The organism is Streptomyces sp. NPDC028991, assembly GCF_055564775.1.
The window spans coordinates 1-57,671 of sequence record NZ_JBVHVP010000019.1 but is presented as its reverse complement, the minus strand read 5'-3'; the positions used below and the strand labels follow the sequence as shown (position 1 = coordinate 57,671).

Here is a 57,671-nt window from a genome sequence, read left to right as displayed (position 1 = left end):
CCAGCCCCATGCAGGCCAAGGTCCACCAGCAGGAGGGCAAGGAGTACGACCCCGCGAAGTGGATCGACCCCGAGTCGGTCGCCACGACGATCCTGATGGCCCTGGACCTGCCGAGGGACGCCGAGGTCAACGACCTGACGGTGCGCCCGGGGCGGTGACGGCCCGCCGGGGCGCCGGCCGCGTCCTCCCGCATAGGCTGGCCCGGTGAGCGACAACAGCCAGACCAGCCCGCGCCTCGGCCCCGCCACCGGCATCGGCTCGATGCCCGGCCACGACGCCCGCGAGGCCGTCAAGACTGCCACCGGCACCTTCGAGGACTTCCCGTACCTCCCCGAACTGCCCGCCCGCGGCCCCGGCGCCGACATGATCGGCCGCACCGCCGGGATGCTCGTCGAGCTGTACGCACGCGTGGAGCCCAGCGGCTGGCGGCTCGGCGACCGGCCGGGCCGGGACACCAAACGGGCCCGCGCCTGGCTCGGGGAGGACCTCGACGCCCTGGAGGAGTTCACCCAGGGCCACGAGGGACCGCTGAAGGTCCAGGCCGTCGGCCCCTGGACGCTGGCCGCCGCCCTGGAACTGCGCAACGGAGAGGCGGTCCTCTCCGACCCCGGCGCCTCCCGGGACCTCGCCGCCTCGCTCGCGGAAGGGCTGCGCCTGCATCTGGCGGAGGTCCGGCGCCGCGTGCCCGGTGCCCGGATCGTGCTCCAGCTCGACGAACCGTCCCTCACCGCCGTCCTGCGCGGCCAGGTACGGAGCGCCAGCGGCTACCGCACCCACCGCGCCGTCGACCGCCAGGTCGTCGAGGGCGCCCTCCGCGACATCGCCGGGGCGCACGGCGACGGGCCCGTCGTGGTCCACTCCTGCGCACCGGACGTGCCGTTCGCCCTGCTGCGCAGGGCGGGCGTCGAGGGTGTCTCCTTCGACTTCTCGCTTCTCACCGAGCGTGACGACGACGCGATCGGCGAGGCGGTCGAGGGCGGCACCCGGCTGCTCGCCGGTGTCGTGCCCGGCACGGACGCCGCATTGTCAGACCCTGCCGGTAGCGTCATGGGTGTCAGGACGCTGTGGCGCAGGCTGGGGCTGCATCCGGGGCTTCTCGCGGAGGCGGTCGCCGTCACGCCGGTGTGCGGACTCGCGGGCGCGTCCCCCGAGTACGCCCGCCGGGCGCTCGCCCACTGCGCCCGGGCGGCGAGATCCCTCGCGGACAACCCAGAGTAACGGGAGGACAACACGGTGGCCGGCGACAAGCAGGCGGAGACGACGAGCGTGCCCGCCGAGGCGCGCGAGAAGCACGTGCAGCTCGCTGAGCAGATCGAGGAGCACCGCTTCCGGTACTACGTGAAGGACGCCCCCGTCGTCAGCGACGCGGACTTCGACCGGCTGCTGCGTTCCCTGGAGGAGCTCGAGGAGGAGTATCCGGAGCTGCGCACCCCGGACTCCCCGACCCAGAAGGTCGCCGGTTCCTACGAGACGGAGTTCACGGCCGTAGAGCACCGCTCCCGCATGCTCTCCCTCGACAACACCTTCAACGACGAAGAGCTGGCCGCCTGGACCGAGCGCATCGCCAGGGAGCTGGGCGAGCAGGAGTACCACTTCCTGTGCGAGCTGAAGGTCGACGGCCTCGCCGTCAACCTCACCTACGAGCGCGGCCGCCTCGTCCGCGCGGCCACCCGAGGCGACGGCCGCACCGGCGAGGACATCACGCCCAACGTCCGCACCATCGCCGACATCCCGGAGCGCCTCGCGGGGGACGAGGTCCCCGACCTCGTCGAGATCCGCGGCGAGGTCTACTTCCCGATGGACAAGTTCCAGGAGCTCAACGCCCGGTTGAACGCGGCCGGTGACAAGCCCTTCGCCAACCCGCGCAACGCGGCGGCGGGTTCGCTGCGCCAGAAGGACCCGCGCGTCACCGCCACCCGCCCGCTGCACATGGTCGTCCACGGCATCGGCGTCCTGGAGGGCTTCAAGGGCATGACCCGCCTCTCCCAGGCCTACGACCTGCTGAAGACCTGGGGCCTGCCCACCTCCCCGCACAACCGCGTGGTCGACGGCCTCGACGGCGTACGGGACTTCATCGCGTACTACGGCGAGAACCGGCACTCGGTGGCGCACGAGATCGACGGCGTCGTCGTCAAACTCGACGAGATCCGCCTCCAGGGCCGGCTCGGCTCCACGGCCCGCGCGCCCCGCTGGGCCATCGCGTACAAGTACGCGCCGGAGGAGGTCAACACCAAGCTCGTCGACATCAAGGTCGGCGTCGGCCGCACCGGCCGCGTCACGCCGTACGCGCAGGTCGAGCCGGTCACCGTGGCGGGCAGCGAGGTGGAGTTCGCCACGCTGCACAACCAGGAGGTCGTCAAGGCCAAGGGCGTGCTCATCGGCGACACCGTGGTGCTGCGCAAGGCCGGTGACGTCATCCCGGAGATCCTCGGACCGGTCGCCGACCTGCGGGACGGCAGCGAGCGGGAGTTCGTGATGCCGGCCGAGTGCCCCGAGTGCGGGACGCCGCTGAAGGCCATGAAGGAGGGCGACATCGACCTCCGGTGCCCCAACGCCCGCACCTGCCCCGCCCAGTTGCGCGAGCGCGTCTCCTACCTCGCCGGCCGGGAGTGCCTGGACATCGAGCACTTCGGGGGCGTCGTCGCGGCAGCGCTGACCGGGCCGCTGGAGCCGCCTCAGCCGCCGCTGGTGGACGAGGGTGACCTCTTCGACCTCACCGTCGAGAAGCTGCTGCCCATCAAGGCGTACGTCCTCGACCCGGACAGCGGGCTGCCCAAGCGCGACCCCAAGACCGGCGAGGAGAAGATCGTCACGGTCTTCGCCAACAAGGAGGGCGAGCCGAAGAAGAACACCCTGGCGCTGCTCAAGCACATCGAGGAGGCCAAGACCCGCCCGCTCGCCCGCTTCCTCAACGGGCTCTCCATCCGGTACGTGGGGCCCGTGGCCGCCCAGGCCCTCGCCCGGGAGTTCCGCTCCGTCGACCGCATCGAGCAGGCCACCGAGGAGGAGCTGGCGCTCGCGGACGGGGTGGGCGACACCATCGCCGCCGCGGTCAAGGAGTGGTTCGCCGAGGAGTGGCACCGCGAGATCGTCCGCAAGTGGAAGGCGGCCGGAGTTCCGCTGGAGGACCGGTCGACGGACGAGGACGAGGGGCCGCGCCCGCTCGAAGGACTCACCGTCGTCGTCACCGGCACCCTGGAGAACTTCACCCGGGACGGAGCCAAGGACGCCCTGCAGAGCAGGGGTGCGAAGGTGACCGGATCGGTGTCCAAGAAGACCTCGTTCGTCGTGGTCGGTGACAACCCCGGGTCGAAGTACGACAAGGCGATGCAACTTAAGGTGCCGGTTCTCGACGAGGACGGTTTCACCGTCCTGCTCGAACAAGGACCCGAAGCGGCGGCCGACGTCGCACTTTCGGCTGAGGAATAGCGGTTGAAGGCCACCCGATCGGCGCATACCAGATGCATACGGGTGGCCGGGTCGCATTCGGGCAACCGTCGACGACCGGTGCCCCTGGAAGCCTTCCGCGGCCTACTGTTGAGGTGTGCGCCTGCCGTGCCCCGCTGCGGTTGGGGCATCCCCCTGCCCCCGAGGGACAGGGGCAAGGGTTCTCCAACGCGGAGCCGTTGATGGATGTCGGGCGTCGGGCCGCGTGGCGTGGGCACCGCCGGCTGTGAGAGGGACGGGAATGGAACCGACCGAGAGCGCCGCCGCGGGCTCACGGCTGCGCCTGCGTCGCATGGTGGGCGCGTGGCACGTGAGCCGGTGGCTCGGGCAGCGCGGTGGTGGCGCACCGCACCCCGCGGCGAGCGCCCGCGGCTCGGCGCCGCCGGCCGCCCGTCGCCCCTCCGTCCTGTCCGACACCGACGCTGAACGGCACCTGGCCTGGCCCGCGTTGCCCTCGGCCGTCGTCGCGGCCGCCGCCTTCGTGCTGGGCGGCGGCTTCTACCGGGCGTTCACCGGCGGCCACGCCCTCTTCCCGGCCGGCACCACCGGCTGGTCCCTGGCCGTGCTGACCGGCATCGTCGTGGGCCACCTGGTCATGCTCGGCCGCTCCCGCTGGTGGGGCGGCACCGGATCCGGCGCCGCCCTCACCCTCGCCGTCCTGCTGCTGTACGGCTGGGTTCCGGCCGGCATGGTCAGCCTCACCGTCGTCGTCCTGGTCGGCATAGCCCGCCGGGGCCGCTGGCGGCAGGGCGTCCTGCACGGCGCGGTGGACATCCTCGGGATCGCCGCGGGTGCCCTGGTGCTGGGCGTCTGCGGCTCCGTACCCTCCGTCGAGGCCCCCTGGGACCCCAACACCTGGGGTGTGTACGCGGCGCCCAAGGTGGTACTCGTCGCGGTCGCCTACCTCGCCGTGACCCGCGCCCTGTTGTGGTATCTGCAGACACCGCGCGTCGGCCTGCCCACCGTCGCCCGCACCGCCCTGGTCAGACAGGGCCTGGTCGCCGTGGCGCTGCTCGGCATCGCCCCGCTGGTCTGTGTGGTCGCGGTCGCCAAGCCGCTGCTGCTGCCGCTGTTCTCCATCCCGCTGATCGCCCTCGACTCCACCCTGTGGATCGCCCGCGCCCGGGCCGAGGAGCAGTTGCGCGACCCGCTCACCGGACTGCCCAACCGGCAGTGGCTCCTCGAGCGCACCTGGAGCGCGCTGGACGACGCCGAGCGCATCGGTGCCCGCGCCGCCCTGATGCTGATCGACCTCGACCGTTTCCGGTCGGTCAACGACACGCTCGGACACCTCGCCGGCGACCGGCTGCTGCTGCAGACCGCCGACCGGCTGCGGCAGGCCCTGCCGCGCGGGGCGGAGGCCGCGCGGCTCGGCGGCGACGAGTTCGCCGTCTTACTGCCCGTCGCCGACTCCACCACGTCGGCGACCCGGATCGCCCGGGGCCTGGTGGGCGCGCTCAGCTCCCCGATGGACCTGGACGGGCTCACCCTCGTCCTGGAGGCCAGCGCCGGTGTCGCGGTCTTCCCCGACCACGCGCTGGACGCCGAGGGACTGCTGCGCCGCGCCGACGTGGCGATGTACCAGGCGAAGCGGGACCGCACCGGCGTGGAGGTCTACGAGTCCAAGCGAGACTCCAACACCCCGGACCGCCTCGGCCTGCTGGGCGACCTGCGCCGGGCGCTGGACGCCCACGAGGTCCAGCTGCACTACCAGCCCAAGGTCCGCTTCGACGGACAGGTCGCGGGCCTGGAGGCCCTGGTCCGCTGGGTGCACCCCGAGCGCGGCAAGGTGCCGCCGGACGAGTTCATAGCGATCGCGGAGTCGTCCGGGCTGATGCCCCACCTCACCGAGTACGTGCTGGAGACGGCGCTCGAGCAGGTCGCCCACTGGCGCTCCCAGGGGCTGTTCGTGCCGGTCGCGGTCAACGTCTCCCCGCGCGACGTGCACACCCCCGGCTTCGCGGGCTCGGTCGCCGCCAGGCTGGCCCGGCACGGCGTCCCCGCGGGAGCGCTCCAACTGGAGATCACGGAGCACGTCCTCCTGGAGGACCCGCAGCGCGCCGCCGACACCCTCAACGCGCTGACCGGTCACGGCGTGAAGATGTCCCTGGACGACTTCGGCACCGGCTACTCCTCACTCGTCCACCTGCGCAGGCTCCCGGTCAGCGAGCTCAAGATCGACCGCTCGTTCGTGGCCCGGCTGGCCGTCGACACCGAGGACGCCGAGATCGTGCGCTGCACCGTCGACCTCGCGCACTCCCTCGGCCTGCTCGTCGTCGCCGAGGGCGTGGAGGACGACGAGACCTGGGAGCGGCTGCGCGACCTCGGCTGCGACGCCGTACAGGGCTGGCTGGTCGCGGCCGCGATGCCGCCCGGGGAGACGACGGCATGGCTGCGCGCGCGGGGCTCACGGGGCTGGGTGCGGCCCGCCGCCGCACTGCCCGTGGCGGCGACCGACGAGTGACCTGACCACCCGCCGGGCGCGCCTTCCCGGTAGGACGGGCGCGCCCTCCTCGTAGCAGGCGTCCACCGGCCGGCGTCCGCACGTCGCGGTGGGGCGGGCCCCGGGCCCGTCCCGCTCGGTCCGCGGCCTCACCCGGGCCGTCGTGCTCAACCTGTTCTGCGTGTTCCTCGGCTACCGCTTCCTGTTCCGGCCCGCATCCGCCGCCACCGGCTACGGCGTCCCGGCCGACCCCGGTGGCGATGCCGGCGCCCACCTGACGATCAAGGGACTCCGGGACGGAACCCTCGGCCTGGTGGGTCCGGCTCTGCCGGCCTTCGCGGGCGTCCGCGCCGAGACGTGGTTCATGCCGTGCGTGGCCCTCGTGCCGCCCGGCGACACGCTCATCGTGCTGCGCCACGGGGGCGCGAGGGCCGTGTCCTTCGGGATCCACCTCGCCACCGCGGTCGTCGTCCTCGTCAGTGCCGGTCTGCTCCTCGAGGTCTGAGCACGGCCCCGTCGTCCTCCCGGACGGCACCGGTTCGGGAAGACGAGCGCGGCGCCGTGCGGCGGCCCCGGGGGAAACCGTTTAACGGCCACGGCGCCGGGCCCCATAGGATTGGGTCCAAACCGACTTGCCCAAGCCGATTTGCCCAAACCACACACTCACCCCAGAGGAACGCTGCATGCCTGGCATCACGCGCGAGGAGGTCGCCCACCTCGCCCGGCTGGCGCGTCTGGAGCTGAAGCCCGAAGAGCTCGAGCACTTCGCGGGACAGCTGGACGACATCATCGGCGCGGTCGCCCGCGTCAGCGAGGTCGCCGACCAAGACGTACCGCCGACCTCGCACCCGCTCCCGCTGACGAACGTCATGCGGCCGGACGAGGTCCGTCCGTCGCTCACGCCCGAGCAGGCGCTCTCCGGCGCCCCGGCCCAGGAGCAGCAGCGTTTCAAGGTGCCGCAGATCCTGGGGGAGGAGTAATCGCCATGAGCGACATCATCAAGCTCACCGCGGCCGAGATCGCCGCGAAGATCGCCGCCGGCGAGCTGACCGCGGTCGAGGTCACCGAGGCCCACCTGGCCCGCATCGAGGCCGTCGACGAGAAGGTGCACGCCTTCCTGCACGTCGACCGCGAGGGCGCGCTCGCGCAGGCCCGCGCCGTGGACGAGAAGCGCGAGCGCGGCGAGAAGCTCGGCCCGCTGGCCGGCGTCCCCCTCGCGCTCAAGGACATCTTCACCACCGAGGGCATCCCCACCACCGTCGGCTCGAAGATCCTCGAGGGCTGGATCCCGCCGTACGACGCGACCGTCACCCGGCGCCTGAAGGCCGCCGACGTCGTCATCCTCGGCAAGACCAACATGGACGAGTTCGCCATGGGGTCCTCGACGGAGAACAGCGCCTACGGCCCGACCGGCAACCCCTGGGACCTCACCAGGATCCCCGGCGGCTCCGGCGGCGGCTCCTCCGCGGCGCTCGCCGCCTTCCAGGCCCCGCTCGCCATCGGCACCGACACCGGCGGCTCCATTCGCCAGCCCGCCGCCGTCACCGGCACCGTCGGCGTCAAGCCGACCTACGGCGGCGTCTCCCGCTACGGCATGGTGGCCTTCTCCTCCTCCCTGGACCAGGGCGGCCCCTGCGCCCGCACGGTCCTGGACGCGGCCCTGCTGCACGAGGTGATCGCCGGGCACGACCCGATGGACTCCACCTCCATCGACGCCCCGGTCCCCGCGGTCGTCGAGGCCGCCCGGGGCGGCTCGGTGTCGGGCATGCGCGTCGGCGTCGTCAAGCAGTTCCGCGGCGAGGGCTACCAGGCCGGCGTCATCCAGCGCTTCGACGAGTCCGTCGAGCTGCTGAAGTCGCTGGGCGCCGAGGTCGTCGAGCTGGACTGCCCGTCCTTCGACCTCGCGCTGTCGGCGTACTACCTGATCGCGCCCTCCGAGTGCTCCTCCAACCTCGCCCGCTTCGACGGCCTGCGCTACGGCGCGCGCGTCGGCGACGACGGCACGCACTCCGCCGAGGAGGTCACCTCCCTGACCCGCGAGGCCGGTTTCGGCCCCGAGGTCAAGCGCCGCATCATGCTCGGCACGTACGCCCTGAGCTCGGGTTACTACGACGCGTACTACGGCAGCGCCCAGAAGGTCCGCACCCTGATCAAGCAGGAGTTCGAGCAGGCCTTCGAGCAGGTCGACGTGATCGTCTCCCCGACGACCCCGACCACCGCCTTCCCGATCGGTGAGCGCGCCGACGACCCGATGGCGATGTACCTGGCCGACCTGTGCACCATCCCCACCAACCTGGCGGGCAACGCGGCCATGTCGCTGCCCTGCGGCCTCGCCCCCGAGGACAACCTGCCGGTGGGTCTGCAGATCATCGCCCCCGCCATGAAGGACGACCGGCTCTACAAGGTCGGCGCCGCCGTCGAGGCCGCCTTCGTGGAAAAGTGGGGCCACCCGCTGATCGAGGAGGCACCGTCGCTGTGAGCGCACTGACCAAGGCAAAGGGCTTCAAGAAGTCCCGGTCCGGCCTGTACGTCTCGATGGCCACGTCGGCGTTCGGCGCCGTCGGGGTCTACAAGCAGATCAAGAAGGCCCGCGGCGACAACGACACGCTGCGGCTGCTCGACGCCGTCGTGACCGGAGCAGCGGTCGTCACCAACCTCGCCATCCTCTACCGCGAGCTGAAGCGCCTGGGCGACGACGACGTCCTGCTGGGCTGAGAGGGAAGTTTCACCGTGACCACCACGACCGACCTGGTGTCGTACGAGGACGCGCTGACGTCCTACGACCCCGTCATGGGCCTCGAGGTCCATGTCGAACTCGGCACCCGGACCAAGATGTTCTGCGGCTGTTCGACCGCACTGGGCGCCGACCCCAACACCCAGACCTGTCCCGTCTGCCTCGGCATGCCCGGCGCGCTCCCGGTCGTCAACGCGACCGGCGTCGAGTCGGCGATCCGGATCGGTCTCGCGCTGAACTGCGAGATCGCCGAGTGGTGCCGCTTCGCCCGGAAGAACTACTTCTATCCGGACATGCCGAAGAACTTCCAGACCTCCCAGTACGACGAGCCGATCGCCTTCGACGGCTACCTCGACGTGCAGCTGGAGGACGGCGAGACCTTCCGCGTGGAGATCGAGCGCGCCCACATGGAGGAGGACACCGGCAAGTCGACGCACGTCGGCGGTGCGACGGGCCGTATCCACGGCGCCTCGCACTCCCTGCTCGACTACAACCGGGCCGGCATCCCGCTCATCGAGATCGTCACCAAGCCGATCGAGGGAGCGGGCGAGCGGGCCCCCGAGGTCGCCCGGGCCTACGTCCGTGAGCTGCGCGAACTCATCCGTGCCCTCGGTGTGTCCGAGGCCCGCATGGAGATGGGCCAGATGCGCTGCGACGTGAACCTGTCGCTGCGTCCGCACGGCCGGGAGAAGTTCGGCACCCGCAGCGAGACCAAGAACGTCAACTCGCTGCGTTCCGTGGAGCGCGCGGCCCGCTTCGAGATCCAGCGGCACGCGGCCGTGCTGGACGGCGGCGGCACGATCATCCAGGAGACCCGCCACTTCCACGAGGACACGGGCTCCACGACCTCGGGCCGGGTGAAGGAGGAGGCCGAGGACTACCGGTACTTCCCGGAGCCCGACCTGGTGCCGGTGGCCCCCTCGCGCGAGTGGGTCGAGGAGATCCGCTCCGCCCTGCCCGAGCTGCCGCTGGTGCGCCGCAACCGGCTCCGCGAGGAGTGGGGCATCTCCGGCAACGACATGCAGTCGATCCTGAACGCCGGTGCGCTGGACCCGATCGTCGCCACGATCGACGCCGGTGCCGACGCGGCGTCCGCCCGCAAGTGGTGGATGGGCGAGCTGGCCCGCAGCGCCAACGAGTCGGGCAAGGCGCTCGACGAGCTGGCGATCACGCCGGAGCAGGTCGCCCGGGTCGCCGAGCTGGTCACCAAGGGCGACCTGAACGACAAGCTGGCCCGCCAGGTCATCCTGGGCGTCCTCGCCGGTGAGGGCACGCCGGACGAGGTCGTCGACAAGCGCGGCCTGAAGGTCGTCTCCGACGAGGGTGCGCTCACCGCCGCCGTCGACGAGGCCATCGCCGGCAACCAGGGTGTCGTGGACAAGATCCGCGGCGGCAAGGTGGCCGCGGTCGGCGCCCTGGTCGGCGCGGTCATGAAGGCGACCCGGGGCCAGGCGGACGCGGCCCGGGTCAAGGAGCTGATCCTGGAGAAGCTGGGCGTCGGCGAGGGCTGAGCCGGCCGGCATCGCTTGTGCTGAGGGGTCGCACCCGACCGGGTGCGACCCCTCAGGCGTTCGGTCGCGGATCACCCAGAAGGGTCGCGGATCACCCGGAAGGAATGACACTTTCATCCGATCGTCCGGCGCATCGGCGTCACTTCTGTGAATAAGCCCACGAATTCCGCAAATGATCACTTCTGGCTGAAAGAGTGGCTTCGCATTGCTCATGCGTTCTTTGCGGGCCGTTCACTCCCTGAACGACTGTTCCCGGTCAAAGATCCACAATCAGACACCCTGGGAGCACGTTCGTGGCAGCCCTTGCACGCTGGTGTGTCCAACGCCGCCTCGTCGCCGTACTGCTCTGGCTCCTCGCCTTCGGCGGGGTCGCCACGGCCGCCGCGGTCACCGGCTCCGCGTACTCCAACGACTACGGAGGCCCCGGCACCGACTCCGATCGTGCCTCCCAGCTGCTCGCCTCAGGGTTCCCCGGCCTCGGCGGCGAGGGTGACACGATCGTCTGGCACACGACGACCGACACCGTCCGCGCCACCGACGTCGAACAGGCCATGACCCGCACCCTGGACCGCGTCGCGGACCTGCCGGGTGTGGCCTCGGTGACCAACCCGTACGACGACCCAGACTCGTCCCTGATCAGCGAAGACGCCCACACCGCGTACGCCTCGGTCACCTTCGGGAACGCCTCCGGGGACATCGGCGCGGCCGAGGCGCGGGCCGTGGTCGACACCGCCAAGGCGGCCGAGACCGACGGGCTCCGGGTCGAACTGGGCGGCGGCGCCGTAGCGCTCACCGAGGCGCCGGGCGGCCACCTCGCCGAGGTCCTCGGGGTGGCCGTGGCCGCGGTCGTGCTCTTCCTCGCCTTCGGCTCCCTCGCCGCCGCCGTGCTGCCCATCGCCACCGCACTGGTCTCCGTCGGCACCGCCTACGCCGGTATCACCCTGCTCGGCCACGCCATGACCGTCGCCGACTTCGCGCCCATGCTGGGCACCCTCATCGGACTCGGCGTCGGCATCGACTACGCGCTGTTCATCGTCACCAGACACCGGCGCGGACTGAAGCGGGGACTCACCGTCGCGCAGGCCGCGGAGAAGGCCGTCGCCACCACGGGACGCGCGGTCGTCTTCGCGGGTGCCACCGTTTGCATCGCCCTCCTGGGCATGCTGATCCTCCGGCTCAGCTTCCTCAACGGCGTGGCCATCGCCGCCTCGCTGACCGTCGTCCTCACCGTCGCGGCCTCCGTGACCCTGCTGCCGGCGCTGCTGTCGTACATCGGCCCGCGCGCCCTGAGCCGGCGCGAGCGGCGCAGGCTCGCGGAACACGGGCCCGAACCCGAGCTGCCCACCGGGTTCGCCGCCCGCTGGTCCGCGTTCGTGGAGCGCCGCCCCAAGCTGCTCGGCGCCATCGCCCTCGTCGTCATCACGGTCCTCGCGCTGCCCACCCTCGGACTGCGCCTGGGCACCTCCGACCAGGGCAACGACCCCAAGGGCACCACCACCCGCCAGGCCTACGACCTCCTCGCCGAGGGCTTCGGCCCCGGAGTGAACGGCCCCCTCACCCTCGTCACCGAGGTCGGCGGGGCCGAGGACCGGCTCGCCCTGGACAACCTCGACGCCTCACTGCGCACCACCGAGGGCGTCTCCTCGGTGACACCGGTGACGTACGACGCCGGCGGTGACACCGCGTACCTCGTCGTCGTACCCGAGTCGTCCCCGCAGTCCGGGGCCACCAGCGACCTCGTCGAGCGGCTGCGCTCCGAGGTGCTGCCGCGCGCCGAGGCGGGCACCGCCCTCGACGTGCACGTCGGCGGCGTGACGGCCGGCTACGACGACTTCGCCGACGTCATCGTCGGCAAGCTGCCGCTCTTCGTCGGCGTCGTCGTCGGCCTGGGCTGCCTGCTGCTCCTGCTCGCCTTCCGCTCCGTCGGCATTCCGGTCAAGGCCGCCGCGATGAACGTCGCCGCCGTGGCCGCCTCCTTCGGCATCGTCGTGGCGATCTTCCAGTGGGGGTGGGGGAGCGAACTGCTCGGCCTCGGCAGCGCCGGCCCGATCGAACCCTTCCTGCCCGTGATCATGGTGTCGGTGCTCTTCGGGCTCTCCATGGACTACCAGGTCTTCCTGGTCAGCCGGATGTACGAGGAGTGGCTGGAAACCGGCGACAACCGCCGTGCCGTCCGGGTCGGGCTCGCCGAGACCAGCCGAGTGATCAACTCCGCCGCGGTCATCATGATCTCGGTCTTCCTCGCCTTCGTCCTCAGCGGCGACCGCGTGATCGCCATGTTCGGCATCGCGCTCGCCGCGGCCGTCGCCCTGGACGCCTTCGTCCTGCGCACCCTCCTGGTGCCCGCCCTGATGCACCTGCTCGGCAGCGCCAACTGGTGGCTGCCGCGCCGGCTGGACAAGCTCCTGCCGCGTATCAGCATCGAGCCGCCCGAGTGCCGCGCCGCCCATGAGAGGCTGGCCGCGGCGACGGACGCCGAGGTGGCGGACGTCCTTGCGGAGGAGGAACGGCAGCGGGATGTACGCGATACCACTGGGTGACGACGGAGCCGAACTGCGCCCCCTGGAGACCTGGCACGCCGAGGAGTTCCTCGCCCACCTGAACCGGGGCAGGGAGTTCATCACACAGCACATTCCCTTCGGAACGAAGGTCACCGACGTCGACTCCGCCCGGGAACTGCTCCGGTCCTACGCCGACCGGCACGCCGCCGACAGCGGCTTCCTGCACGGGCTGTGGCTGGACGGCAAGCTCGTCGGCGGCCTGCTCTTCCGGGTCTTCGACGCGGCCACCGGGATGTGTGAGATCGGTTGCTGGCTGGAGCCGGCCGGAACGGGCCGCGGCCTGGTCACACGCGGTGCCCGGGTCCTGATCGACTGGGCCTTCGACGAGCGCGGCATGCACCGCGTGGAGTGGCACGCGTCGTCCGCCAACACCCCGAGTGTCAACGCCGCCCGGCGACTCGGCATGATGCGTGAGGGCGTGCTGCGCGAGAGCTCCCTCCACCGGGGCGCCCGTCAGGACATCGAGGTGTGGGCGGTGCTCGCGCCCGAGTGGCGTGCGGCACGCGAGGCACGCGCGCGTGCCGCTCACAAGGATCGTTAAGGGACCTCTCAGACAGCGTCCGTACGGTGCGAGACATGGGAACGAAGACAGTGGACGAGACCGGCGTGAAGACCGACGAGGACAAGACGGACAAGGCGACCGCGGCCCCTGAGAAGGCAGGGACCGAGACCGCCGACGCCGAGACCCCGGCCGGCGACGACGCCGGGACGGACCACGTCTCGGCCGAGGACGACGCCACGGCCGAGGACGACGCCGCCGAGGACGCCGCGGCCGAGGACGCCGCGACCGGTGCCGCCGGGGACGAGGGCCCCACCGGCGTCGGCCAGGGCGCGGGCGCGGTCGTCTCCGCGGGGCTCGGCGTCGTCTCGCTGACCGGCGGCTGGGTCGGCAGCGTGGCCTCCGCCCGCGAGTCGCTGCTCGGCCAGCTGGAGACGTCCTCGTCCTCGGACGTCGGCATGCTGATCGAGAAGGGCTACGGCAACGCCTGGCAGGCCACCGCGCTGTGGGGCGGAGTGTTCGCGCTCGTCGCCCTGGTCGTCGGCGTCGTGGTGCTGGCCCGCCCCGCGTTCGGCGCGCCCGGCCGGCCGCAGGCCCCGTGGATCAAGTCGGTCGCCTGGGCGGGCGTCGCCCTCGGTGTCATCGGCCTGCTGCTCGCCGTCCTGAAGTACACGAACATCCTGCTGGACCTGCCGTCCACCGGCTGACGAAGTTCCTCTGAGGGGTCTTAGGGCATCAGCGCGCCCCCGGCGCACGCCCTAAGACCCCTCACGCACGTCTAAGGCCCCCACCGGTGCCGAAGATGCGGAACTTACCCGATGTGGCGCACCCCCCTGGGAGACGAAGGTTGAGGCATCGCAAGCGAGCAGCGAGCGAAGCCGAAACCGAGCCGGAACCGACACCGGCTCTCACCGAGGGACACGAGGGACACACCATGTTCGAGTACGAGGCACAGCAGGCCCGCGCCACCGAACTGATCCGCCGCGCCGACGAGGAGCGGCTGGCCCGCGAGGCCGTCCGCGCCCGTCGCGCCGCCCGCCGGGACGCGGCCAAGGGCACCGCCGAGGCCGAGAGCCATAGCTTCCGATTCCGGCGGCACCGGTTCAGCCGGGCCGCGTGAGCGGGGGACTCGGGGAGGACGGCCGCACGGCCGTCCTCCCCGAAACCGTTGTCGCGCTGTCGGACCCGCGTGCGATGCTCGGGTCCGTGGAGACCAGGTCCGTCAGTCCCGTGTTCGTCGGCCGCGCCGGCGAACTGGGCACGTTGCGGGACGCGCTCGTGCGCGCCGACACCGCCGAGCCGCAGGCCCTGCTGCTCGGCGGCGAGGCAGGGGTCGGCAAGACCCGCCTCGTCGAGGAGTTCGCCACCGCCGCACGCCGGCAGGACGCCGTCGTCGCGCTGGGCGGCTGCGTCGAGATCGGCGCCGACGGACTGCCCTTCGCCCCCTTCTCCACCGCGCTGCGCGCGCTGCGCCGCCAACTGCCCGGGGAACTGGCCGCCGCTGCCGCCGGTCAGGAGGAGGAACTGGCCCGGCTGCTGCCCGAACTGGGCGAGAGCACCCCGGGCTCGGGCGGCGGCCGGCACGACGAGGAGAGCATGGCCCGCCTCTTCGAACTCACCGCCCGCCTGCTGGAACGCGTCGCCGCGCGGCACACCGTCGTCCTCGTCCTGGAGGACCTGCACTGGGCCGACGCGTCCACCCGCCACCTGATCGCCTACCTCGTCCGCACCCTGCGCACCGGCCGCCTCGTCGTCCTGGCCACCTACCGCTCCGACGACATCCACCGCCGCCACCCGCTGCGCCCCCTGCTCGCCGAACTCGACCGGCTGCGCACCGTCCGCCGCCTCGAACTCGGCCGCTTCACCCGGGAGGAGGTGGGCCGCCAGATCGCCGGCATCCTCGCCTGCGAACCCGACCCGCTCCAGGTCGACGAGATCTTCGAACGCTCCGACGGCAACGCCTTCTTCGTCGAGGAACTCGCCGTCGCCGCCCACGAGGGCTGCTGCGCCGGACTCACCGACTCCCTGCGCGACCTGCTCCTGGTCCGCGTCGAAGCCCTGTCCGAGAGCACCCAGCGAGTCGCCCGGATCGTCGCCGAAGGCGGCTCCACCGTCGAGTACCGGCTGCTCGCCGCCGTCGCCCGGCTCGCCGAGGACGACCTCATCGAGGCGCTGCGGGCCGCCGTGAACGCCAACATCCTGCTCCCCGCCCCCGACGGCGACGGCTACCGCTTCCGCCACTCCCTGGTCCGCGAGGCCGTCGGCGACGACCTGCTCCCCGGCGAGCGCTCCCGCCTCAACCGACGCTTCGCCGAAGCCCTGGAGGCCGACCCGACGCTGGTGCCCGCCGCCGAGCGCGTGATGCGCCTGGCCAGTTACTGGTACCACGCCCACGACCCCGCCAAGGCCCTGCCCGCCGTACTGGACGCCTCCGTCGAGGCGCGCCGCCGCCACGCCTACTCCGAGCAACTCGGCCTGCTGGAGCGCGCGATGGAGCTGTGGGACTCCGCCCCCGACGACGTACGCGCCACCCTGCGCCCCGTCGACCACACCGAGGTCTACCCTCCCTGCGGCTGGGACCCCGCCACCAAGCCCCTGCGCTACCTGGACCTGATGGCCGAGGCCGCCGTCGCCGGACGGCTGTGCGGGGAACGCGAGCGCGCCATGAAGATCACCAAGCGGGCGCTGCGCCTGCTGGAGGACGAGCAGGAAGCCGGCACCGGGGCGAACCCGGGCGGCCGGGACCCGCAGCGCGCCGCCTGGTTCTGGACGCAGCGCTCGATCCTGGTCCAGGCACAGGGCCGCGGCGACGGCTGGCGGGAGCTCGGCATCGCCCAGGAACTGGTCCGCGGCCTGCCGCCCTCCGAGGTGCACGCCGAGGTACTGGCCATGGCCGCCAACTGGTCGATGCTCCACAACCCCGGCCCCGGCGCCGTGACCGCGGCCGAGCGGGCCGTCGAATACGCGCGGATGGTGGGCGCCGACGACATCGAGCTCAACGCCCGGCTCACCCTGGGCGGCCTGATGGTCGACGCGGGGCACATCGACGCGGGCCTCGCGGAGATGTACCAGGTGCGGGACCTGGTGGTGGCGCAGGGGCGGGCCGCCGTGGTGGCCCGCAGCCACATCAACCTGCCCTCCGTCCTGGAGGGCATCGGCCGCTCCGAGGAGGCGCTCGGCATCCTGCGCGAGGGCGTCGACCTCACCCGGCGGATGGGCCTGCTGGAGTCCGAGGCCTATGTGTGGGGCAATCTCTCCGAGTCGCTCATCTCCCTGGGGCGCTGGGAGGAGGCGCTCGAGGCCGCGGAGCCGGCCGGGGCCCCGGGCCGCAGCGCCGGGCCACGCGCCGGCGCGGCCCTCAAGCGGGCCACCGTCGCGCTGGCCCGCGGCGAGACGGCCGAGGCCGCCCGGCAGCTCGCCGCCGCCCGCGCCGCCTACGGCACGCACGACTCGATGCCCCAGTACCGACTGCCGCTGGCCGCCCTCAGCGTCGGCCTCGCCGCCGCCGAGGGCCGCCTCCTCGACGCCCGCGCCGAACTCGGCCGCGCCCTGGACTCCGGCTTCCCGCCCGGCACCCAGCGCTTCGGCTGGCCCCTGTTGCTGCTCGCCGCCGAGGCCGAGGCCGACGCCCGCGGTCTGCCGGTCGCCGGGGACGGCCGCGCCGAGGCCCTCGAAGGACTCGCCAGGGCCGCCAAGTCCCTCACCACGGGCGCCCCGGTCTGGCTCGCCCACGAGAAGTGGGTCCGCGCCGAACTCCACCGCGCGGAGGGCCGAGACACCCCGGGCACCTGGTCGGCCGCGGTCACCGCCTTCGAGTGCCTGGAGCGGCCCTACGAACTCGCCCGCGTCCGGCACCGGCTGGCCGGCGCCCTCCTGGAGACCGGCGGTGAGGACGAGCGTGCCCGCGCCACGGAACTGCTCCGCCTGGCCCGCACCGTCGCCGACCACCTCGGCGCCCGCCCGCTGGCCGACGCGGTCGCCCTGCTCGCCCAGCGCGCCCGTCTCACGCTCGGCCGGGCCGCCGAGCCCGCGGCCCCCGCCGACCCGGCCGAGTCCCTGGGCCTCACCAGCCGGGAACGCGACGTCCTGCGCCTGGTCTCCGAGGGCCGTAGCAACCGCCAGATAGCGGAGGAACTCTTCATCTCCCCGAAGACGGCCAGCGTCCACGTCTCCAACATCCTCGCCAAGCTCGGAGTCTCCGGCCGCGGCGAGGCGGCGGCGGTGGCCCACCGGCTGGCGCTGTTCCCGGCCGGGCGGCTCACGTCCCGTACCGTGAAGTGACGCTTACGCTGTGAGTGACGCCGACGGACGGAGGCTCCGTGTTCAACGCGCTCGATGAACTGTTCTCCCCCGGCCGCAAGCACACCCGCGACGAGCAGAACCGTCTGGAACTGACCCGTGAGGACGTCGGCGACGGCGACCCCGGCCACGGCCCGATAGACCTCACCTCGGGCAAGGTGGTCGTCCACCTGCCGCCTCCCGCGCGGTCGGCGGAGGAGTGACGGACCCGGTCGCGCCACCTGCGCCCCTGCGCCGCACTAGGTCACCTTGAGCTCCAGGATCCGGTCGTCGCCCTCCTTCGCGTCGCCCCGGCCGTCCGTGTTGCTGGTCATGAGCCACAGCCTGTCGCCGCCCGCCGGGACGACCGTGCGCAGCCGGCCGTACTCACCCGCCAGGAACGCCTGGGGGTCGGCGGCGGTCTCCGTGCCCTTCAGCGGGACGCGCCACAGCCGCTCGCCGCGCAGGCTTGCCATCCACACGGAGCCCTCGGCGTGGGCGATGCCGCTGGGGGAGGCCTCGTCGGTACTCCACTGGGCGAGCGGGTCGTGGAACCGCGAGCCGCCGGACTCGCCCTCCGCCTCCGGCCAGCCGTAGTTGTCGCCCGGCTTGATCGCGTTCAGCTCGTCCCAGGTGTTCTGCCCGAACTCCGAGGCGAACAGCCGCTGCCTGTCGTCCCAGGCCAGCCCCTGCACGTTCCGGTGGCCGTACGAGTACACCGCGGAGTCGGGGAAGGGGTTGCCGGGCGCCGGGTCGCCCTCCGGCGTCATCCGCAGGATCTTCCCGCCGAAGGACTCCTTGTCCTGGGACAGGCCCGTGTCACCGCTCTCGCCCGTGCCCGCGTAGAGCATCCCGTCGGGGCCGAAGGCGATCCGTCCGCCGTTGTGGACGACGCCCTTGGGAATGCCCCGGAAGACCGTGTCCGGCGCGCCCAGCTGTTCACCGGACGGCTTCTTCTCGTCGTACAGCATGCGCACGACGCGGTTGTCCGAGGCCGAGGTGAAGTACGCGTAGATCATGTGGTCCGAGGCGTAGTCCGGGGAGAGCGCGATGCCGAGGAGGCCGCCCTCGCCGGCCGGCGACACCCCGGGCACCTCGCCCAGCTCCGTCTTCTCGCCCGTCTTCTCGTCGACCCGGGTGACCGTGGCCTCGTCACGGGAGGAGACCAGCAGGTCACCGCCCGGCAGCGGCGCCAGACCCCAGGGGCTCCGCAACCCCGTGGTGACCGTGCGGACCACCTCCACGGAGCCCTTGGCGGGCGGCGTCCGCTCGGCGGCCGAGCCCGGGGGCGAGGACTGCGCCGCCGTACGGCTCGGCGAGGTGTTCCCGTCCGCGCCCGACGGTTCTCCGCCGCCGGAGGAGCAGCCTGCCGTCAGCAGCAGGGCGGCGGTGGCCAACACGGCCGACACGGCTCGTCGTTGCACGATCATGGTCCCTTCGACGCGGCGGGTTCTCCTTGTCATACACCGCACGCGCCCTCCAAGTTCCCGATCGCCGGATTCCGAACCCGGCCATCGCGGGAGTCACTCCCACGAGCCCTGCGCCGCGGGCAGCCCCCGCACCTCCGCCAGATCCCGCTCGGTCAGCCGCAGCTCCACCGCCCCCGCGTTCTGCGCCACCCAGCGCTCCCGCTTGGTGCCCGGCACCGGCACCACGTGCCGGCCCTGCGCCAGTACCCAGGCCAGCGCCACCTGCGCCGGTGTGACCGAGTCGCCGTGCCGGGCCGCGATCCGGCGCAGGCCGGCCACGATCGGCTGGTTGGCCGCCATCATCTCGGCGGTGAACCGGGGGTGCCGGGCGCGCAGGTCCTCCGGCTCGAAGCCCTGCCCCGGCGTCAGCGTGCCGGTCAGGAAGCCGTTGCCGAGCGGCATCGCGGCGAGGAAACCGACCCCGCGCGAGACGCACCACGGCAGCAGCGTCCGCAGCGCCTCAGGCGACCAGACCGACAGTTCCGCCTCGACCGCGCTCACCGGGAAGACCTGCTGCACCCGCTCCAGTTGCCGGATCGTCGCGTCGTGCAGCCGGGACCCCGGCCGGCGGGCCGACCGCGCGCCGACCGCGCAGAGCCCGAGGGCCCGTACCTTCCCGGCCCGGACCAGCTCCGCCATCGCGCCCCACGTCTCCTCGACGGGTATCTCGGGGTCGGCGCGGTGCAGCTGGTAGAGGTCGATGACGTCGGTCTGCAGCCGGCGCAGCGAGGCGTCGCACGCACGCCGCACGTAGCCGGGACGGCCGTTGGCCACGATGTGCTGATCGCCCACCAGGAGACCGACCTTGGTCGACACGAAGGCGTCGGACCGCCGCTCCTTCAACACCCGTCCCAGCAGCAGCTCGTTGGTGAACGGGCCGTACATGTCCGCCGTGTCCAGCAGGGAGACACCCAGGTCGAGGGCGCGGTGCACCGCCCTGACCGACTCCTCGCCGCGCTGCCGCGACGCGCTGTACGCCCAGTTCATCGGCATGCACCCCAGTCCGACGGCCCCCACCGAGAGTGCCGTCGCGCCGATCGTCCTGCGCTCCACCTGGTCGTGACCCTCCCTCGTCAGGCCACCCAACCTAACCTCTGCCGTTTCGCGCCCCTGACATAGCCTCCTGACCATGACTCCTGACGTGTGGCTGCCCATCCCGCCGGACGAGATCGAGGGCCTCCCCGAAGGTCCCGCCTACCGCTTCTGGAACGGTGAAGAGGAGTTCCCCGCCGACCCGGCCGACTGCGCGTTCTACGTCGTCCCCTACATGAAGCCCAGCGGCGTCGGCGTACGCCCGCTGCCCCGGATGCGCTCCGTGCAGGTCGTCCAGACCCTTTCCGCCGGTATCGACCACGTGGAGCCCGGGCTCGGGCACCTGGCCGCGGGCGTACGGCTGTGCAACGCCCGCGGCGTCCACGAGGCCAGCACCGCGGAGCTCACCCTGACCCTGATCCTGGCGTCGCTGCGCGGCATTCCCGACTTCGTCCGCGCGCAGGACCGGGGTGAGTGGCTCGGCGGGTTCCGGCCCGCGCTCGCCGACCGCAAGGTGCTGATCGTCGGGTACGGCTCGATCGGCGCCGCGATCGAGGACCGGCTCGTGCCGTTCGAGGTCGCGCCGGTAGTGCGCGTCGCGCGCTCCGCCCGCACCACGGCGCGCGGCCCGGTGCATCCGCTCACCGAACTGCCCGCGCTGCTCCCGCGGGCGGATGTCGTCATCGTCTCCACGCCGCTCACCGAGGCCACCCGTGGCCTGGTCGACGCGGACTTCCTGGCCGGGATGAAGGACGGCGCGCTGCTCGTCAACGTCGCGCGCGGCCCCGTCGTCGACACGAAGGCGTTGCTCGCCGAACTGGAGAGCGGGCGTCTCACCGCCGCCCTCGACGTGACCGACCCGGAACCGCTGCCGCCGGGCCACCCCCTGTGGCAGGCTCCGGGCGTGCTCGTCAGCCCCCACGCGGGTGGGCCGACCTCCGCCTTCCTGCCGCGCGCCAAGCGGCTGCTGGTGGACCAGTTGAGCCGGTTCGTGAACCGGGAGCCGTTGCGCAACGTGATCCTGACGACGGGCGCGTAATCCGTTTCAGGTACCCTCCGCAACTCCCCGGATGCGGTGGGTACGCGCATATCCGCTGGTCGTCACGGAGCGTAGAGAACCTATGTCCCTGAGTGACGAGACTGGTGTATCGTCCGACAGGGGATGCGCCGCGCACCGTTCGGCGCCGGGGACGAACATCTCAGACTGTGAGGGGGGCGACGGGCGATGCACGGCCTATGGACGAACGACCCGACGCGGCGGAGCCGCCGCCGGCGACCCTGGCGCACGACCACGACCACGCGCAGACGGGACCGGCACGGTCGCGGTCAGTGCGGTCCTCAACAGCGTCGGCACAGCGGCCGCAGGAGGCAGGCGCAGCCGGCGCACCGGGGCCCGCGGGACACGGGAGCGGCCCGGACCGGGAGGCCCCGGTGAGTCCGCCGCCCCCCACGCCCGTCCTGGACGGAGCGCTGCGGACGCAGCCCTCGCCCGGACCGCTGCTGCCCCGGCCGTCGGCCGCCGCCGGCGGGCCGGCCCTCGTCCGCCAGCTCGCGCTGGCCCTGGCCTGCGCGGGATACGCCGTCGGTTCCGCGTTCGGCTGGGGCTCGGACTACGTCGCCAAGATCATGGGCGACTTCGGGCTGAGCGCCGCCGCGGCGGCCGCCGCGGTCTCCTGCTTCGTCTACGCCCGCGGGCGCCGGGTCCGCTTTCGACCGGCCTGGCTGCTGTTCGCCCTCTCCTCGGCCATGGCGGCCCTGGGCAATCTGGTCTGGGGGTGGTACGAGGTCGTCCTGCGCCAGCCCGTGCCCAGTCCCAGCTACGCGGACCTGTTCTTCCTGTGCTTCGCGCCGCCCGCCATCGTGGGGCTGCTGGTGCTGGCCAAGCGTCCGGTGACGAAGGCCGGCTGGATCTGCCTGGGCCTGGACGCCTGGTTGATCGGCGGTTCGCTGGTGACTCTGGCGTGGAGCCTGGCGCTCGCCCAGGCGGCCAAGGCCGAGGGCGGTTCCAGCGTGGCGCACTCCGCGCTCTCGGTGGCCTACCCGCTGCTCGACATCGCCCTCGTCAGCATGGTGCTGGCCCTGCACTTCCGGCGGTCGCCCGTCTGCAGGTCGGCGGTCAACACCGCCATCGGGGCACTCGCCCTGACGGTGGTCTGCGACGCCCTGTTCACCTCGCCGCTGCTGCACCACAGCTACCGCTCGGGCCAGTTGCTCGACGCGGGCTGGTTCGCCGGCTCGCTGCTGCTCGCCTACGCGCCCTGGGCGGCGTCCCGGCGGGGTCGGCCGTCGGACGAGGAAGGGACCGGTGGGCACACGCGCGTGGTGCGCGAGCACGTGCCCGGACAGCGCGGCACCGGTCACCAGCCCGCGCCCGCACCGGTGCCCGGCCCGGGGGGCGAGCGCGGCCGCTATCCGGCCTCCCGGCCCATCGCGGGGTCACTGGCCGCGCTCACGCCCTACCTCGCCGCCGCGGTCTGCACCCTGGGCATCCTCTACAACGTCCTCAACGGCCGAAGCGTCGACCGCGTGGTACTGCTGACCGGCGGCACCGTGGTGCTCGCGCTCGTCGTGCGGCAGGGCATCATGCTGCTCGACAACATCACCCTCACCCAGGAACTGGCCCAGAAGGAGAACCACTTCCGCTCCCTGGTGCAGGGTTCCAGCGACGTCATCATGATCGCCGCGCCCAACGGCATCCTCCGCTACGTCTCCCCGGCCGCCGCCGGCGTCTACGGCAGCCCCGCCGAGGAACTCGTCGGCAGCGAACTGGCCGGTCTGATCCACCCGGAGGACCTCGGCTGCGTGGTGCACGAGGTGCGCCGGTTCCTCGCCGCGAGCCCGGTCGAGGAACCCACCACGCGCATCGAGTGCCGCTTCCGCTCCGGGGACGGCGGCTGGCTCAACGTCGAGTCCACCGTCAACCGTCACCATGGCGGTCTGATCTTCAACAGCCGGGACGTGACGGAAAGAGTGCGCCTCCAGGCGCAGCTCCAGCACAACGCCGAACACGACCCGCTGACCGACCTGCCCAACCGCGCCCTGTTCACCCGGCGCGTCCAGCAGGCCCTGTCCGGGCGCCGTGCCTCCGACCGCGGCGCCGCCCTGCGCGGTACGGCCGTGCTCTTCATCGACCTCGACGGCTTCAAGGCCGTCAACGACACCATCGGGCACCAGGCCGGCGACGAGCTGCTCGTGCAGGCCGCCCGCAGACTCCACGAGGCCGTCCGCAAGGGGGACACCGCCTCCCGGCTGGGCGGCGACGAGTTCGCGGCCCTGATCGTCGGGGACGGCGCCCGGGACCGGGCGGCCCGCGAGGGGCACATCCTGGAACTCGCCGACCGTCTCAGGCTGACGCTCTCGCAGCCCTACCTCATCGACGGCAACGATGTCCGGGTCAACGCCTCCATCGGGGTCGCCTTCGCCGAGCCCGGCCTCGGCGCGGGCGAGCTGCTGCGCAACGCCGACCTCGCGATGTACCGGGCCAAGGCGGGTGGCAAGGGACGCGTCGAGCTGTACCGGCCACAGATGCAGCAGGACGTCGTACGCAAGGCCGAGCTGGCCACGCGCCTGCGGGCCGCTCTGCACGACGGCGAGTTCGCGCTGCTGCACCAGCCGGTGGTCTCCCTGGCGGACGGCCGGATCGCGTCCGTCTGTGCCCAGCCGCGCTGGCGCTCCTCTCAGGGGGTGCTGTTCACCCCCGCCGAGTTCCTGCGCGTGACCGAGGACGGCGACAAGACCGCCGAACTGGACCGCTGGGTGCTCCAGGAGGCCGTCGAGCAGGCCGCCGAACGCACGGCGGCCGGGCTGCCGGTGGCCGTGGCCATACGCATCGGCGCCCGTCGGCTGCTGGACCGCTCCATGCCGCTCGGGTCGGTGGAGGCGCTGCTGACCCGGCACGGCCTGCCACCCGGCTCACTCGTGATCGAACTGTCGGACATCGATCCACGGGTCGGCCTGGACGAGCTGGACCGCCGGCTGAACGCCCTGCGACGGGTGGGCGTCCGCATCGCCCTCGACGGCTTCGGCAGCGGCTACGCGGCGATCACCGCGCTGCGGCGCCTCCCCGTGGACGTCCTCAAGCTCGACCGCGGCCTGATCGAGGGCGTCGTCGAGTCGGCGCGGCTGCACAAGATCACCAGCGGTCTGCTGCGCATCGCCACCGACCTCGGGCTGAAGTCCGTGGCCGACGGGGTGGACCTGCCCGAGCAGATCGTCGCCCTGCGCGCGATGGGCTGTACACACGGGCAGGGCATGGCCTTCTCCGGGCCGCTGGACGAGTACCGGCTGCGCCGGGCGCTCAAAACCGGCCACTACCCGGTGCCGCACGGACCGGCCGAACCGGCCTTCGCAGGCGGTGGCGCGGGGGTGTACGCCAAGGGCGTCGGCACGGGAGGCGGACCGGGGGTCGGTACCGGGGTCGGCAAGGGAGGCGGACCGGGGGTCGGCACGGGGGTCGGTGGCGGCGGCGCCGGTCAGGTCGCCGGTGGTGTCGGCTCCGCGCTGCCGGCCGTCATGGGTGGTGGCACGGCCCTCCGCTCACATGATGAGACTCCCGTCCCACCCACTTGACAGTGGGTGCGCGTCGGGGGGAGGGTCAGTGCCATGCGCACCCGAATTCTCGTACTTGGAAAGCGCGTCGGCTGAGCTGGTGATGTCCGGACCGACCCGGACTCCCGGCGACCCACACCCGACGCGCTCCCCTCGCTTGCCTTATGGCACGAGGGGTTTTTTGTTGCACCAGCGTCGCCGAGCAACAGTCACGCACCGCCCGAAACCTCGCAAAAACCCCAGCATCAAAACCCTCAGCATCGAGAAGAGAATGCCGATGACCGAGCAGGCCACCGGGGCCCATCACCCGCAGCCGCGGCCCCGATCCGGAGGACAGTCCGCCCCCGAGCACGTCACGGGTGCGCAGTCCCTCATCCGCTCTCTCGAGGAGGTCGGCGCCGACACGGTATTCGGCATTCCCGGCGGTGCGATCCTTCCGGCGTACGACCCGATGATGGACTCCACCAGGGTCCGCCACGTCCTGGTCCGCCACGAGCAGGGCGCCGGCCACGCGGCCACCGGCTACGCGCAGGCCACGGGCAAGGTGGGCGTGTGCATGGCGACCTCCGGCCCCGGCGCCACCAACCTGGTCACCCCGATCGCCGACGCGCACATGGACTCCGTGCCGCTGGTCGCGATCACCGGCCAGGTGGCGTCCTCCTCGATCGGCACGGACGCCTTCCAGGAGGCCGACATCGTCGGCATCAGCATGCCGATCACCAAGCACAACTTCCTCGTCACCAAGGCCGAGGACATCCCCCGGGTGATCGCGCAGGCGTTCCACATCGCCGCCACCGGCCGCCCGGGCCCGGTCCTGGTCGACATCGCGAAGGACGCCCTCCAGAAGAAGACCACCTTCTCCTGGCCGCCGGTCATGGACCTGCCCGGCTACCGCCCGGTCACCAAGCCGCACGCCAAGCAGATCCGCGAGGCCGCCAAGCTCATCACCACCGCCAAGCGCCCGGTGCTCTACGTCGGCGGCGGCGTGCTCAAGGCGCGGGCCACGGCCGAGCTGAAGGTCCTCGCCGAACTCACCGGAGCGCCCGTCACCACCACCCTGATGGCGCTCGGCGCGTTCCCCGACAGCCACCCGCTGCACGTGGGAATGCCGGGCATGCACGGTGCGGTCACCGCCGTCACCGCGCTGCAGAAGGCCGACCTGATCGTCGCCCTCGGAGCCCGCTTCGACGACCGAGTCACCGGCAAGCTGGACAGCTTCGCCCCGTACGCCAAGATCGTCCACGCCGACATCGACCCGGCCGAGATCGGCAAGAACCGCGCCGCCGACGTGCCGATCGTCGGCGACGCCCGGGAGGTCATCGCCGACCTCGTGCAGGCCGTCCAGAAGGAGCACAGCGAGGGCAACAGGGGTGACTACACCGCCTGGTGGAAGGACCTCAGCCGCTGGCGCGACACCTACCCCCTGGGCTACGACCAGCCCGAGGACGGATCGCTCTCCCCGCAGCAGGTCATCGAGCGCATCGGGCAGTTGGCGCCCGAGGGCACGATCTTCGCGGCCGGTGTCGGCCAGCACCAGATGTGGGCCGCGCACTTCGTCCAGTACGAGCGGCCCGCCACCTGGCTGAACTCCGGCGGCGCCGGAACCATGGGCTACGCCGTCCCGGCCGCCATGGGGGCCAAGGCCGGCGCGCCCGAACAGGCCGTCTGGGCGATCGACGGCGACGGCTGCTTCCAGATGACCAACCAGGAACTCACCACCTGCGCCCTGAACAACATCCCGATCAAGGTCGCCATCATCAACAACGGCGCCCTCGGGATGGTCCGCCAGTGGCAGACCCTGTTCTACAACCAGCGGTACTCCAACACCGTCCTGCACTCCGGTCCCGAGGACGTCAATCCGAACGCCCGCGGCACCCGCGTCCCCGACTTCGTGAAGCTGTCGGAGGCCATGGGCTGCTACGCCATCCGCTGCGAGGACCCCGCCGACCTCGACAAGGTCATCGAGGAGGCCAACTCCGTCAACGACCGTCCCGTCGTCGTCGACTTCATCGTCCACGAGGACGCGATGGTCTGGCCGATGGTCGCTGCCGGCACCTCCAACGACGAGATCATGGCCGCCCGGGACGTCCGCCCCGACTTCGGCGACAACGAAGACGACTGAGCGAGAGAGACCGAAGAGATCATGTCCAAGCACACGCTCTCCGTCCTGGTGGAGAACACCCCCGGCATCCTCGCCCGGATCGCCGCCCTGTTCTCCCGCCGCGGCTTCAACATCGACTCGCTCGCCGTCGGCGTCACCGAACACCCCGACATCTCCCGCATCACCATCGTGGTGAGCGTCGAGGAGTTCCCGCTCGAGCAGGTCACCAAGCAGCTCAACAAGCTGGTCAACGTGCTCAAGATCGTCGAGCTGGAGCCCACCCAGGCGGTCCAGCGCGAACTCGTCCTGGTGAAGGTGCGCGCCGACAACGAGACGCGCTCGCAGATCGTCGAGATCGTCCAGCTCTTCCGCGCCAAGACCGTCGACGTCTCCCCGGAGGCCGTCACCATCGAGGCCACCGGCAGCAGCGACAAGCTGTCCGCCATGCTCAAGATGCTGGAACCGTACGGCATCAAGGAACTCGTCCAGTCCGGCACGATCGCCATCGGCCGCGGCGCCCGTTCGATCACGGACCGCTCGCTGCGCGCACTCGACCGGTCCGCATAACGACGGAAACGGGCGGTCGGCGACAGTCCGGCCGCCCGCATTCCGAGACCCCGAGCCTTCCCTTCCCCTCACCGGCATACGGTGGGACGCAACACCTGCACACAAGGAGAGAACCCAGTGGCCGAGCTGTTCTACGACGCCGACGCCGACCTGTCCATCATCCAGGGCCGCAAGGTCGCGGTCATCGGTTACGGCAGCCAGGGCCACGCCCACGCCCTGTCGCTGCGCGACTCCGGCGTCGACGTGCGCGTCGGTCTGCACGAGGGCTCCAAGTCCAAGGCCAAGGCCGAGGAGCAGGGCCTGCGCGTGGTGAGCCCGTCCGAGGCCGCCGCCGAGGCCGACGTCATCATGATCCTCGTCCCGGACCCGATCCAGGCCCAGGTCTACGAGGAGCACATCAAGGACAACCTGAAGGACGGCGACGCGCTGTTCTTCGGCCACGGCCTGAACATCCGCTACGGCTTCATCAAGCCCCCGGCCGGCGTGGACGTCTGCATGGTCGCCCCCAAGGGCCCGGGCCACCTGGTGCGCCGTCAGTACGAGGAGGGCCGCGGCGTTCCCTGCATCGCGGCCGTCGAGCAGGACGCCACGGGCAACGGCTTCGCGCTGGCCCTGTCGTACGCGAAGGGCATCGGCGGCACCCGCGCCGGCGTCATCAAGACGACCTTCACCGAGGAGACCGAGACCGACCTGTTCGGCGAGCAGGCCGTCCTCTGCGGTGGCACGGCCGCGCTGGTCAAGGCGGGCTTCGAGACCCTGACCGAGGCCGGTTACCAGCCGGAGATCGCCTACTTCGAGTGCCTGCACGAGCTGAAGCTGATCGTGGACCTCATGTACGAGGGCGGCCTGGAGAAGATGCGCTGGTCGATCTCCGAGACCGCCGAGTGGGGCGACTACGTCACCGGTCCGCGGATCATCACCGACGCCACCAAGGCCGAGATGAAGAAGGTCCTCGCCGAGATCCAGGACGGCACGTTCGCCCAGCAGTGGATGGACGAGTACCACGGCGGTCTGAAGAAGTACAACGAGTACAAGCAGCAGGACTCCGAGCACCTGCTGGAGACCACCGGCAAGGAGCTGCGCAAGCTCATGAGCTGGGTCGACGAGGAGGCGTAAGCCTCACGCCCGAGGGGCCGGAGCGAAGCCGCTCCGGCCCCTTCGGCGAACCGCGGGTGACGTCGTACGCGCGGCGTTGTCCAACCCGTCCGGCCACGGACGGGTGATCCTTCCGCAGAGGCGCAGGACGCCCGCCGCCGCGCCACTAGACTGCTGCACAACATACGCGTCAGGCCCACAGCGTCGTGCGTCTTCCACGCGGCCACCAACCCTCCACCGCCTGCGGCCGTCGGGACGGCCGTCCGCATTGGACTTGTGAGGACTCACGTGAGCTCGAAACCCGTCGTACTCATCGCCGAAGAGCTGTCGCCCGCGACCGTGGACGCGCTCGGCCCCGACTTCGAGATCCGCCAGTGCAACGGCGCGGACCGGGCCGAACTGCTCCCCGCCATCGCCGAGGTGGACGCGATCCTGGTCCGCTCCGCGACCAAGGTCGACGCCGAGGCCATCGCCGCCGCGAAGAAGCTCAAGGTCGTCGCCCGCGCCGGAGTCGGCCTGGACAACGTGGACGTCTCCGCCGCCACCAAGGCCGGCGTCATGGTGGTCAACGCCCCGACCTCCAACATCGTGACCGCCGCCGAGCTGGCCTGCGGTCTGATCGTCGCCACCGCACGCAACATCCCGCAGGCCAACACCGCGCTCAAGAACGGCGAGTGGAAGCGCAGCAAGTACACCGGTGTCGAGCTCGCCGAGAAGACCCTCGGTGTCGTGGGCCTGGGCCGCATCGGCGCCCTCGTCGCGCAGCGCATGTCGGCCTTCGGCATGAAGGTCGTCGCCTACGACCCCTACGTGCAGCCCGCGCGGGCCGCGCAGATGGGCGTCAAGGTGCTGTCGCTGGACGAGCTGCTCGAGGTCTCCGACTTCATCACCGTCCACCTGCCGAAGACCCCCGAGACCCTCGGCCTGATCGGCGACGAGGCGCTGCGCAAGGTCAAGCCGAGCGTCCGCATCGTCAACGCCGCGCGCGGCGGCATCGTCGACGAGGAGGCGCTGTACTCGGCGCTCAAGGAGGGCCGCGTCGCCGGCGCCGGTCTCGACGTGTACGCCAAGGAGCCCTGCACCGACTCGCCGCTCTTCGAGTTCGACCAGGTGGTCGCCACCCCGCACCTCGGCGCCTCCACCGACGAGGCCCAGGAGAAGGCCGGCATCGCCGTCGCCAAGTCGGTCCGCCTCGCCCTCGCCGGCGAACTGGTCCCGGACGCGGTCAACGTCCAGGGCGGCGTCATCGCCGAGGACGTCAAGCCGGGCCTGCCGCTCGCCGAGCGCCTCGGCCGTATCTTCACCGCACTGGCCGGCGAGGTCGCCGTCCGCCTCGACGTCGAGGTCTACGGCGAGATCACCCAGCACGACGTGAAGGTGCTGGAGCTCTCCGCCCTCAAGGGCGTCTTCGAGGACGTCGTCGACGAGACCGTCTCCTACGTCAACGCCCCGCTGTTCGCCCAGGAGCGCGGCGTGGAGGTCCGGCTGACCACCAGCTCGGAGTCCCCGGAGCACCGCAACGTCGTCACCGTGCGCGGCACCCTCTCGGACGGCGAGGAGGTGTCGGTCTCCGGCACGCTGGCCGGCCCCAAGCACCTCCAGAAGATCGTCGCCGTCGGTGAGTACGACGTGGACCTCGCCCTCGCCGACCACATGGTCGTCCTGCGCTACGAGGACCGTCCCGGCGTCGTCGGCACCGTCGGCCGCGTCATCGGCGAGGCCGGCATCAACATCGCGGGCATGCAGGTGGCCCGCGCGACGGTCGGCGGCGAGGCGCTGGCCGTGCTGACGGTCGACGACACGGTGCCCTCCGGGGTGCTGGCGGAGGTCGCGGCGGAGATCGGCGCGACGTCGGCCCGGTCGGTGAACCTGGTCTGAGCGACCGGCTCCGGGGGCGCTGCCCCCGGGCCCCCGCCACGGCCCCGAACGGGCCTCGTCCTCAAACGCCGGACGGGCTGACCGAGTCAGCCCGTCCGGCGTTCTCCGTGCACGCCTCCTCCCGCACCCGAACCCTGCGCAGCGTCACCGACGCCAGGACCGCCGCACCGGCGAGCACCACCGCGCCCGCGAGCGCCGCCGCGTGCATCCCGCTGGTGAACGCCTCCCGCGCCGCCGTCGCCAGGGCGTCTCCCGTGCGTCCGGGCAACTGCCGGGCCACGGCCAGCGCGCCGCCCAGCGTCTCGTGCGCCGCCGGCGGCGCGGAGTCCGGCATCTGCTGCCGGTAGACGGCCGTACCGATGGAACCGAGCACCGCCATGCCCAGTGCCCCGCCGAACTCCGCGCCGGTCTCCATCAGCGAAGACGCGGAGCCCGCCCGCTCCACCGGCGCGGCGCTCAGCGCGAGGTCCATGATCTGGGACATCACCATGGTGACGCCCGAGGCGAGGACTCCGCAGGCCACCAGCACCAGGGCCAGTGCGTCCGTGTCCACGAACGTCAGCAGTACGTAGCCGCACGCGGCGAGGACGAAGCCCGCCGACACCACGTGGGCACGGTTGACGCCCTTGAGCACCAGGCGGGTGGCGAGCGGGGCCGCGAAGCCGATCGGCACGGAGGGCAGCAGCGCCCACAGGGCCGCCTCCAGCGCGCTCTTGCCCGCGACCGACTGGATGTACTGCGTGGTGAAGAAGGCCGAACCCATCATCGCGAACATCGTGACGAGGTTGAGGACGGCGGCCGGGGCGAAACCGCGCCCGCGGAAGAGGGCCGGGGAGACCATCGGTGAGGCGGCGGTCCGCTGCCGGTGCACGAACAGCGCCGCGAACAGCAGACCCACGGTGACCGCCATGACGTACCGGACGTTCCAGCCCTCGGACGGGATCTCCTTCAGGCCGTAGACCACCGGGAGCACCGCGGCCGTCGACAGCGGGACGCTCACCCAGTCGAAGCGCCCCGGGTCGGGGTCCTTCGACTCGGGCAGCAGGAGCGGGCCCAGGACCAGGAGCAGGGCCATCGCCGGCAGGTTCACCAGGAAGACCGAGCCCCACCAGAAGAACTCCACCAGCAGCCCGCTCAGCACCGAGCCGAGCGCCACGCCGGCCGTCATCACGCCGGACCAGACCGCGATGGCCTGCGCCCGCTGGGCCGGGTCGGTGAAGAGCGAACGAACCATGGCCAGCGTCGAGGGCATCAGCGTCGCACCGCCGATGCCGAGCAGCGCGCGGGCGGCGATGAGCATCTCGGCGCTGTGCGCGTACGCCGCGGCCAGTGAGGCGGCACCGAAGGCCGCCGCGCCGATCAGCAGCAGTTTGCGGCGGCCGATGCGGTCGCCCACCGACCCCATGGTGATCAGCAGGCCGGCCACGGCGAAGGCGTAGGCGTCGAAGATCCACAGCTGCTGGGTGCCGCTCGGTCCGAGGTCGGCGTTGATCGCCGGGACGGCGAAGTACAGCACCGACACGTCCATGGAGACCAGCAGCAGCGGAAGCATCAGCACGGCGAGCGCGGCCCATTCGCGGCGGCCGGCGCGGGGCGGTGTGGTTGTCATGCGGCGACTGTACGGACGAAATATACAACTGTCTATGACGCTCGTATGGGACGTGTGTATGGATCGAGGGGTAGGGTGGCGGCATGGGACACCGTGAGGATCTGCTCGAAGGCGCCCAGCGCTGCCTTCTCGCCAAGGGGTTCATGCGCACGACGGCCCGCGACATCGTCAAGGAGTCGGGGACGAACCTGGCGTCGATCGGCTATCACTACGGCTCCAAGGACGCCCTGCTCGCCCAGGCGTACGTGGCCCTCGTCGAGGGCGTGTCCGAGGTCTTCGACGGTGACGTGCGGGGAGAGCCCGGCTCGCTGGAGCGGTTCGAGTCGGTGTGGTCGAACATCATCGGGACCATGCGGGCCCCGGGCTCGTTGTGGCACCTCAGCCTGGAGATCGTGGTCCTGGGTGATCAGCTGCCCGAGGTGCGCGACCACCTGGCACGCGCCCAGCGGGAGGGCTCCCGCGGCTTCGTCGCGCTGTTCGCCGGCGGTCGCGAGGAGGACGTGCCGGAGGAGGTCGTGGACACGCTCGGCAGCCTCTACACGACGCTGATGATGGGGCTCATGGCTCAGTGGGCCTTCGATCCGAAGTCGGCGCCCGAGGCGGAGCGGCTGACGGAGGGTTTGCGCCGGCTCATCGCGGGGGCCGCTCCAGGCTCCACGCCTTGAGTGCCATGTGCAGCAGCAGCCGGTCCTCCCCGTCGTCCAGATCCAGTCCCGTGAGCTGTTCGACCCGGGACAGGCGGTAGTACAGGGTCTGCCGGTGAATCCCCAGCTCGGCGGCAGTGCGGCCGGCCTGGCCCGCGCAGTCCAGGTAGACCTCGGCGGTGCGGGCCAGCTCGCGGTGGGCGGGGGAGAGGAGGACCCGTACCGCGGGATCGTGGGCGGACCGCGCCGGCAGCGCGGTCAGCAGGCGGAACGCGCCGATCGACGTCCACTCGGCAACCGGCCCGAACCGGCTCTCGGCGCGCGCCGCCCGGGCCGCCGCCGACGCCTCCCGCCAGGCGGCCTCCAGCTCCGCCAGCCCGGTGCGCGGGGCGGAGACTCCTGCCGCCGCGCCCGCCGCGCCCGCCGCGCCCGCCGCGCCCGCCGCGCCCGCCGGACCGGTGACCCCGGCCGCGCCCCGCGCCCGCTCCAGCATCCGCCCCGCCGCCGACGTCGCCGGGGTCAGCACGTCCGCCGAGCGCAACCGGACCAGCAGCGCCAGCGACTGGGCCGAGGCTCCCCACGGCACCGTGCACAGCGCCGTCGCCCCCGGCACCGTGCGCACCGAGGGGGCGTCGTCGGGATCGGCCGACGGCCAGGGGGCCACGCACACCACCGCGTGCGGGGTGTCCGCGCGGGCGCCGAGCGCGGTGCGCAGTTCGGCCACCGCCATGTCCCGCTGCCAGTCGCGCTCGGCGGTCAGTACCGCCCGCAGCTCCCGGCTCAGGTCGGCGCCGTGCTGCGCCTCGTCCGCGAGCAGCGCGCCGATCCGGCCGGTGACCCGCATGGCGGCCGCGAGCTGCCGCTCGGACGGGCCAGGGTCGGTGTCCAGGAGCCACACGTAGCCGAGGACGACGCCCCGATGGCGTACCGGAAGGCAGGTGCGTCCGCGGTAGACGCCCGCCTCCGGGGTCGGCGGAATGCGGACCGGGCCCTTCGCGCGGGTGATGCCGAAGCTCTCGAACCAGGCCCGGACGGCCGCGGTGGAGCGCCGGGTCAGGATCGAGCGGGTGCGCACCGGGTCCAGGGCGGACGGGTCGAGGTCGCCCTCGCTGTCGTAGGCGCCGAAGGCGATCAGCTCGAAGTCCCGGTTCTCCAGGGTCGCGGGCGCCCCCAGCAGCTCGGAGATCTCGTCGACCAGCTCCTGGTAGTCACCACTGGTGCTCCCGGAGCCCGCGGCACCTCTGGAATCCGACGTCATCCGGGCATTCTGCCGCATTTGCGCGCGGCCTTCATACATCTGTCTGAGATCCGCGGCACGGATGCGTGACAGCTGTCGATGGCCGACGATCGGGGTCATCCTTAGATTTCACGGTGGTTCTCCGTGCCGTTCCCGAAACGTCGGGTCGACGGCCTGTGTTGGTTGGTAAGTGGAGGTGCCCCGTGCTGGGTCCCGTGATTCTCGCCGCGTCCCGCAGCGACCGGATGCGTCGGCTGGTTTCCGCCGCGCCCGTGACCAAGCCGGTCGTCGACCGGTTCATCCCCGGCGAGACGGTCGACCGGATCGTCCCGATCATCCGGGACCTGACCGACCAGGGACTGGAGCTGACGATGGACGTCGTCGGCGAGGACATCACCACCCCGGAGCAGGCCGAGGACGCCCGCGACGCCTACCTGGAGCTGGTCGACCGGCTGGGGCCGCTCGGCCTCGGCGCCCGGGCCGAGATGTCGGTGAAGCTGTCCATGTTCGGCCAGGCCCTGGACGGCGGCCACGAGCTGGCCCTGAAGAACGTCCGCCCGGTCGTCGAGGCCGCCGCCGAGATCGGCACCACGGTCACCCTCGACGCCGAGGACCACACCACCCTCGACTCGATGTTCGCCATCCACGAGGAGCTGCGGAAGGACTTCCCGCAGACCGGCTGCGTCATCCAGGCCTACCTCTTCCGCACCGAGGCCGACGCGCGCCGGCTCGCCGACAGCGGCTCTCGCGTACGGTTGGTGAAGGGCGCCTACAAGGAGCCCGCCGAGGTCGCGTACCAGCAGCGCCACGAGATCGACAAGGCGTACGTGCGCATCCTGCGGACGCTGATGGAGGGCGAGGGTTACCCGATGATCGGGTCCCACGACCCGCGCCTGATCTCCATCGCGCAGGAGCTGGCCCGCACCGCCGGGCGCAAGCTCGACGAGTACGAGTTCCAGATGCTGTACGGCATCCGCGGCGACGAGCACCTGCGACTGGCCGCCGAGGGGCACCGCATGCGCGTCTACACCGCCTACGGCACCGACTGGTACGGCTACTTCATGCGCCGTCTGGCGGAGAAGCCGGCCAACCTCCGGTTCTTCGCCCGTTCGATGATCAGCAAGGGCTGAGCCCGCACCCGCTCGCACAACCCGCTCAGTAAGGAGTTACGGAACCCATGGACGCTGTGACCCAGGTCCCCACCCCCGTCAACGAGCCGGTGCACGGCTACGCCCCCGGCTCGCCCGAGCGTGCCCGTCTGGAGGCCAGGCTCAAGGAGCTGGCAGACAACCCGGTCGACCTTCCCTGCACCATCGGCGGTGTCAAGCGGATGGGCGGCGGCGAGCGTTTCGACGTCGTGCAGCCGCACAACCACAAGTCCCGCCTGGGCACGTACGCGAACGCCACCCAGCAGGACGCCCAGGACGCGATCGACGCCGCTCTGGCCGCCGCCCCCGCGTGGCGCGCGATGTCCTTCGACGACCGCGCGGCGATCATCCTGCGCGCCGCCGAGCTGCTGTCCGGCCCGTGGCGCGAGACCATCGCGGCCTCCACCATGCTCGGCCAGTCCAAGACGGCCCAGCAGGCCGAGATCGACAGCCCCTGCGAGCTGATCGACTTCTGGCGCTTCAACGTCCACTACGCCCGCAACATCCTGGCCGAACAGCCCCCGGCCAACTCCCAGGGCGTGTGGAACCGCATGGACCACCGCCCGCTGGAGGGCTTCGTCTACGCGATCACGCCGTTCAACTTCAGCGCGATCGCGGCCAACCTGCCCACCGCCCCGGCCCTGATGGGCAACGTGGTGGTCTGGAAGCCGTCCCCGACCCAGACCCACGCCGCCGTGCTGCTGATGCGGCTGCTGGAGGAGGCCGGGCTGCCCAAGGGCGTCATCAACCTCGTCACCGGTGACGGCATCGCGGTCTCCGAGGTCGCGCTCGAGCACCGCGACCTCGCGGGCATCCACTTCACCGGCTCGACCAAGACCTTCCAGCACCTGTGGAAGACGGTCGGCAACAACATCGAGAAGTACCGCACCTACCCGCGCCTGGTCGGCGAGACCGGCGGCAAGGACTTCCTGGTCGCCCACCCGAGTGCCGACCGCGCCGTGCTGAAGACCGCCCTGACCCGCGGTGCCTTCGAGTACCAGGGCCAGAAGTGCAGCGCCACCTCCCGCGCGTACATCCCGGCGTCCATCTGGAACGACGGTTTCAAGGAGGAGTTCGCGGCCGAGGTCGACTACCTCACCATGGGTGACGTCACCGACCTGTCGAACTTCATGGGCGCCGTCATCGACGAGCGGTCCTTCGCCAAGAACAAGGCCGCCATCGACCGCGCCAGGACGGACGAGACCTGCACGATCGTCGCGGGCGGCTCCTACGACGACTCGGTCGGCTACTTCGTCCGCCCGACCGTCGTCGAGTGCTCCGACCCGGAGAACGAGGTCTTCCGCACCGAGTACTTCGGCCCGTTCCTCGCCGTGCACGTGTACGACGACAGCAAGGCCGACGCGTACGACGAGATGCTGACCCAGATGGAGTCCGTCTCCGACTACGCCCTCACCGGCTCGGTCATCTCGGGCGACCGTGCCGCGGCGGCGTACACGATGGAGAAGCTGCGCTACGCGGCCGGCAACTTCTACATCAACGACAAGTCGACCGGCGCCGTGGTCGGCCAGCAGCCCTTCGGCGGCGGCCGTGCCTCCGGCACCAACGACAAGGCCGGCGCCCCGCAGAACCTGATGCGCTGGACCCTGACCCGCGCCATCAAGGAGACGCTGGTCGCGCCGACCGACTACGCGTACCCGCACATGGGCTGACGCCCACCGCGCCCCCGGACGGGCCAGGTCTCCCCCCGACCTGGCCCGTCCGGCGTTTTCGCAGGTCGGGGCGGAGTGACCGACGGCACCGTCTCAGATAGTAGGAAGTCCGAGTAATTGTGGAGACAGGCGCTCCGCGCTCCCTTAGCTTTGTAGGAGCCGAACGTCCCGCTCGATCGAGCGATGGGCGGTCGTGAGCCGGGCCCCGTGCAGGCAACCCCTGCGGCATCGTGCTCCCCGCCCCTTCCGGCGTCTCCCCGTACCACTCGCTTTCCGCGCTCTTCGTGTGCCGAAGGAGTCGATTCCCATGGCCGAGACGACCGTCCGCCGCCGAGTCCGCCACCTCTCCCGTACCGGCGACTCCGACCGCAAGAACGCCGCGGCCGCCCTCCAGCGCGCCCTCGACCGCCGCGACAACGGCGGCGCCACCGGTCACTGAGCCGGAGACGACGGGCCGGCGTCCGCATGCCGGACGCCGCATGTCATCCCGTGGGACGAGGGGTAGGGTGCCGGCATGTCTCGCAGCCTCAATCTCGCAGTGATTCCCGGTGACGGCATCGGCCAGGAGGTCGTGGCCGAAGGTCTCAAGGTCCTCTCCGCCGTCCTTCCGCAGGATGTGAAGCTGGAGACCAAGGAGTTCGACTTCGGCGCCCGGCGCTACCACGCCACCGGTGAGACCCTCACCGACGCCGACCTCGACGCCCTCAAGACGCACGACGCCATTCTGCTCGGCGCGATCGGTGACCCCTCGGTGCCGTCCGGCGTCCTGGAGCGCGGCTTCCTGCTGAAGCTCCGCTTCGCCTTCGACCACCACGTCAACCTGCGGCCGTCCAAGCTGCTGCCGGGTGTCGCCACCCCGCTCGCCGGGCAGCCGGAGATCGACTTCGTCGTCGTCCGCGAGGGCACCGAGGGCCCGTACACCGGAAACGGCGGCACCATCCGCAAGGGCACCGAGCACGAGGTCGCCACCGAGGTCTCCGTCAACACGGCCTTCGGGGTCGAGCGCGTCGTCCGCGACGCCTTCGCCCGCGCGCAGGCCCGCCCGCGCAAGCAGCTGGCGCTGATCCACAAGAACAACGTGCTGACCTTCGCGGGGCACCTGTGGACCAACGTCTTCGACAAGGTGGCCGCCGAGTACCCCGAGGTCACCACCGAGTACATGCACGTCGACGCGGCCACGATCTACCTCGTCACCCAGCCCGAGCGCTTCGACGTGATCGTCACCGACAACCTCTTCGGCGACATCATCACCGACCTCGCCGCGGCCGTCTCCGGCGGCATCGGCGTCGCCGCGAGCGGGAACATCAACCCCTCCGGCGACTTCCCCTCGATGTTCGAGCCGGTCCACGGCTCCGCGCCCGACATCGCCGGCCAGGGCAAGGCCGACCCCACCGCCACGGTGCTGTCCGTCGCCCTGCTGCTGCGCCACCTCGGCTACGAGACGGAGGCGGCCCGGATCGAGGACGCCGTCTCCGCCGACCTCGGCGAGCGCGGTGACCTGCCCGCCCGGAGCACCTCCGAGATCGGCGACGCACTCGCCGTACGAGTAGCCGGCTGACACCCGCCGCGCCACTCGATCGAATCCCTTTCGAAGCCGCCGGGTCCAAAAACAAGGCACCCGGCGGCTTTCTCCTGCGTCCGCCAGGTGCGACCATCGAACCCTGGGCCGCGGTCACCCCCGTTTCGACCGTCGCCGCCCACGTGTCCGTCCGCGCCTCGGTCCGTGCGTGATAATCGAACGCGAAGCCGCGACATGAGGGAATGCTCGGACGTCCTAGCACCGGCCACCGGCCGTACGGACGTGACCGCGGCCCGTCACGACAACCGGTGAAGGACATCAACCCATGACGACGCCCACGATCGAGCTCAAGCCCTCCGCCAACCCGCTCTCCGACGCAGAGCGGCAGGCGATCCTGGCCAACCCCGGGTTCGGCCGCCACTTCACCGATCACATGGTGACGATCAAGTGGACCGAGGGCCGTGGCTGGCACGACGGCCGGCTCGTTCCGTACGCCCCGCTCTCCCTCGACCCGGCCACCACGGTCCTGCACTACGCGCAGGAGATCTTCGAGGGCCTGAAGGCATACCGCGGCCCGGACGGGTCCGTCGCCACCTTCCGCCCGGAGAAGAACGCGCGGCGCTTCCAGGCCTCCTCGCGCCGGCTCGGCATGCCGGAGCTGCCGGTGGAGACGTTCATCGAGGCCTGCGACGCGCTGGTGCGGCAGGACCGGGACTGGGTCCCGGCGCACGGCGGCGAGGAATCCCTCTACCTGCGTCCCTTCATGATCGCGACCGAGGTCGGCCTGGGCGTGAAGCCCGCCAACGAGTACCTCTTCCTGGTCATCGCCTCCCCGGCCGGCGCCTACTTCCCCGGCGGCGTCAAGCCGGTCTCCATCTGGGTCTCCGAGGACCGCGTCCGCGCCGTCCCCGGCGGCATGGGCGACGCCAAGACCGGCGGCAACTACGCCGCCTCCCTGCTCGCCCAGGCCGAGGCCGCCGCCAAGGGCTGCGACCAGGTCTGCTACCTCGACGCGGTCGAGCACCAGTGGGTCGAGGAACTCGGCGGCATGAACCTGTACTTCGTCTACGGCGACAAGATCGTCACCCCCGCCCTCACCGGCTCCATCCTGGAGGGCGTCACCCGCGACTCCCTCCTCACCGTCGCCCGCGACCTCGGCTACGAGGCGGAGGAGGGCCGCGTCTCCGTCGAGCAGTGGCAGCGCGACGCGGAGAACGGCACCCTCACCGAGGTCTTCGCCTGCGGAACGGCGGCCGTGATCACTCCGGTCGGCACCGTCAAGCGGGCCGGCGCGCAGTGGCAGCAGAGCGGGGGCGAGCCGGGTGAGGTGACGCAGCGTCTGCGCCGGGCGCTGCTGGACATCCAGCGCGGCACGGCCGAGGACAAGCACGGGTGGATGCACCGGCTGGTGTGAGGCGCCCGGTGTCGGTGCGGGGCGTGCCGGGGGTTCTGCCCCCGGACCCCCGGCCTATGCCCGCCCACCACCCGACTCGGTCGGGCAGGAGGCGGGCTCGACCAGCGCCTCACCGGGTGCCGTCGCCACGGCGGCACCCGGCGTGCACAGCACGTACACCACCCCGCCCACCAGCCCCGACAGCAGGAAGCTGCAGTCCACCCCGCCGGTGAACGCCAGCAGCGGGCCCTGGTACGACGGCAGGGACACCGCCAGCACGCCGACGACCGCGCCCGCCGCCCAGGCCACCGTGGCCGGGACGTTCCAGCCGGCCCGGAACCAGTAGGCGCCGCCCCGCGCGCGGCGGTTGAAGACCTGGAGCGCGTCGGCGTCGTAGACCCCTGAGCAGCGGGCGAAGCCGATCATCGTGATGACCGCCCACGGGGTGCCGATCGCCGTCAGCAGCAGCACGAACGACGTCATCGCCGACTGCGCGTCCCAGGCGTAGTGCCCGACGAAGACACAGCCCGTGGCGACGACGGCGACGGCGCAGGTGGCGCGGGCCCGGGAGGCCCGCGGGAGGATGGCGTCCAGGTCCAGGCCCATGGAGTACAGCATCAGCCCCGCGTTGCCGACCGAACCCGCGGAGGCGGCGAGCAGCAGCGGGATCAGGTACCAGGTGGGGGCGGCGTCGACCAGCGGCCCGGCGTAGTCCAGGGCCGCCCGGGCGGCGTACGAGGTGAAGGTGCCGAACAACTGCGGCACCAGCAGGCCCAGCATCAGCCCCAGCCAGGTCGCGTGCAGCACCCGGCGGGAGGAGAAGCGGGCGGGGGAGATGTAGCGGGTGTAGTCCCCGAGCAGCGTGATGAAGGCGACCGGCCCGGAAAGCCCGGCGGCCACGGCCGCGAGCAGCCACGTCGGCCAGAACCCGCCCAGCAGATAGCCGCCCGCGTCCGGCAGCGCGGCGGTCGTGAAGTCGGGGGCGTAGGCGATCACGCCCAGGACCAGCAGGGCGGTCATGCCGAAGGCCAGCACCCGGGACATGGCGAGCAGCACCCGGTAGCCGTAGACGGCGCCCGCGACGGTCGCCGCGGCGAGCAGCCCGTAGACGACGGCGTACGCGGCCCCGCCTTGCGGCAGCCCGAAGAGGCGGCCGAGGACGCCCATCATCACGTCGCCGCCGATCCACACGGTCAGCGCGGTGTAGCCGAGGGCCAGGAGCAGGCCGACGACCGAGCCGACCAGTCGTCCCCGCACGCCGAACTGGGCGCCGGACGACGTGGACAGGTTGGTGCCGGTGCGCAGGGAGACCAGGGCCAGCGGGGCCGTGAACAGCGTGCCGACGACCGTGCCGGCCACCACCGAGCTGACCGACGCCCACCAGTCGAGACCGAAGGACGGCGGCAGCCAGCCGAAGACGATCACGCCCAGGCAGAGGTTGGACCCCAGCAGGATCGAGACCAGGTCCCGGGGCCCGCTGGTGCGTTCCCCGTCGGGGATGGTGTCGACTCCGCGCTGTTCTATCGGCATGGCTGGTCTCCTTCGACGGCCGCCAGTGTTTTAGAGCGACGCTCAATGTGACGTCTGTCCTGCTGATCCGTCAACGGTTTCAGTCAAGGGGATCGACGTTTAGAGTGGTGCTCTAATGTGTGGACGGCAAGGAGGTGCCACGTCGTGAGACTGACTCCCACGGAACGTGACCGGCTGCTGCTCTTCGGGGCGGCCGAGCTGGCCCGGGCACGCCGTGCCCGCGGGCTCAGGCTGAACGTGCCGGAGGCGACCGCGCTGATCGCGGACACCGTGTGCGAGGCCGCCCGCGACGGCGCCCGGCTCGCGGAGGCGATCGAGCGCGCCCGGTCCGTACTGGGCCCGGCCGACGTGCTGCCCGGCGTCGCGGACGTGGTCACCGAGGTGCATGTGGAGGCCGTCTTCGACGACGGGTCCCGGCTCGCCGTCGTCTCCGACCCCGTCGGGGGCGGGGCCCTCGGAGCGACGGGCCCGGGCGCCCTGCTGCCGGGCCCCGGCCACGCCGAACCCGAGGCGGCGGTGCGCATCCCCGTCACCAACACCGCGACCGTGCCGGTCTCCGTGACCTCGCACTTCCACTTCTTCGAGGCGAACCCGCGCCTGGACTTCGACCGAGAGCGGGCCTACGGCACGCGCCTGGCCGTCCCCGCAGGGTCCTCGGTCCGCTTCGGGCCGGGGGAGAGCGCCGAGGTCGGCCTGGTGCCCATCGGCGGGCGGCGCGTCGCGATCGGGTTCGCCGGTCTGGTCGACGGGCCGCTCGACGCGCCGGGCGCGAAGGGGGAGGCCCTGCGGCGGGCGGCGGCCTGCGGATATCTGGGCGCCGCACACGTAGCGCCTGACGCACCGCAGGCACGGGAAGCCGATGCGCAGGACGTACGGGAAGCCGATGCGCCGGACGTACGGGAAGTACCGGGGGCACCGGAAGGAGGCGGGCGATGAGCCGCTCGAAGGGACGCGAGATCAGCGAGTCGGTCCACATCGACCCCTACGCCTACGCCGCCACCCACGGCCCCCGCGCCGGCGACCGCCTCCGCCTCGGCGACTCGGGCCTGGTGATCCGCGTCGAGTCCGACGCCCAGCGCTACGGCGACGAGTTCCTCGCCGGCTTCGGCAAGACGGCCCGCGACGGACTGCACCTCAAGGCCGCCGCCGTCCGCGAGACCTGCGACCTCGTCGTCAGCAACGTCGTCGTGATCGACGCCGCGCAGGGGATCAGGAAGGTCTCCATCGGCATCCGCGAGGGCCGGATCTGCGGGATCGGCCGGGCCGGGAACCCCGACACCCTCGACGGGGTCGACGTCGTGGTCGGCACGGGCACGTCCATCGTCTCGGGCGAGGGCCTCATCGCCACCGCCGGAGCCGTCGACACCCACGTCCACCTGCTCTCCCCGCGCATCATGGAGGCGTCGCTCGCGTCCGGCGTGACGACGGTCATCGGGCAGGAGTTCGGCCCCGTGTGGGGCGTCGGCGTCAACTCGCCCTGGGCGCTGAAGCACGCGTTCGGCGCGTTCGACGCCTGGCCGGTCAACATCGGGTTCCTGGGCCGGGGCTCCTCGTCGGACCGGGCCCCCCTGATCGAGGCGCTGGCCGAGGGCGGTGCGTCCGGCTTCAAGGTGCACGAGGACATGGGCGCCCACACCCGCGCCCTCGACACCGCCCTGCGCGTCGCCGAGGAGCACGACGTCCAGGTCGCCCTGCACAGCGACGGCCTGAACGAGTGCCTCTCCGTGGAGGACACCCTCCGGGTCCTGGAGGGCCGCACCATCCACGCCTTCCACATCGAGGGCTGCGGCGGCGGACACGTCCCCAACGTGCTGAAGATGGCCGGTGTCCCCAACGTCATCGGCTCCTCCACCAACCCCACCCTGCCCTTCGGGCGGGACGCGGTCGCCGAGCACTACGGCATGATCGTCTCCGTCCACGACCTGAAGACCGACCTGCCGGGCGACGCCGCCATGGCCCGCGACCGCATCCGCGCCGGGACCATGGGCGCCGAGGACGTGCTGCACGACCTGGGCGCGATCGGCATCACCTCCTCCGACGCGCAGGGCATGGGCCGGGCCGGCGAGACCGTCCGCCGCACCTTCGCCATGGCCGGGAAGATGAAGGCCGAGTTCGGCGCCCCGGACGACGACCACGACAACGAGCGCGTCCTGCGCTACATGGCGAAGCTGACCATCAACCCCGCCATCGCCCACGGCCTCTCGCACGAGGTCGGCTCGATCGAGACCGGCAAGCTCGCCGACATCGTCCTGTGGCGCCCGGAGTACTTCGGAGCCAAGCCGCAGCTCGTCCTCAAGTCCGGCTTCCCGGCGTACGGCGTGGTCGGCGACCCGAACGCGGCCACCGACACTTGCGAGCCCCTCGTCCTCGGGCCGCAGTTCGGCGCGCACGGCGCCACGCCCGCCGACATATCGGTGGCCTTCGTAGCCCAGGCCGCCCTCGACCAGGGCGGCGACACGATGCCCACCCGCCGCCGCCGGGTCGCGGTGCGCGGCACGCGCGGCATCGGCCCGGGCGACCTGCGCCTGAACTCCCGTACCGGCGCGGTCGACGTCGACCAGCGCACCGGCCTGGTCACCCTGGACGGCGACCCGCTGCGCTCGGAACCGGCCGAGTCCGTCTCCCTCAACCGCCTCTACTTCCTGTGAAGGTACCCGCCATGACCGCTGCCGCCGACGGCTTCCGCATGCCTCCCGAATGGGCTCCGCACGAGCGCACCTGGATGGCGTGGCCGGGCCCCAACCCCACCTTCGAGGACCCCGAGGACCTGGCCGCCGCGCGTATCGCCTGGGCGTCGGTCGCCCGCGCCGTCCGCCGCTTCGAGCCGGTCACGGTGGTGTGCGGTCCGGGGCAGTCGGCCGAGGCGCGCGGCCTGCTGGGCGACGGCGTCGAGACGGTCGAACGCGAGCTGGACGATGCCTGGATGCGCGACATCGGCCCCACCTTCCTCACCGACGGCGCCGAACTGGCCGCCGTCGACTGGACCTTCAACGGCTGGGGCGCCCAGGAGTGGGCCCGCTGGGACCACGACGCGAAGATCGGCGCGTACGTCGCCGACCTCGCCGGCGCCCGTATGTACCCCTCGCCGCTGGTCAACGAGGGCGGCGGCATCCACGTCGACGGTGAGGGCACCGTCCTGCTCACCGAGACCGTGCAGCTCGGGCCCGAGCGCAACCCCGGCTGGACCAAGGAGCGGGTCGAGGCGGAGATCCACGCCCACCTCGGCACCCGCAAGGCGATCTGGCTGCCGCGCGGCCTCACCGGCGACTACCCCCCGCACGGTTTCGGCACCCTCGGCCACGTCGACATCGTCGCCGCCTTCGCCGCCCCCGGAGTCGTCGTCGCCCACCACCAGCCCGACCCGGCCCACCCCGACCACGAGGTGACCAAGGAGACCATCGGCATCCTGCGCTCGGCCACCGACGCCCGCGGGCGGCGCCTGGAGGTCGTCGAGGTACCCGCCCCGACCGTCCTGGAGACCGACGGCCACTGGGCGGACTACTCCTACATCAACCACTACCTCTGCAACGGCGGCGTCGTGCTCTGCGGCTTCGACGACCCGCGCGACGAGATCGCGGCCGGCATCTTCCGCCGGCTCCACCCGCGGCGCACGGTGACCCTGGTGGACGCGCGCGCGATCTTCGCGGGCGGGGGCGGCATCCACTGCATCACGCAGCAGCAGCCGAGGACGGGCTGAGGGCGGGGCGGCGGCGGTGATCGGGTAGAACGTACGGGTGGATGTACTGCTCTGCACGGCCTGCGGACACCGACTGACCGAGCCGCTGCGTCTCCTGCCCGAGGTGCCACCGCTCCCGGAGCACGACGGGTTCAAGAACCCGGACGGCTCGCGGCACGCCCCGCCGACCCTGCCGCCCGGCAGGTACGCGGTGGACCCCGAGCGGAGCGGGGCGCCGTACGTGCCGCACCCGGACCCCGAGTGGGAGGGGGCGACCCTCCCCGGAGTCTCGGTGGGGGAGCCGGACGGCCCCCGCACCATGGTCTCCAGGGGGCCGCGCGGCACCCTGGTGGTGAACCCGGAGGACGCCCGCGAGCGGCTGTCCGGCAATCCGGACGTCCAGGAGCCGGGGTGCTGCGGAGCGCTCGGCATGGAAGGGCCCAACCAGGTGTGCGGGGGGTGCGGAGCAGCGGTGGCCACCTGGCACAGCGAGTGCTACGGGCCGTGGGAGATCCGCTTCCTCCCGGACGCGGTCCGGGTGGCCTCCGCATGAGCACCCCCGGCGCCCGCCGCCGCAACACCGCCCCGCCGCGCGAGGACGTGCTCGCCGCCGCCATGGAGATGATCGCCGAACGCGGCCTGGAGAAACTCACCATGGCGGCACTCGGCCGCGAGGTGGGCATGAGCAGCGGCCACCTCCTCTACTACTTCCACTCCAAGGACGAACTGCTGCTGCGCACCCTGGAGTGGAGCGAGGGCCGCCTCGGAGCCGAACGCGGCCGCCTGCTCACCCGGCCCGGAACGGCCCGCGAACGCCTCGACGCCTACGTCGACCTGTACGTCCCCGACGGGCACCGCGACCCGCACTGGACACTGTGGCTGGAGGTCTGGAACCGCTCGCAGAACGCCGCCGACGAGGCCCGCGACCGGCAGGCCGCGATCGAGGGCGCCTGGCACCGCGACCTGGTCGCGCTGCTCGCCGAGGGGGTCTCGCGCGGTGAGTTCCGTCCCGTCGACCCCGACCGCTACGCCTCGCGGCTGCGCGCCCTCCTCGACGGCTTCGCCATCCACGTGGCGATCGGGCTGCGCGGGACTGACCGGGGGCTGGTTCTCGGCCATGTGCGGGAGTTCCTGGACGAGAGCCTGGTCACGGACGCCTGATCACACGTCCGGGTCGTACCTACGGCGGATTGCCCGGCCGCCCGCCCATGCGTTTGCCTCATGGTGCGCCCTCGGCGTGGGGCCGGGGGGACAGCGCCCACTACTTCTCCGGTGTCTGCCTCCACGACCGGGTGAAGCACCGCACCGGACCGCAAGCTGGGCACCACCACGCTGATCAGCCGCACCACGCCTCCCGCCCCCGGCGGTGACCAGCAAGGCGCTCGCATCCTGAGACGGGGGTGAGCACGGGGTCGGTTTGTGCCAGACTGCCGCCGTGCTCTCATTCGCCATGATTATTGGCAGCAGGCGCGCCGGTCCGCAGTGACCACCACGTACGACCACGTACGGGTGGACACCGTCGTCCTCGACCCGCGCGCAGACCTCTCGCACCCGCGAGGGGTTTTTCGTTTTTCCTGGCCCACCCCCAGCCGGGAAGAGAGCGTGCGGGATCATAGACGGACGGTGGAACCGGTCATTCCGGGTAGACCGAGATCCCATACAGGAGTCTTCAGATCATGACCGCAACCAGCGAACTCGACGATTCGTTCCACGTCTTCGACACCACCCTGCGCGACGGCGCGCAGCGCGAGGGCATCAACCTCACGGTCGCGGACAAGCTGGCCATCGCACGGCACCTGGACGACTTCGGTGTGGGCTTCATCGAGGGCGGCTGGCCGGGCGCGAACCCGCGGGACACGGAGTTCTTCGCCCGCGCCCAGCAGGAGATCGACTTCCGGCACGCCCGACTGGTGGCCTTCGGCTCCACCCGCCGCCCGGGCGCGACCGCCGCCGAGGACCACCAGGTCAAGGCGCTCCTGGAGTCCGGCGCCCAGGTGATCACCCTGGTCGCCAAGTCCCACGACCGGCACGTCGAACTCGCCCTGCGCACCACGCTCGACGAGAACCTCGCGATGGTCGCCGACACGGTTTCCCACCTCAAGGCGCAGGGCCGCCGGGTCTTCGTCGACTGCGAGCACTTCTTCGACGGCTACCGCGCCAACCCCGAGTACGCGAAGGCCGTCGTCCGCGCCGCCGCGGAAGCGGGCGCCGACGTGGTCGTCCTGTGCGACACCAACGGCGGCATGCTGCCGGCGCAGATCCAGGCCGTGGTCGCCACGGTGCTGGCCGACACCGGCGCCCGGCTCGGCATCCACGCCCAGGACGACACCGGCTGCGCGGTCGCCAACACCCTGGCCGCGGTCGACGCGGGCGCGACCCACGTCCAGTGCACGGCGAACGGCTACGGCGAACGCGTCGGCAACGCCAACCTTTTCCCGGTCGTGGCCGCGCTGGAGCTGAAGTACGGCAAGAAGGTGCTGCCCGAGGGCCGGCTGCGCGAGATGACGCGGATCTCCCACGCCATCGCCGAGGTGGTCAACCTCACCCCCTCCACCCACCAGCCCTACGTGGGCGTCTCCGCCTTCGCGCACAAGGCGGGCCTGCACGCCTCCGCGATCAAGGTCGACCCGGACCTCTACCAGCACATCGACCCCGAGCTGGTCGGCAACACCATGCGGATGCTCGTCTCCGACATGGCCGGCCGCGCCTCCATCGAGCTCAAAGGCAGGGAACTCGGCATCGACCTCGGCGGCGACCGCGAACTGGTCGGCCGGGTCGTCGAGCGGGTCAAGGAGCGGGAACTGGCGGGCTACACCTACGAGGCCGCGGACGCGAGCTTCGAACTGCTGCTGCGCGCCGAGGCCGAGGGCAGCCCCCTCGAGTACTTCGACGTCGAGTCCTGGCGCTCGATCGCCGAGGACCGCCCCGACGGCACCCACGCCAACGAGGCCACGGTCAAACTCTGGGCCAAGGGCGAGCGCATCGTCGCCACGGCCGAGGGCAACGGCCCGGTCAACGCGCTGGACCGCGCCCTGCGGGTCGCCCTGGAGAAGATCTACCCGGAGCTGGCCAAGCTCGACCTGGTCGACTACAAGGTCCGCATCCTGGAGGGCGTGCACGGCACCCAGTCCACGACCAGGGTCCTCATCTCCACGAGCGACGGGACGGGGGAGTGGTCCACGGTGGGCGTCGCGGAGAACGTCATCGCCGCCTCGTGGCAGGCCCTGGAGGACGCGTACACGTACGGGCTGCTGCGGGCGGGGGTCACGCCCGCCGGGTGAGCCGGTGCCACGGATCGTTCCTCCCGGGACGTGTCAGGCGGTGTCCGGGCGGCGTCCCGGTCCGTTCCTCACCCGTACTGATGTCTTATTGAGGTCGATTCGGGTACTTTCGAACGTATGAAGGACGCACGTGTTCGAGTCCTCATACGGCTCCTGGTCGCGCCGGTCATCGCCGCGCTGGCGGTGCTGATGGCCGGTGCGCCCGGCGCGCAGGCCGCCACCGACGTCTCCGAGATCGGAGCGGCCCTGCGGGAGAGCCCGGTGTACGTGGATCCGGCCGCCTCCGGCCTGCTGTCGTCCTCGGACGCCGAGGCGCTCGCCGACAAGATCGAGGACGCCGACGAGCCCGTCTTCGTGGCGGTCCTCCCCGCCGGTTACCCCACGGACAACCTCTTCCGGAACCTCCGCACCGAGACCGGCATCACCGGCCTGTACGGCGTCCGGCTCGGCGACCGGTTCGACGCGCGCGCCGACAGCAGCGTGCTGAGCCGCCAGGGCGTGGACAACCTGGTCACGGCGGCGCAGGGCGCGGGTGACACCAAGGCCCAGCTGAACGACTTCGTCGACGACGCGCTGCGCAGCGTGCGCGGCTCCGCGCCCTCGTCCTGGGACCCGGGCGGCGCCACGGTGCCGACCGGTGCCCTGATCACCGCGGGCGCGGTCGTGGCGGTCGGCGGCGCGAGCGTCTACGCGCTCTCCCGGCGCAACCGGCGTCGTCGCGAGGAGGAGCAGCGGGAGGCGCTGGAGAGGCTGCGGGTGGTGGTCGACGAGGACATCACCGCGTTCGGTGAGGAACTGGACCGCCTCGACTTCCACCCCGCGGAACCGCGCGCCGACGACGCGATGCGCACGGACTACGAACGCGCCCTCGACGCCTACGAACAGGCCAAGACCTTCATGGCGGACGCCCGTAAGCCGGAGGACGTCCGCGCCGTCACCCAGGCGCTGGAGGACGGCCGCTTCTCGCTCGCGCAGCTCGCCGCCCGCCGCGAGGGCAGGCAGTTGCCCGAACGCCGCCCGCCCTGCTTCTTCGACCCGCGCCACGGCCCGTCGGTCGCCGACGTCACCTGGACCCCGCAGGGCGGCACCACCCGCCAGGTCCCGGTGTGCGCCGCCGATCAGACCCGCCTCTCCGACGGCCGGGAGCCGATGGTCCGAGAGGTGGACACCGAGTACGGCCGCCGTCCCTACTGGGAGGCGGGCCCGGCCTACGGCCCCTGGGCGGGCGGTTACTTCGGCGGCGGCATCCTGCCGGGACTGCTGGTCGGCACCATGCTGGGCAGCATGATGGCGGGCCCGGCCTACGGCGCCGGTTACGGTGCCGGCTACGGCGACTTCGGCGGCTACGAGGGCGGCGACGTCTCCGGCGGGGACTTCGACCCCGGCGACTTCGGCGGCGGCTTCGGGGGCGGCGACTTCGGCGGTGGCGGTGGCTTCGGTGGCGGAGGCGACTTCGGCGGAGGCTTCTGACGAGTCGGCCGGGCGCCGGGCGCCGGGCCGGCTCGCCGGGCGCCACGATCAGGCCGCTGTCGTCCGGGACTCCCGGGACTCCCGGGACTTACGGGACTCCCGGGTCGCTCGCGCGGCCGACGCGGCCGACACCGTGAGGGCGAGGGCGAGGGCGGAGGCGACGAGCCCCGCACTGACCCACACCGGCGACTGGTACCCGAACCCCGCGCCGATCGCCGTACCCCCGGCCCACGGGCCCAACGCGGCCCCCACGTTGAGCGCGGCCGTCGCGAAGCCTCCGGCCAGCGTGGGCGCGCCCGCCGCCGCGTACAGCACCTGGGAGACGAGCGTGGAGCCGACCCCGAAGGACAGGGCGCCCAGCAGGAAGACGAGCCCGAGCGCCAGGAACGGGGCTCCGGCGCCGAGCGCGAGCACGCACCACCCGGCGCACAACGCGGCCCCGCCCGCCGTCACCATCAGCACCGGACGCCGGTCGGCGAACCGCCCGCCCGCACTCACCCCGACGAACGACCCCGCCCCGAACAGCGCCAGCACCCCGGGCACCCACACGTCGTCGAGTCCGCCCACCTCGGTGGCCAGCGGCGCGAGGTACGTGAACGTGCAGAAGGTCGCTCCGTTCACCAGCGCTCCCAGCAGCATCGTGACCAGGAGGCGCGGGCTGCGCAGCGCCCGCACCTCGCCGCGCAGCGGGGGAGCGGCGGCGTCGGCGGCCCCGCCCGGAACCGACCGGGCGACCGCCACCACAGCGGGCACCGACAGCAGCGCCACCGCCCAGAACGCCGACCGCCAGCCCCACACCTGCCCGAGCAGCGCCCCGGCGGGCACCCCGACGACGCAGGCCAGCGTGACGTCGGCGAGCAGCGTGGACGTGGCCCGCCCCTTGGCCTCCGGCGCCACCATGCCCGTGGCGGTCACCAGGGCGACGGCCAGGAACCCGGCGTTGGCCAGTGCCCCGACCACCCGGGTGGCGAGGAGCACTCCGAAACTGTCGGTGAGGGCACCGACGACATGAACGGCGAGGAAGACCATCAGGAAGCCCAACAGGGCTCCCCGCCGTGACCAGCGCCGGCCGAGCACCGCCATCAGCGGCGCCCCGACGACCATGCCCACCGCGAACGCGGAGGTCAGCGCCCCCGCCGCCGGCACGGTGACCTGTAGATCTCCGGCGATGTCCGGCACCAGCCCGGACAGCATGAACTCGGACGTTCCCTGGGCGAACACGGCAAGACCCAGGACAAGAAGAGCGAACGGCATGAAGAAACCCCGCACCCGGAAGTCGACGTCGAACACGACACGGCGACGGTCGTCCGGCGGCGGCGATGGAGGCGGCGGCGCCTACGGGTACGCGCGCGGCGCGTCCCTCAGCCCGGCATCACGAACGGCCACCGGAGAACCGGTGGCCGGAGTCTGGACGCCTCGGGACTGTTCACGTCGGGCAGGCTAGCGCCTCTCGGCGCGGGACACGACCGAATAATCAGAGGGGGATCCGGGGGATCCGGGGGATCCGGGGGCCCGGACGTTCCGGGGCCGCGGACGGCCGCCCCGACCGTCGCCGCCACCCCGGCCCCCGTCGTCACGCCGGCCCCCGCTCCGGACGACGACGACCGCCGCGAGCCCGACGATCAGGCCGAGCGCGGTCTGCACGCCGAAGTGCTCGCCGAACATCAGCGCGCCCCAGACGGCCGTGACCGGGGCCATGAGGAACATGAGGGTGTTGACCTCGGTGATGCCGGACCGGCGCAGGATCAGCCAGTACAGCCCGTAGCCGCCGAAGGTGGGCAGCACCACGAGCCAGGCGGTCGCCACCCAGAACGACGAGTCGGCGGGCGGGGCGGCGGCCCCGGTGCCGGCCGCCAGGCCCGAGAAGAGGACGGCGCTGGTCACGCAGTGGATCGTCAGCGACACCCGGGGCGCGACCGGCGCGCGTGAGCGGCCCTCCAGGAAGGTGGCCGCCACCAGCGACAGCATGCCGAGGAAGGGCACGAAGTACGCCCACCAGGCCACGTCCGCTCCCGCCGCCGCGGCGTCGGCCACCGTGACCGTGGCGACACCGGCCAGCCCCAGCCACAGACCGAGCCACTGCCGGCGTGAGACGTACTGGCGCAGCAGGGGCCCGGCGAGCGCACCGGCGACGAGCGGCTGGACGCCGTCGATCAGGGCGGTGGTGCCGCTGGAGACGCCGAGCTGGATGGCGTAGTAGACGCTGAGCAGATACCCGCTCTGCGACAGCGCGCCGATGGCGACCTGCCGGACGGCGTCCCGGGGCGTCAATCCCCGCCATGCCGCCCGGGTGACGGCCGCGGCGGCGACGAGGACCACGGCGAGTGGCAGGAAGCGCCACATCAGGAGTGTCGTCGCGTCCGCCGTCCCGGCGCCGAGCTTGGCGCCGATGAAGCCGGAGCTCCAGCACAGTACGAAGGCGAGCGAGAGCAGGGTGTTCACGTCGACCACATCCGGCATCCAGTAGACAGATCGGTTTACTTAGCTTCCGAGTGCCCACTATACAGACCGGTATACTCATGGGATATGAAGCCTGTGGAGTCTGTCGAGGAACCGCACCGCGTCCGTATGACGCCCGGTGCGCGACGCGTCCTGGAGGCCGCCGAGCGGCTCTTCTACGAGCGCGGCATCCATGCCGTGGGCGTGGACCTCATCGCCGCCGAGGCAGGGGTGACCAAGAAGACGCTGTACGACCGGTTCGGCTCGAAGGAGCAGATCGTCGTGGAGTACCTGGCAGGGCGCGACGAGCGCTGGCGGGAGCTTCTGGCCGGCCATCTGGAGGAAGCCGCGGACCAGGCGCCCGCCGCCCGGGTCCGTGCCGTCTTCGAGGCATCGCGCGCGTGGGCGGCGGAATACGGGTCCAAGGGGTGCAGCATGATCAACGCCCACGCGGAGATCAGCGACCCGGCCCACCCGGCGTACCCGGTCATCACCGGGCAGAAGCGGTGGATGCTCGACCTGTTCACCCGCCTCGCCCGGGAGGCGGGTGCAGTCGACGTGGCCGGCGTGGCCGACATGGCCGACGAGCCCGGCGCGGACCGGCTGGCGCGCACGCTGATGCTGCTGCACGAGGGAGCCCTGGTCGCGCACGGGCTGGGCGTCTTCCCCGACCCCTTCGGACACGCCCTCGACCAGGTGCGTGACCTGCTGGAAAACGGGGCCGGGGCCGGGGCCGGGCGGGGCGCGCCACCGCGGTGAGCCCATGACCGGTCGCCGGATCCGGATCCGCGCCGCCGCCGATGTGGACTTCGCCGCCTCCGAGGGGGAGCGGGACGTCAGGCCTGCTTGATCGCCGAGATGTCGAAGTTCAGCTTGATCTTGTCGGAGACGAGCACGCCACCCGTCTCCAGCGCCGCGTTCCAGGTGAGCCCCCACTCCGAGCGCTTGATCTCCGCCTTGCCCTCGAAGCCGACGCGCTCGTTGCCGAACGGGTCCTTGGCGGCGCCGTTGAACTCCAGGTCGATGGTGAGCGGCCTGGTGGTGCCGAGGACCGTGAGGTCGCCGGTGACGCGGTAGTCGTCGCCGCCCAGGGCCTCCGCCTTGGTGGAGCGGAAGGTCATCTTCGGGAACTCGTCCGTCTTGAAGAAGTCGGAGCTCTTGAGGTGGCCGTCGCGGTCGGCGGACCCGGTGTCGATGCTGTCCATCGTGATGTCGAGGGTTGCCGTGGAGCGGGTCGGGTCGGCGCCGTCCAGGTGCAGCGTGCCGCTGAAGTCGAGGAACTTGCCCTTGACGTTGGTGACCATGGCGTGGCGTGCCGTGAAGCCGATCGTCGTGTGGGCGGGGTCGACCGTGTACTCGCCGGTCAGCGTGGTGAGGTCGGGGGTCGTGGTCATGGCGTCCTCCTGGGAACGGTCGGGTCGTGTGCCGGAAGGCACCGGGACTTGATGTTGAATGTTCAACCAGTTCAACGGTCCCGACTGTAGACCTATTCCGTTCAGCCTTCAACGGTTACCCGCGGCGAGGCGGCGACGCCTGCGGTGCCGACCGCGTGTGGACGTACAGCTGCCGCCGGTCGCCGACGTCGACGGGCTTCGGCAGCGGAAGTTCGTACCGCACGGGCATGCTGTGGTCCGCGAACTGCCGGCGCGGGTTGTAGACCTGGTTGAACTTCCACAGCATGCGAGCGAAGTTCGTCTGCCCGCGCAGCAGGTTCCGGCCGAGGATCCGGGCCGCGCCGAACGCCGTGCGCAGACCCAGGTGCTTGCGGTTGATCACGGCCTGCGTGCGCACCAGCTCCTCGTAGAACCGCTCCAGCGGCAGTGTCGTCGGCACCACCGCGTGCTGGATGTCGAAGAGGCGGTAGTCGCGGGTGGTGAGGCGGCGCGACTCCGTGTGCCAGATCTCCGTCCCCGGGTACGGCGTCATCACCGTGAAGTGCACGATCTCCGGCACCGACAGCGCGAACTCCCGCACCACCCGGAAACGCTCCTCGTCCCAGGCCGGGTCCACGATGAGGTTGATGGCGACCTGGATGCCCAGGCGCCGGGCCACCTCCAGGGCCCGGAAGTTCTCGTCCGGGCTGATCCGCTTGCGGAACAGGTCCAGGCCCTCGGCGTCGATGGCCTCCATGCCCAGGAACATGTAGCGCAGGCCGAGCCGTGCCCACCGCTCGAAGACCTCGGGGTGGCGCAGCAGGACGTCGCTGCGCGTCTCCAGGTAGTACTGCTTGCGGATCCCGCGCCGCTCCACCTCGGCGGCGATGGCGTTGCCGTGCTCGGGCCGGATGAAGGCCACGTCGTCGACGATGAAGACGTTGGGCTCGCGGATCCTCGCTAGGTCCTCGGCGGCCGCCTCGGGGGAGGCCTTGCGGTAGCTGCGGCCGTAGAAGGTCCACGCCGAGCAGAACGAGCAGTCCCAGGGGCAGCCGCGGGTGAACTCGATGGAGGCGCACGGGTCCAGCTCGCCGATGAAGTAGCGGCGCCGGTTGCGCATCAGGTCGCGGGCCGGCAGCGGGGAGTCGATGCCGTGCATCATCAGCGGCGCGGGCCCGCGCCCGGCGGCGGTGATGATCCCGGGAACGCCCTCCACCCCGCCGTCGCGCACCGCGTCCAGCAGCGGCGCGATCACCGGTTCGCCCTCGCCCCGGACCACCGCGTCCACCGCCCCGGCCGCCTGCTCCAGCACGTTCTCGGCGACGAAGGAGACGCTGTGCCCGCCGAAGAAGACGAAGCAGCCCGGCACCTCCCGCTTCACCTTCGCCGCCAGGTCGATCGCCTCCGGGATGTTCGCCAGGTAGTTCAGCGAGACGCCGAGGGCCTCCGGCCGGAAGGACCGCACCTCGTCCCGCAGGGTCGCCAGGCCCATCACCTGGAGGTCCACTACCCGGACCTCGTGCCCCGCCTCGCGGGCCGCGCCCGCCACTCGTTCGAGCCCCAGGGGCTCCAGGCGCAGGAAGATCTCGGAGTACATCAGGGCGCTGGGATGGACGAGCAGCAGGCGCATGGTCACCTCGTCGCGGATCGGAACGCACCGGAACTGAGACGAACCGGAACGGGGGCAGGCCTCCTCTTCCTAACCCGGCGGGACCGTCCTCGCAGCACCCGTACGGCCGCCTGGCGGACCCCGGACCGGGGAAGGGTCATGGACATGACCTCCAAGTGGCCGCACGCCCGCCCGACCGGCGGCGAACCCACCCGCCGGACCTTCCTGCTCGCGACCGCCGTGACCGCCGCGCTGACTCCCGCCCTCGCCGCCCCGGCCCTCGGCGCCCCGGCTCTCGGCGCGCCCGCCGACCCCTACGACACCCTCCGCCTGCGCTGGCTCGGCATCGCCCTCGGCGACGGCTACGACCCGACCGCCGAACCGTACGCCTCCCGCCTCGCGGAAACCGGCGAGCGCGCCCGCGCCCACCGCGCCACCATGGCCCCCACTCCCGCCTCCCTGTGGCCCGGCCACCCCTTCGACCCGCCCGCCGGCATCACCTTCTCCTACGGCCGCCTGTGGACCATGACCGAGGCGTACGTCCAGCAGGGCACCGGCTCCACCGGCGACGACGCCCTGCTCGCCGACATCCTGCGCGGCCTCGACCACCTCTCGGCCACCGTCTACAACCCGGCAACCACCCGCTACGGCAACTGGTGGGAGTGGCAGATCGGCAGCCCCCGCCTCCTGATGGACATCACGGCCGCCCTGTACGACCACCTCGGCACCGACCGCGTCACCGCCGCCTGCGCCGCCGTCGACCACTTCGTCCCCGACTCGATGCTCCGCGACTACTCCGGCACCTCCACCGGCGCCAACCGCGTAGACCTGTGCCGCTCGGTCGCCCTGCGCGGCATCCTCGGCCGGGCCCCCGCCGAGATCGCCCTCGCCCGCGACGCCCTCTCGCCGGTCTTCCCGTACGTCACCAAGGGCGACGGCCTCTACGCCGACGGCTCGTTCGTCCAGCACACCTGGGTCGCCTACTCGGGGACGTACGGCCAGGTCATGCTGGACGGCCTCGGCCGGCTCCTCACCCTGCTCGCCGGCTCGGAGTGGGAGGTGACGGACCCGGGCAGGCAGATCGTCCTCGACAGCGTCGAGCACGCCTACGCCCCCCTCGTCCACGACGGACTCGTCATGGACGGCGTCAACGGCCGCGCCATCAGCCGGGGCTACCTCGAGAGCGACGACCTGCACGTCATGCGCAGCGACCACTTCCACGGACAGCAGCTCATCGCGGCCATGGCCGTTCTCGCGGGCGGCGCGAGTGACACCGAGCGCGAGCGCTGGTACGCGCGGATCAAGGGCTGGATCGAACGGGACACCGTCACCCCCGTCCTGACGGCACCCCAGTTCCCGGTCGCCGACCTGGCCCGGCTGCACGAGATCGCCGACGCCCCCGTCGAGGCCGCACCCGAGCCCACCGGTCACCGGCTCTTCGCGGCCATGGACCGTGCCGTCCACCGCCGCCCCGCCTTCACCGCGCATCTCGCCATGGCCAGCGACCGCATCGCCCACTACGAATGCGGCAACGGCGAGAACCCGCGCGGCTGGCACACCGGCGCGGGCATGCTCGCGTGGTGGGCGAACGGGACGGCTGCCGACCAGTACACGGACTGGTTCTGGCCGACCGTCGACTGGTACCGGCTGCCCGGCACCACCGTCTCCACCAAGCGCCTGCCCGACCGGGCGGGCGGCGAATGGGGTGCGCCCAAGCCCGGCGTGCGCTGGGTCGGCGGCACGACCGACGGCGAGTACGCGGCCGTCGGGCAGCACCTCAAGGGGCTCGGCTCGACACTCGAAGCCCGCAAGTCCTGGTTCTTCCTCGGCGACGAGGTGGTCTGCCTGGGAGCCGGCATCACCTGCGCCGACGGCGTCCGGGTCGAGACGGTCGTCGACAACCGCAACCTGGGGGAGGGCGGCACCCAGGCACTCGCCCGCGGCCCGGGCTGGGCACACCTGGAGGGCCACGGCGGCTGGATCGTGCCCGAGGGCGGATTGCGGACCCTGCGCGAGGACCGCACCGGCGCCTGGTCCGACATCAACACCGGCAGCACGACCGAGCGCCGCACCCGCCGCTGGCAGACCCTCTGGCTGGACCACGGCACGGACCCGGCCGACGCGGAGTACGTCTACGTCCTCATGCCGGGCGCCACCAGCGGGGACGTCGCACGCCGCGCCGCCGACCGCCGCCGGCTGGCGGTCCTCGCCAACGACGACCGCTGCCAGGCGATCGTGGTCCCGTCGCTCGGCCTCACGGCCGCGAACTTCTGGCAGGCGGGCACGGCGGGCACGGCGGGCACGGCGGGCACGGCGGACCGGCTCACCGCGACGGCGGGCGCGAGCGTGCTGGTCCGCCGCCGGGGCCGTACGGCTACCCTCTGCGTGAGCGAGCCGCCGCGCACGGGCCGGCCCCTGGAGATCTTCTGGGACCGTCCGGTGCGAGCGGCGGTACGGGCCGACGAGACGGTCGAGGTCCTCGCGACGGGCCGCCGACTGCACCTCCGCGTCACTCCAGGGGTGGTATGTACCACCCACGAATGTGAGGTGACTCTCAGCTGAAGGCTTTGTGCGACCCCTACAAGAATGAGGCCCTCTGAGCAGTCGAAACGGCTGCATGTCGTGGGGGTTCTGTTCAGTGCTACCAGGAAAACGCGCCGGAGACTGTACGGAGTCGACGGCTCGCATTCCTTGGTCGGCTTCGTAGAGTCGCTACATGACCGTTTTGGATGAGGCGCCGGGTGAGCCGACGGACGCGCGCGGGCGAGTGGCCGAACTGCACGAGATCCGTGCGCAGGCACTGGCCGGACCGAGCGAGAAGGCGACGGCGGCGCAGCACGCCAAGGGCAAGCTGACGGCACGGGAGCGTATCGAGCTGCTGGTGGACCCGGGGTCCTTCCGGGAGGTCGA

At 72.0% G+C, this 57,671-nt stretch carries 46 protein-coding genes (1 of these 46 running past the window's edge); 37 read left to right on the top strand and 9 right to left on the bottom strand.

Annotated elements, in window-relative coordinates; translation table 11 throughout:
* The 15 genes from ACZ4V1_RS28565 to ACZ4V1_RS28495 form a co-directional block, all read left to right on the top strand.
* On the top strand, positions 1 to 158 hold the 3' portion of the coding sequence (locus ACZ4V1_RS28565; RefSeq protein ID WP_468341479.1) for an SDR family oxidoreductase. The gene continues 532 nt to the left of window position 1, outside the view; only the last 158 of its 690 coding nucleotides appear in the window; the start codon falls outside the window, past its left edge; the stop codon is at positions 156 to 158.
* Positions 159 to 204: 46 nt separating this feature from the next.
* Positions 205 to 1,218 carry a methionine synthase gene (locus tag ACZ4V1_RS28560; RefSeq protein WP_468341476.1) on the top strand — a complete coding sequence of 338 codons (1,014 nt, stop codon included), beginning with the start codon at positions 205 to 207 and terminating at the stop codon, positions 1,216 to 1,218.
* 15 nt (positions 1,219 to 1,233) lie between these two features.
* Positions 1,234 to 3,429 carry an NAD-dependent DNA ligase LigA gene (gene ligA, locus ACZ4V1_RS28555; protein WP_468341473.1) on the top strand — a complete coding sequence of 732 codons (2,196 nt, stop codon included), beginning with the start codon at positions 1,234 to 1,236 and terminating at the stop codon, positions 3,427 to 3,429.
* A gap of 259 nt (positions 3,430 to 3,688) precedes the next feature.
* Positions 3,689 to 5,911 (top strand): putative bifunctional diguanylate cyclase/phosphodiesterase, encoded by a 2,223-nt coding sequence (locus ACZ4V1_RS28550; RefSeq protein ID WP_468341470.1) that lies wholly within the window; start codon positions 3,689 to 3,691, stop codon positions 5,909 to 5,911.
* Between the two features lie 142 nt (positions 5,912 to 6,053).
* Positions 6,054 to 6,395, top strand: a complete 342-nt coding sequence (locus ACZ4V1_RS28545) for a DUF4267 domain-containing protein (RefSeq protein WP_468341467.1) — start codon at positions 6,054 to 6,056, stop codon at positions 6,393 to 6,395.
* A gap of 178 nt (positions 6,396 to 6,573) precedes the next feature.
* The gene (gene gatC / locus ACZ4V1_RS28540; RefSeq protein WP_003973500.1) at positions 6,574 to 6,870 is read left to right on the top strand and encodes an Asp-tRNA(Asn)/Glu-tRNA(Gln) amidotransferase subunit GatC; all 297 of its coding nucleotides are present in this window, start codon (positions 6,574 to 6,576) and stop codon (positions 6,868 to 6,870) included.
* 5 nt (positions 6,871 to 6,875) lie between these two features.
* A complete protein-coding gene (gene gatA, locus ACZ4V1_RS28535; protein WP_468341464.1) occupies positions 6,876 to 8,369 on the top strand; it encodes an Asp-tRNA(Asn)/Glu-tRNA(Gln) amidotransferase subunit GatA in 1,494 nt (497 codons plus the stop codon).
* Positions 8,366 to 8,605 (top strand): hypothetical protein, encoded by a 240-nt coding sequence (locus ACZ4V1_RS28530; RefSeq protein WP_055421828.1) that lies wholly within the window; start codon positions 8,366 to 8,368, stop codon positions 8,603 to 8,605. Before gatA ends, ACZ4V1_RS28530 begins: the two co-directional genes overlap by 4 nt.
* 15 nt (positions 8,606 to 8,620) lie before the next feature.
* Positions 8,621 to 10,135, top strand: a complete 1,515-nt coding sequence (gene gatB / locus ACZ4V1_RS28525) for an Asp-tRNA(Asn)/Glu-tRNA(Gln) amidotransferase subunit GatB (RefSeq protein ID WP_468341461.1) — start codon at positions 8,621 to 8,623, stop codon at positions 10,133 to 10,135.
* 293 nt (positions 10,136 to 10,428) lie between these two features.
* The gene (locus tag ACZ4V1_RS28520) at positions 10,429 to 12,675 is read left to right on the top strand and encodes an MMPL family transporter (protein ID WP_468341459.1); all 2,247 of its coding nucleotides are present in this window, start codon (positions 10,429 to 10,431) and stop codon (positions 12,673 to 12,675) included.
* Positions 12,653 to 13,237 (top strand): GNAT family N-acetyltransferase, encoded by a 585-nt coding sequence (locus ACZ4V1_RS28515; protein ID WP_468341456.1) that lies wholly within the window; start codon positions 12,653 to 12,655, stop codon positions 13,235 to 13,237. The genes ACZ4V1_RS28520 and ACZ4V1_RS28515 overlap by 23 nt, the downstream gene beginning before the upstream one ends.
* 35 nt (positions 13,238 to 13,272) lie before the next feature.
* Entirely contained in the window at positions 13,273 to 13,902 is a 630-nt protein-coding gene (locus ACZ4V1_RS28510) for a hypothetical protein (protein WP_468341453.1), read from the top strand.
* Positions 13,903 to 14,129: 227 nt separating this feature from the next.
* The gene (locus ACZ4V1_RS28505; protein ID WP_468341450.1) at positions 14,130 to 14,315 is read left to right on the top strand and encodes a hypothetical protein; all 186 of its coding nucleotides are present in this window, start codon (positions 14,130 to 14,132) and stop codon (positions 14,313 to 14,315) included.
* Between the two features lie 74 nt (positions 14,316 to 14,389).
* Complete coding sequence (locus ACZ4V1_RS28500; protein ID WP_468341609.1) at positions 14,390 to 17,476, top strand: helix-turn-helix transcriptional regulator; 3,087 nt, start codon at positions 14,390 to 14,392, stop codon at positions 17,474 to 17,476.
* A gap of 38 nt (positions 17,477 to 17,514) precedes the next feature.
* Positions 17,515 to 17,697 (top strand): DUF6191 domain-containing protein, encoded by a 183-nt coding sequence (locus ACZ4V1_RS28495; RefSeq protein ID WP_468341447.1) that lies wholly within the window; start codon positions 17,515 to 17,517, stop codon positions 17,695 to 17,697.
* A 36-nt stretch (positions 17,698 to 17,733) separates the two neighbouring features.
* Here the strand turns inward: ACZ4V1_RS28495 and ACZ4V1_RS28490 are convergent, their stop codons facing one another.
* Both ACZ4V1_RS28490 and ACZ4V1_RS28485 read right to left on the bottom strand, forming a co-directional pair.
* Positions 17,734 to 18,903: a PQQ-dependent sugar dehydrogenase gene (locus ACZ4V1_RS28490; RefSeq protein ID WP_468341444.1), complete on the bottom strand. Its 1,170-nt coding sequence runs from the start codon at positions 18,901 to 18,903 to the stop codon at positions 17,734 to 17,736.
* A gap of 93 nt (positions 18,904 to 18,996) precedes the next feature.
* Entirely contained in the window at positions 18,997 to 19,995 is a 999-nt protein-coding gene (locus tag ACZ4V1_RS28485; RefSeq protein WP_468341441.1) for an aldo/keto reductase, read from the bottom strand.
* A 76-nt stretch (positions 19,996 to 20,071) separates the two neighbouring features.
* Between ACZ4V1_RS28485 and ACZ4V1_RS28480 the strand changes: the two genes are divergently transcribed.
* From ACZ4V1_RS28480 to serA, 6 genes are all read left to right on the top strand, one after another.
* Positions 20,072 to 21,013: a 2-hydroxyacid dehydrogenase gene (locus ACZ4V1_RS28480; protein WP_468341437.1), complete on the top strand. Its 942-nt coding sequence runs from the start codon at positions 20,072 to 20,074 to the stop codon at positions 21,011 to 21,013.
* A gap of 392 nt (positions 21,014 to 21,405) precedes the next feature.
* Positions 21,406 to 24,543 (top strand): putative bifunctional diguanylate cyclase/phosphodiesterase, encoded by a 3,138-nt coding sequence (locus ACZ4V1_RS28475; protein WP_468341434.1) that lies wholly within the window; start codon positions 21,406 to 21,408, stop codon positions 24,541 to 24,543.
* A 256-nt stretch (positions 24,544 to 24,799) separates the two neighbouring features.
* A complete protein-coding gene (locus ACZ4V1_RS28470; RefSeq protein ID WP_468341431.1) occupies positions 24,800 to 26,644 on the top strand; it encodes an acetolactate synthase large subunit in 1,845 nt (614 codons plus the stop codon).
* A gap of 21 nt (positions 26,645 to 26,665) precedes the next feature.
* Positions 26,666 to 27,190, top strand: a complete 525-nt coding sequence (ilvN, locus tag ACZ4V1_RS28465; RefSeq protein WP_121749334.1) for an acetolactate synthase small subunit — start codon at positions 26,666 to 26,668, stop codon at positions 27,188 to 27,190.
* A gap of 117 nt (positions 27,191 to 27,307) precedes the next feature.
* Positions 27,308 to 28,306, top strand: a complete 999-nt coding sequence (gene ilvC / locus ACZ4V1_RS28460; RefSeq protein ID WP_386317775.1) for a ketol-acid reductoisomerase — start codon at positions 27,308 to 27,310, stop codon at positions 28,304 to 28,306.
* Between the two features lie 267 nt (positions 28,307 to 28,573).
* Positions 28,574 to 30,163 carry a phosphoglycerate dehydrogenase gene (gene serA, locus ACZ4V1_RS28455; protein ID WP_468341426.1) on the top strand — a complete coding sequence of 530 codons (1,590 nt, stop codon included), beginning with the start codon at positions 28,574 to 28,576 and terminating at the stop codon, positions 30,161 to 30,163.
* 61 nt (positions 30,164 to 30,224) lie between these two features.
* Here the strand turns inward: serA and ACZ4V1_RS28450 are convergent, their stop codons facing one another.
* Positions 30,225 to 31,772 (bottom strand): MFS transporter, encoded by a 1,548-nt coding sequence (locus ACZ4V1_RS28450; RefSeq protein ID WP_468341423.1) that lies wholly within the window; start codon positions 31,770 to 31,772, stop codon positions 30,225 to 30,227.
* An 83-nt stretch (positions 31,773 to 31,855) separates the two neighbouring features.
* On the opposite strand from ACZ4V1_RS28450, the gene ACZ4V1_RS28445 reads away from it, so the two are divergent.
* On the top strand, positions 31,856 to 32,437 hold the full coding sequence (locus ACZ4V1_RS28445) for a TetR/AcrR family transcriptional regulator (RefSeq protein ID WP_468341421.1): 582 nt from the start codon (positions 31,856 to 31,858) through the stop codon (positions 32,435 to 32,437).
* Here the strand turns inward: ACZ4V1_RS28445 and ACZ4V1_RS28440 are convergent.
* Positions 32,403 to 33,692, bottom strand: a complete 1,290-nt coding sequence (locus tag ACZ4V1_RS28440; protein ID WP_468341418.1) for a PucR family transcriptional regulator — start codon at positions 33,690 to 33,692, stop codon at positions 32,403 to 32,405. The genes ACZ4V1_RS28445 and ACZ4V1_RS28440 overlap by 35 nt on opposite strands.
* 164 nt (positions 33,693 to 33,856) lie before the next feature.
* Between ACZ4V1_RS28440 and ACZ4V1_RS28435 the strand changes: the two genes are divergently transcribed.
* The 5 genes from ACZ4V1_RS28435 (at position 33,857) to ACZ4V1_RS28415 (ending at position 39,404) form a co-directional block, all read left to right on the top strand.
* Positions 33,857 to 34,783 (top strand): proline dehydrogenase family protein, encoded by a 927-nt coding sequence (locus ACZ4V1_RS28435; RefSeq protein WP_468341415.1) that lies wholly within the window; start codon positions 33,857 to 33,859, stop codon positions 34,781 to 34,783.
* 47 nt (positions 34,784 to 34,830) lie between these two features.
* A complete protein-coding gene (pruA, locus tag ACZ4V1_RS28430; protein ID WP_468341412.1) occupies positions 34,831 to 36,471 on the top strand; it encodes an L-glutamate gamma-semialdehyde dehydrogenase in 1,641 nt (546 codons plus the stop codon).
* 307 nt (positions 36,472 to 36,778) lie between these two features.
* The gene (locus ACZ4V1_RS28425; RefSeq protein ID WP_302185135.1) at positions 36,779 to 36,910 is read left to right on the top strand and encodes a hypothetical protein; all 132 of its coding nucleotides are present in this window, start codon (positions 36,779 to 36,781) and stop codon (positions 36,908 to 36,910) included.
* 75 nt (positions 36,911 to 36,985) lie between these two features.
* Complete coding sequence (locus ACZ4V1_RS28420) at positions 36,986 to 38,029, top strand: 3-isopropylmalate dehydrogenase (protein ID WP_468341408.1); 1,044 nt, start codon at positions 36,986 to 36,988, stop codon at positions 38,027 to 38,029.
* 286 nt (positions 38,030 to 38,315) lie between these two features.
* Entirely contained in the window at positions 38,316 to 39,404 is a 1,089-nt protein-coding gene (locus ACZ4V1_RS28415) for a branched-chain amino acid aminotransferase (protein ID WP_468341405.1), read from the top strand.
* Between the two features lie 54 nt (positions 39,405 to 39,458).
* Here ACZ4V1_RS28415 and ACZ4V1_RS28410 read toward each other — a convergent pair whose 3' ends face one another.
* Positions 39,459 to 40,913, bottom strand: coding sequence for a cytosine permease (locus ACZ4V1_RS28410; RefSeq protein WP_468341402.1), 1,455 nt, complete (start codon positions 40,911 to 40,913; stop codon positions 39,459 to 39,461).
* A gap of 144 nt (positions 40,914 to 41,057) precedes the next feature.
* Between ACZ4V1_RS28410 and ureA the strand changes: the two genes are divergently transcribed.
* The 7 genes from ureA (at position 41,058) to ACZ4V1_RS28375 (ending at position 49,340) form a co-directional block, all read left to right on the top strand.
* Positions 41,058 to 41,849, top strand: coding sequence for an urease subunit gamma (gene ureA, locus ACZ4V1_RS28405; protein WP_468341399.1), 792 nt, complete (start codon positions 41,058 to 41,060; stop codon positions 41,847 to 41,849).
* On the top strand, positions 41,846 to 43,561 hold the full coding sequence (locus ACZ4V1_RS28400; RefSeq protein ID WP_468341396.1) for an urease subunit alpha: 1,716 nt from the start codon (positions 41,846 to 41,848) through the stop codon (positions 43,559 to 43,561). Before ureA ends, ACZ4V1_RS28400 begins: the two co-directional genes overlap by 4 nt.
* A gap of 11 nt (positions 43,562 to 43,572) precedes the next feature.
* On the top strand, positions 43,573 to 44,610 hold the full coding sequence (locus ACZ4V1_RS28395) for an agmatine deiminase family protein (RefSeq protein ID WP_468341393.1): 1,038 nt from the start codon (positions 43,573 to 43,575) through the stop codon (positions 44,608 to 44,610).
* Between the two features lie 37 nt (positions 44,611 to 44,647).
* Positions 44,648 to 45,142 carry a hypothetical protein gene (locus ACZ4V1_RS28390; protein ID WP_468341391.1) on the top strand — a complete coding sequence of 165 codons (495 nt, stop codon included), beginning with the start codon at positions 44,648 to 44,650 and terminating at the stop codon, positions 45,140 to 45,142.
* On the top strand, positions 45,139 to 45,750 hold the full coding sequence (locus ACZ4V1_RS28385) for a TetR/AcrR family transcriptional regulator (RefSeq protein WP_468341388.1): 612 nt from the start codon (positions 45,139 to 45,141) through the stop codon (positions 45,748 to 45,750). The genes ACZ4V1_RS28390 and ACZ4V1_RS28385 overlap by 4 nt, the downstream gene beginning before the upstream one ends.
* A gap of 515 nt (positions 45,751 to 46,265) precedes the next feature.
* On the top strand, positions 46,266 to 47,870 hold the full coding sequence (cimA, locus tag ACZ4V1_RS28380; protein ID WP_468341386.1) for a citramalate synthase: 1,605 nt from the start codon (positions 46,266 to 46,268) through the stop codon (positions 47,868 to 47,870).
* Between the two features lie 117 nt (positions 47,871 to 47,987).
* Complete coding sequence (locus tag ACZ4V1_RS28375; RefSeq protein ID WP_468341383.1) at positions 47,988 to 49,340, top strand: hypothetical protein; 1,353 nt, start codon at positions 47,988 to 47,990, stop codon at positions 49,338 to 49,340.
* 48 nt (positions 49,341 to 49,388) lie between these two features.
* On the opposite strand, the gene ACZ4V1_RS28370 is transcribed toward ACZ4V1_RS28375, so the two are convergent.
* Together ACZ4V1_RS28370 and ACZ4V1_RS28365 are read right to left on the bottom strand one after the other, a co-directional pair.
* The gene (locus ACZ4V1_RS28370; protein WP_468341606.1) at positions 49,389 to 50,594 is read right to left on the bottom strand and encodes a Cmx/CmrA family chloramphenicol efflux MFS transporter; all 1,206 of its coding nucleotides are present in this window, start codon (positions 50,592 to 50,594) and stop codon (positions 49,389 to 49,391) included.
* Between the two features lie 186 nt (positions 50,595 to 50,780).
* A complete protein-coding gene (locus ACZ4V1_RS28365) occupies positions 50,781 to 51,782 on the bottom strand; it encodes a DMT family transporter (RefSeq protein WP_468341603.1) in 1,002 nt (333 codons plus the stop codon).
* 84 nt (positions 51,783 to 51,866) lie between these two features.
* Here ACZ4V1_RS28365 and ACZ4V1_RS28360 point away from each other — a divergent pair, with 84 nt between their 5' ends.
* Positions 51,867 to 52,538 (top strand): TetR/AcrR family transcriptional regulator, encoded by a 672-nt coding sequence (locus tag ACZ4V1_RS28360; RefSeq protein ID WP_468341380.1) that lies wholly within the window; start codon positions 51,867 to 51,869, stop codon positions 52,536 to 52,538.
* 77 nt (positions 52,539 to 52,615) lie between these two features.
* Here the strand turns inward: ACZ4V1_RS28360 and ACZ4V1_RS28355 are convergent, their stop codons facing one another.
* Both ACZ4V1_RS28355 and hpnR read right to left on the bottom strand, forming a co-directional pair.
* Positions 52,616 to 53,173: a YceI family protein gene (locus ACZ4V1_RS28355; RefSeq protein ID WP_468341377.1), complete on the bottom strand. Its 558-nt coding sequence runs from the start codon at positions 53,171 to 53,173 to the stop codon at positions 52,616 to 52,618.
* Positions 53,174 to 53,288: 115 nt separating this feature from the next.
* Entirely contained in the window at positions 53,289 to 54,782 is a 1,494-nt protein-coding gene (hpnR, locus tag ACZ4V1_RS28350) for a hopanoid C-3 methylase HpnR (RefSeq protein ID WP_468341374.1), read from the bottom strand.
* A 144-nt stretch (positions 54,783 to 54,926) separates the two neighbouring features.
* Between hpnR and ACZ4V1_RS28345 the strand changes: the two genes are divergently transcribed.
* Both ACZ4V1_RS28345 and ACZ4V1_RS28340 read left to right on the top strand, forming a co-directional pair.
* A complete protein-coding gene (locus tag ACZ4V1_RS28345; protein ID WP_468341600.1) occupies positions 54,927 to 57,323 on the top strand; it encodes a polysaccharide lyase 8 family protein in 2,397 nt (798 codons plus the stop codon).
* A 154-nt stretch (positions 57,324 to 57,477) separates the two neighbouring features.
* Positions 57,478 to 57,671 (top strand): carboxyl transferase domain-containing protein (locus ACZ4V1_RS28340; protein WP_468341371.1); only part of this gene is annotated, 194 nt, incomplete at its 3' end.

Excerpts from the sequence above, each read along its gene's own strand:
- ACZ4V1_RS28550 (WP_468341470.1), top strand. The coding sequence starts at position 3,689 with ATGGAACCGACCGAGAGCGCCGCCGCGGGCTCACGGCTGCGCCTGCGT.
- gatC (WP_003973500.1), top strand. The coding sequence starts at position 6,574 with ATGCCTGGCATCACGCGCGAGGAGGTCGCCCACCTCGCCCGGCTGGCG.
- gatA (WP_468341464.1), top strand. The coding sequence starts at position 6,876 with ATGAGCGACATCATCAAGCTCACCGCGGCCGAGATCGCCGCGAAGATC.
- ACZ4V1_RS28515 (WP_468341456.1), top strand. The coding sequence starts at position 12,653 with ATGTACGCGATACCACTGGGTGACGACGGAGCCGAACTGCGCCCCCTG.
- ACZ4V1_RS28510 (WP_468341453.1), top strand. The coding sequence starts at position 13,273 with ATGGGAACGAAGACAGTGGACGAGACCGGCGTGAAGACCGACGAGGAC.
- ACZ4V1_RS28505 (WP_468341450.1), top strand. The coding sequence starts at position 14,130 with ATGTTCGAGTACGAGGCACAGCAGGCCCGCGCCACCGAACTGATCCGC.
- ACZ4V1_RS28500 (WP_468341609.1), top strand. The coding sequence starts at position 14,390 with ATGCTCGGGTCCGTGGAGACCAGGTCCGTCAGTCCCGTGTTCGTCGGC.
- ACZ4V1_RS28490 (WP_468341444.1), bottom strand. The coding sequence starts at position 18,903 with ATGATCGTGCAACGACGAGCCGTGTCGGCCGTGTTGGCCACCGCCGCC.
- ACZ4V1_RS28480 (WP_468341437.1), top strand. The coding sequence starts at position 20,072 with ATGACTCCTGACGTGTGGCTGCCCATCCCGCCGGACGAGATCGAGGGC.
- ACZ4V1_RS28470 (WP_468341431.1), top strand. The coding sequence starts at position 24,800 with ATGACCGAGCAGGCCACCGGGGCCCATCACCCGCAGCCGCGGCCCCGA.
- ilvN (WP_121749334.1), top strand. The coding sequence starts at position 26,666 with ATGTCCAAGCACACGCTCTCCGTCCTGGTGGAGAACACCCCCGGCATC.
- ACZ4V1_RS28450 (WP_468341423.1), bottom strand. The coding sequence starts at position 31,772 with ATGACAACCACACCGCCCCGCGCCGGCCGCCGCGAATGGGCCGCGCTC.
- ACZ4V1_RS28445 (WP_468341421.1), top strand. The coding sequence starts at position 31,856 with ATGGGACACCGTGAGGATCTGCTCGAAGGCGCCCAGCGCTGCCTTCTC.
- ACZ4V1_RS28440 (WP_468341418.1), bottom strand. The coding sequence starts at position 33,692 with ATGCGGCAGAATGCCCGGATGACGTCGGATTCCAGAGGTGCCGCGGGC.
- pruA (WP_468341412.1), top strand. The coding sequence starts at position 34,831 with ATGGACGCTGTGACCCAGGTCCCCACCCCCGTCAACGAGCCGGTGCAC.
- ACZ4V1_RS28425 (WP_302185135.1), top strand. The coding sequence starts at position 36,779 with ATGGCCGAGACGACCGTCCGCCGCCGAGTCCGCCACCTCTCCCGTACC.
- ACZ4V1_RS28420 (WP_468341408.1), top strand. The coding sequence starts at position 36,986 with ATGTCTCGCAGCCTCAATCTCGCAGTGATTCCCGGTGACGGCATCGGC.
- ACZ4V1_RS28415 (WP_468341405.1), top strand. The coding sequence starts at position 38,316 with ATGACGACGCCCACGATCGAGCTCAAGCCCTCCGCCAACCCGCTCTCC.
- ACZ4V1_RS28410 (WP_468341402.1), bottom strand. The coding sequence starts at position 40,913 with ATGCCGATAGAACAGCGCGGAGTCGACACCATCCCCGACGGGGAACGC.
- ACZ4V1_RS28400 (WP_468341396.1), top strand. The coding sequence starts at position 41,846 with ATGAGCCGCTCGAAGGGACGCGAGATCAGCGAGTCGGTCCACATCGAC.
- ACZ4V1_RS28395 (WP_468341393.1), top strand. The coding sequence starts at position 43,573 with ATGACCGCTGCCGCCGACGGCTTCCGCATGCCTCCCGAATGGGCTCCG.
- ACZ4V1_RS28385 (WP_468341388.1), top strand. The coding sequence starts at position 45,139 with ATGAGCACCCCCGGCGCCCGCCGCCGCAACACCGCCCCGCCGCGCGAG.
- cimA (WP_468341386.1), top strand. The coding sequence starts at position 46,266 with ATGACCGCAACCAGCGAACTCGACGATTCGTTCCACGTCTTCGACACC.
- ACZ4V1_RS28375 (WP_468341383.1), top strand. The coding sequence starts at position 47,988 with ATGAAGGACGCACGTGTTCGAGTCCTCATACGGCTCCTGGTCGCGCCG.
- ACZ4V1_RS28370 (WP_468341606.1), bottom strand. The coding sequence starts at position 50,594 with ATGCCGTTCGCTCTTCTTGTCCTGGGTCTTGCCGTGTTCGCCCAGGGA.
- ACZ4V1_RS28360 (WP_468341380.1), top strand. The coding sequence starts at position 51,867 with ATGAAGCCTGTGGAGTCTGTCGAGGAACCGCACCGCGTCCGTATGACG.
- ACZ4V1_RS28355 (WP_468341377.1), bottom strand. The coding sequence starts at position 53,173 with ATGACCACGACCCCCGACCTCACCACGCTGACCGGCGAGTACACGGTC.
- hpnR (WP_468341374.1), bottom strand. The coding sequence starts at position 54,782 with ATGCGCCTGCTGCTCGTCCATCCCAGCGCCCTGATGTACTCCGAGATC.
- ACZ4V1_RS28345 (WP_468341600.1), top strand. The coding sequence starts at position 54,927 with ATGACCTCCAAGTGGCCGCACGCCCGCCCGACCGGCGGCGAACCCACC.